Origin of the sequence: Cupriavidus neocaledonicus, assembly GCF_000372525.1 — a bacterium.
Lineage (GTDB): Bacteria > Pseudomonadota > Gammaproteobacteria > Burkholderiales > Burkholderiaceae > Cupriavidus > Cupriavidus neocaledonicus.
In genome coordinates, this window is record NZ_AQUR01000083.1 from 54676 (window position 1) to 101277 (window position 46602).

General features: G+C 66.0%; 51 protein-coding genes and 1 tRNA gene (1 of these 52 only partly in view). 45 read left to right on the forward strand and 7 right to left on the reverse strand.

Annotated elements, in window-relative coordinates:
* Together A3AG_RS0108100 and A3AG_RS0108105 are read left to right on the forward strand one after the other, a co-directional pair.
* A protein-coding gene (locus A3AG_RS0108100; RefSeq protein ID WP_035848183.1) for a glutamate synthase-related protein crosses the window boundary here: on the forward strand, nucleotides 1-242 show its 3' portion. 4555 nt of this gene lie to the left of the window's left edge; only the last 242 of its 4797 coding nucleotides appear in the window; its start codon lies beyond the left edge, outside the window; its stop codon occupies nucleotides 240-242.
* Nucleotides 243-374: 132 nt separating this feature from the next.
* Nucleotides 375-1838, forward strand: coding sequence for a glutamate synthase subunit beta (locus A3AG_RS0108105; protein WP_018004918.1), 1464 nt, complete (start codon nucleotides 375-377; stop codon nucleotides 1836-1838).
* Nucleotides 1839-1914: 76 nt separating this feature from the next.
* On the opposite strand, the gene A3AG_RS0108110 is transcribed toward A3AG_RS0108105, so the two are convergent.
* Nucleotides 1915-2466 carry a GNAT family N-acetyltransferase gene (locus A3AG_RS0108110; protein WP_018004919.1) on the reverse strand — a complete coding sequence of 184 codons (552 nt, stop codon included), beginning with the start codon at nucleotides 2464-2466 and terminating at the stop codon, nucleotides 1915-1917.
* A gap of 221 nt (nucleotides 2467-2687) precedes the next feature.
* Here A3AG_RS0108110 and A3AG_RS0108115 point away from each other — a divergent pair, with 221 nt between their 5' ends.
* The 27 genes from A3AG_RS0108115 (at nucleotide 2688) to A3AG_RS0108245 (ending at nucleotide 23868) form a co-directional block, all read left to right on the forward strand.
* The gene (locus tag A3AG_RS0108115; RefSeq protein WP_018004920.1) at nucleotides 2688-3779 is read left to right on the forward strand and encodes a Bug family tripartite tricarboxylate transporter substrate binding protein; all 1092 of its coding nucleotides are present in this window, start codon (nucleotides 2688-2690) and stop codon (nucleotides 3777-3779) included.
* A 179-nt stretch (nucleotides 3780-3958) separates the two neighbouring features.
* Nucleotides 3959-4777 carry an ABC transporter ATP-binding protein gene (locus A3AG_RS0108120; RefSeq protein ID WP_018004921.1) on the forward strand — a complete coding sequence of 273 codons (819 nt, stop codon included), beginning with the start codon at nucleotides 3959-3961 and terminating at the stop codon, nucleotides 4775-4777.
* An 8-nt stretch (nucleotides 4778-4785) separates the two neighbouring features.
* Nucleotides 4786-5565: a lipid asymmetry maintenance ABC transporter permease subunit MlaE gene (gene mlaE / locus A3AG_RS0108125; RefSeq protein ID WP_026164035.1), complete on the forward strand. Its 780-nt coding sequence runs from the start codon at nucleotides 4786-4788 to the stop codon at nucleotides 5563-5565.
* Between the two features lie 93 nt (nucleotides 5566-5658).
* Entirely contained in the window at nucleotides 5659-6171 is a 513-nt protein-coding gene (gene mlaD / locus A3AG_RS0108130) for an outer membrane lipid asymmetry maintenance protein MlaD (RefSeq protein WP_026164036.1), read from the forward strand.
* The gene (locus tag A3AG_RS0108135) at nucleotides 6168-7124 is read left to right on the forward strand and encodes an MlaA family lipoprotein (RefSeq protein ID WP_018004924.1); all 957 of its coding nucleotides are present in this window, start codon (nucleotides 6168-6170) and stop codon (nucleotides 7122-7124) included. The genes mlaD and A3AG_RS0108135 overlap by 4 nt, the downstream gene beginning before the upstream one ends.
* Before the next feature lie 201 nt (nucleotides 7125-7325).
* Entirely contained in the window at nucleotides 7326-7955 is a 630-nt protein-coding gene (locus A3AG_RS0108140; protein ID WP_018004925.1) for an MlaC/ttg2D family ABC transporter substrate-binding protein, read from the forward strand.
* Nucleotides 7956-8098: 143 nt separating this feature from the next.
* Nucleotides 8099-8407, forward strand: coding sequence for an STAS domain-containing protein (locus tag A3AG_RS0108145; RefSeq protein WP_018004926.1), 309 nt, complete (start codon nucleotides 8099-8101; stop codon nucleotides 8405-8407).
* A 259-nt stretch (nucleotides 8408-8666) separates the two neighbouring features.
* Nucleotides 8667-9617: an ABC transporter ATP-binding protein gene (locus tag A3AG_RS0108150; RefSeq protein ID WP_018004927.1), complete on the forward strand. Its 951-nt coding sequence runs from the start codon at nucleotides 8667-8669 to the stop codon at nucleotides 9615-9617.
* Nucleotides 9614-10435 carry an ABC transporter permease gene (locus A3AG_RS0108155; RefSeq protein WP_018004928.1) on the forward strand — a complete coding sequence of 274 codons (822 nt, stop codon included), beginning with the start codon at nucleotides 9614-9616 and terminating at the stop codon, nucleotides 10433-10435. The genes A3AG_RS0108150 and A3AG_RS0108155 overlap by 4 nt, the downstream gene beginning before the upstream one ends.
* A gap of 50 nt (nucleotides 10436-10485) precedes the next feature.
* Nucleotides 10486-10734 (forward strand): BolA family protein, encoded by a 249-nt coding sequence (locus A3AG_RS0108160; RefSeq protein ID WP_018004929.1) that lies wholly within the window; start codon nucleotides 10486-10488, stop codon nucleotides 10732-10734.
* Nucleotides 10735-10817: 83 nt separating this feature from the next.
* On the forward strand, nucleotides 10818-12068 hold the full coding sequence (murA, locus tag A3AG_RS0108165) for a UDP-N-acetylglucosamine 1-carboxyvinyltransferase (RefSeq protein ID WP_018004930.1): 1251 nt from the start codon (nucleotides 10818-10820) through the stop codon (nucleotides 12066-12068).
* Nucleotides 12069-12088: 20 nt separating this feature from the next.
* Entirely contained in the window at nucleotides 12089-12763 is a 675-nt protein-coding gene (hisG, locus tag A3AG_RS0108170; RefSeq protein ID WP_018004931.1) for an ATP phosphoribosyltransferase, read from the forward strand.
* A gap of 32 nt (nucleotides 12764-12795) precedes the next feature.
* Nucleotides 12796-14133 carry a histidinol dehydrogenase gene (hisD, locus tag A3AG_RS0108175; RefSeq protein WP_018004932.1) on the forward strand — a complete coding sequence of 446 codons (1338 nt, stop codon included), beginning with the start codon at nucleotides 12796-12798 and terminating at the stop codon, nucleotides 14131-14133.
* 30 nt (nucleotides 14134-14163) lie between these two features.
* Entirely contained in the window at nucleotides 14164-15264 is a 1101-nt protein-coding gene (hisC, locus tag A3AG_RS0108180) for a histidinol-phosphate transaminase (protein WP_018004933.1), read from the forward strand.
* 4 nt (nucleotides 15265-15268) lie between these two features.
* Nucleotides 15269-15856, forward strand: a complete 588-nt coding sequence (gene hisB, locus A3AG_RS0108185) for an imidazoleglycerol-phosphate dehydratase HisB (protein ID WP_010812330.1) — start codon at nucleotides 15269-15271, stop codon at nucleotides 15854-15856.
* Between the two features lie 89 nt (nucleotides 15857-15945).
* Nucleotides 15946-16569, forward strand: coding sequence for a YchE family NAAT transporter (locus A3AG_RS0108190; protein WP_018004934.1), 624 nt, complete (start codon nucleotides 15946-15948; stop codon nucleotides 16567-16569).
* A complete protein-coding gene (gene hisH / locus A3AG_RS0108195; RefSeq protein ID WP_018004935.1) occupies nucleotides 16566-17219 on the forward strand; it encodes an imidazole glycerol phosphate synthase subunit HisH in 654 nt (217 codons plus the stop codon). The genes A3AG_RS0108190 and hisH overlap by 4 nt, the downstream gene beginning before the upstream one ends.
* A 166-nt stretch (nucleotides 17220-17385) precedes the next feature.
* The gene (hisA, locus tag A3AG_RS0108200) at nucleotides 17386-18132 is read left to right on the forward strand and encodes a 1-(5-phosphoribosyl)-5-[(5-phosphoribosylamino)methylideneamino]imidazole-4-carboxamide isomerase (protein WP_012354087.1); all 747 of its coding nucleotides are present in this window, start codon (nucleotides 17386-17388) and stop codon (nucleotides 18130-18132) included.
* A gap of 70 nt (nucleotides 18133-18202) precedes the next feature.
* Nucleotides 18203-18973, forward strand: coding sequence for an imidazole glycerol phosphate synthase subunit HisF (hisF, locus tag A3AG_RS0108205; protein ID WP_018004936.1), 771 nt, complete (start codon nucleotides 18203-18205; stop codon nucleotides 18971-18973).
* Between the two features lie 2 nt (nucleotides 18974-18975).
* Nucleotides 18976-19380 carry a phosphoribosyl-AMP cyclohydrolase gene (gene hisI, locus A3AG_RS0108210; RefSeq protein ID WP_018004937.1) on the forward strand — a complete coding sequence of 135 codons (405 nt, stop codon included), beginning with the start codon at nucleotides 18976-18978 and terminating at the stop codon, nucleotides 19378-19380.
* Nucleotides 19377-19748, forward strand: a complete 372-nt coding sequence (locus A3AG_RS0108215; RefSeq protein WP_018004938.1) for a phosphoribosyl-ATP diphosphatase — start codon at nucleotides 19377-19379, stop codon at nucleotides 19746-19748. Before hisI ends, A3AG_RS0108215 begins: the two co-directional genes overlap by 4 nt.
* Nucleotides 19749-19807: 59 nt before the next feature.
* Nucleotides 19808-20200, forward strand: coding sequence for a DUF4870 family protein (locus tag A3AG_RS0108220; protein WP_018004939.1), 393 nt, complete (start codon nucleotides 19808-19810; stop codon nucleotides 20198-20200).
* Nucleotides 20201-20260: 60 nt separating this feature from the next.
* Complete coding sequence (locus A3AG_RS0108225) at nucleotides 20261-20617, forward strand: histidine triad nucleotide-binding protein (protein ID WP_018004940.1); 357 nt, start codon at nucleotides 20261-20263, stop codon at nucleotides 20615-20617.
* Nucleotides 20618-20765: 148 nt separating this feature from the next.
* Nucleotides 20766-20996: a Sec-independent protein translocase subunit TatA gene (gene tatA, locus A3AG_RS0108230; protein ID WP_018004941.1), complete on the forward strand. Its 231-nt coding sequence runs from the start codon at nucleotides 20766-20768 to the stop codon at nucleotides 20994-20996.
* 91 nt (nucleotides 20997-21087) lie between these two features.
* Complete coding sequence (gene tatB / locus A3AG_RS0108235) at nucleotides 21088-21609, forward strand: Sec-independent protein translocase protein TatB (protein WP_018004942.1); 522 nt, start codon at nucleotides 21088-21090, stop codon at nucleotides 21607-21609.
* 124 nt (nucleotides 21610-21733) lie between these two features.
* Nucleotides 21734-22540: a twin-arginine translocase subunit TatC gene (gene tatC, locus A3AG_RS0108240; protein ID WP_018004943.1), complete on the forward strand. Its 807-nt coding sequence runs from the start codon at nucleotides 21734-21736 to the stop codon at nucleotides 22538-22540.
* A 233-nt stretch (nucleotides 22541-22773) separates the two neighbouring features.
* A complete protein-coding gene (locus A3AG_RS0108245) occupies nucleotides 22774-23868 on the forward strand; it encodes a porin (RefSeq protein ID WP_018004944.1) in 1095 nt (364 codons plus the stop codon).
* Between the two features lie 417 nt (nucleotides 23869-24285).
* Here the strand turns inward: A3AG_RS0108245 and A3AG_RS0108250 are convergent, their stop codons facing one another.
* A complete protein-coding gene (locus A3AG_RS0108250; protein ID WP_018004945.1) occupies nucleotides 24286-25479 on the reverse strand; it encodes a Do family serine endopeptidase in 1194 nt (397 codons plus the stop codon).
* Nucleotides 25480-25499: 20 nt separating this feature from the next.
* Between A3AG_RS0108250 and A3AG_RS0108255 the strand changes: the two genes are divergently transcribed.
* Nucleotides 25500-26246 carry a Nif3-like dinuclear metal center hexameric protein gene (locus A3AG_RS0108255; protein ID WP_018004946.1) on the forward strand — a complete coding sequence of 249 codons (747 nt, stop codon included), beginning with the start codon at nucleotides 25500-25502 and terminating at the stop codon, nucleotides 26244-26246.
* Nucleotides 26247-26302: 56 nt separating this feature from the next.
* On the opposite strand, the gene mscL is transcribed toward A3AG_RS0108255, so the two are convergent.
* Nucleotides 26303-26728: a large conductance mechanosensitive channel protein MscL gene (gene mscL, locus A3AG_RS0108260; RefSeq protein ID WP_018004947.1), complete on the reverse strand. Its 426-nt coding sequence runs from the start codon at nucleotides 26726-26728 to the stop codon at nucleotides 26303-26305.
* 214 nt (nucleotides 26729-26942) lie between these two features.
* Between mscL and petA the strand changes: the two genes are divergently transcribed.
* The 8 genes from petA to A3AG_RS0108300 all read left to right on the forward strand — a co-directional run bounded on the left by petA (nucleotide 26943) and on the right by A3AG_RS0108300 (nucleotide 33207).
* Nucleotides 26943-27560 carry a ubiquinol-cytochrome c reductase iron-sulfur subunit gene (gene petA / locus A3AG_RS0108265; RefSeq protein WP_018004948.1) on the forward strand — a complete coding sequence of 206 codons (618 nt, stop codon included), beginning with the start codon at nucleotides 26943-26945 and terminating at the stop codon, nucleotides 27558-27560.
* Nucleotides 27561-27562: 2 nt separating this feature from the next.
* Nucleotides 27563-28966: a cytochrome b gene (locus A3AG_RS0108270; RefSeq protein WP_018004949.1), complete on the forward strand. Its 1404-nt coding sequence runs from the start codon at nucleotides 27563-27565 to the stop codon at nucleotides 28964-28966.
* Between the two features lie 36 nt (nucleotides 28967-29002).
* A complete protein-coding gene (locus A3AG_RS0108275; protein ID WP_018004950.1) occupies nucleotides 29003-29746 on the forward strand; it encodes a cytochrome c1 in 744 nt (247 codons plus the stop codon).
* Between the two features lie 205 nt (nucleotides 29747-29951).
* Nucleotides 29952-30563: a glutathione S-transferase N-terminal domain-containing protein gene (locus tag A3AG_RS0108280; RefSeq protein WP_010812311.1), complete on the forward strand. Its 612-nt coding sequence runs from the start codon at nucleotides 29952-29954 to the stop codon at nucleotides 30561-30563.
* Between the two features lie 57 nt (nucleotides 30564-30620).
* Entirely contained in the window at nucleotides 30621-31109 is a 489-nt protein-coding gene (locus tag A3AG_RS0108285; protein ID WP_012354071.1) for a ClpXP protease specificity-enhancing factor, read from the forward strand.
* Nucleotides 31110-31160: 51 nt separating this feature from the next.
* Nucleotides 31161-31236: transfer RNA gene (locus tag A3AG_RS0108290), tRNA-Thr, on the forward strand.
* Nucleotides 31237-31258: 22 nt separating this feature from the next.
* Nucleotides 31259-32440: a sensor histidine kinase gene (locus tag A3AG_RS0108295; protein ID WP_240619812.1), complete on the forward strand. Its 1182-nt coding sequence runs from the start codon at nucleotides 31259-31261 to the stop codon at nucleotides 32438-32440.
* 5 nt (nucleotides 32441-32445) lie between these two features.
* The gene (locus A3AG_RS0108300) at nucleotides 32446-33207 is read left to right on the forward strand and encodes a LytR/AlgR family response regulator transcription factor (RefSeq protein WP_026164037.1); all 762 of its coding nucleotides are present in this window, start codon (nucleotides 32446-32448) and stop codon (nucleotides 33205-33207) included.
* Between the two features lie 36 nt (nucleotides 33208-33243).
* On the opposite strand, the gene A3AG_RS0108305 is transcribed toward A3AG_RS0108300, so the two are convergent.
* Nucleotides 33244-33564 carry a 2TM domain-containing protein gene (locus tag A3AG_RS0108305; RefSeq protein WP_025585803.1) on the reverse strand — a complete coding sequence of 107 codons (321 nt, stop codon included), beginning with the start codon at nucleotides 33562-33564 and terminating at the stop codon, nucleotides 33244-33246.
* 304 nt (nucleotides 33565-33868) lie between these two features.
* Between A3AG_RS0108305 and A3AG_RS0108310 the strand changes: the two genes are divergently transcribed.
* The 3 genes from A3AG_RS0108310 to A3AG_RS0108320 all read left to right on the forward strand — a co-directional run bounded on the left by A3AG_RS0108310 (nucleotide 33869) and on the right by A3AG_RS0108320 (nucleotide 37151).
* Nucleotides 33869-34603: a FadR/GntR family transcriptional regulator gene (locus tag A3AG_RS0108310; RefSeq protein WP_240619813.1), complete on the forward strand. Its 735-nt coding sequence runs from the start codon at nucleotides 33869-33871 to the stop codon at nucleotides 34601-34603.
* A gap of 106 nt (nucleotides 34604-34709) precedes the next feature.
* The gene (locus A3AG_RS0108315; protein ID WP_018004955.1) at nucleotides 34710-36131 is read left to right on the forward strand and encodes an amidase family protein; all 1422 of its coding nucleotides are present in this window, start codon (nucleotides 34710-34712) and stop codon (nucleotides 36129-36131) included.
* A 15-nt stretch (nucleotides 36132-36146) separates the two neighbouring features.
* Nucleotides 36147-37151, forward strand: a complete 1005-nt coding sequence (locus A3AG_RS0108320; RefSeq protein ID WP_018004956.1) for a Bug family tripartite tricarboxylate transporter substrate binding protein — start codon at nucleotides 36147-36149, stop codon at nucleotides 37149-37151.
* A gap of 46 nt (nucleotides 37152-37197) precedes the next feature.
* Here A3AG_RS0108320 and A3AG_RS0108325 read toward each other — a convergent pair whose 3' ends face one another.
* From A3AG_RS0108325 to manD, 3 genes are read right to left on the reverse strand one after another with little or no spacing between them, the layout of a single operon-like run.
* Complete coding sequence (locus A3AG_RS0108325; RefSeq protein ID WP_018004957.1) at nucleotides 37198-38151, reverse strand: sugar kinase; 954 nt, start codon at nucleotides 38149-38151, stop codon at nucleotides 37198-37200.
* Nucleotide 38152: 1 nt separating this feature from the next.
* Nucleotides 38153-39187: a Zn-dependent oxidoreductase gene (locus A3AG_RS0108330; protein ID WP_018004958.1), complete on the reverse strand. Its 1035-nt coding sequence runs from the start codon at nucleotides 39185-39187 to the stop codon at nucleotides 38153-38155.
* Nucleotides 39188-39222: 35 nt separating this feature from the next.
* Complete coding sequence (gene manD, locus A3AG_RS0108335; protein WP_018004959.1) at nucleotides 39223-40431, reverse strand: D-mannonate dehydratase ManD; 1209 nt, start codon at nucleotides 40429-40431, stop codon at nucleotides 39223-39225.
* A 269-nt stretch (nucleotides 40432-40700) separates the two neighbouring features.
* Here manD and A3AG_RS0108340 point away from each other — a divergent pair, with 269 nt between their 5' ends.
* The 4 genes from A3AG_RS0108340 to A3AG_RS31510 form a co-directional block, all read left to right on the forward strand.
* Complete coding sequence (locus A3AG_RS0108340; RefSeq protein ID WP_026164038.1) at nucleotides 40701-42164, forward strand: mannitol dehydrogenase family protein; 1464 nt, start codon at nucleotides 40701-40703, stop codon at nucleotides 42162-42164.
* A gap of 21 nt (nucleotides 42165-42185) precedes the next feature.
* A complete protein-coding gene (locus A3AG_RS0108345; protein ID WP_018004961.1) occupies nucleotides 42186-43205 on the forward strand; it encodes a TRAP transporter substrate-binding protein in 1020 nt (339 codons plus the stop codon).
* 40 nt (nucleotides 43206-43245) lie between these two features.
* Nucleotides 43246-45144, forward strand: a complete 1899-nt coding sequence (locus A3AG_RS0108350) for a TRAP transporter large permease (protein WP_051073493.1) — start codon at nucleotides 43246-43248, stop codon at nucleotides 45142-45144.
* 541 nt (nucleotides 45145-45685) lie between these two features.
* A partial coding sequence (locus tag A3AG_RS31510; RefSeq protein WP_167332263.1) for a type VI secretion system Vgr family protein occupies nucleotides 45686-46602 on the forward strand: 917 nt, incomplete at its 3' end.

A 46602-nucleotide genomic window follows, 5' to 3' on the forward strand; every position in this document is an offset into this window, starting at 1 on the left:
AGTCTTCCTGGCACAAGGTCGACGGCAAGCGCGTGCTGGATGAAGTCATCCTGCGCAACCTGATCGAGCAGCACTTCCGCTACACCGGCTCCGAGCGCGCCAAGGCGCTGCTGGCCGACTGGACCACGGCACGCCGCAAGTTCGTCAAGGTCTTCCCGACCGAGTACAAGCGCGCGCTGGGCGAGATGTACGCCAAGGAACAGGCCGCCCGCGACAGCGACCGCGAAGCCATCGCGGCCTGAGCGCGGCAGGCGAGCGCAGCAAACCAACGTAGCGAAGGGCCGCGGCAAGCCGCCGCGGCCCCGACAAGATACTGACCCCACCGCGGGGCCGGCGACGCCGCCGGTCCCGCGCAGCATGACCAAGGACGCAACATGGGTAAGGCGACTGGCTTTCTCGAATTTCCGCGCCAGAATGAGGGCTACGAACCGGTAGTCAAGCGCGTGAAGCACTACAAGGAATTCGTGTTCGCGCTGTCCGACAGCGAAGCGAAGCTCCAGGGTGCGCGCTGCATGGACTGCGGCATCCCGTTCTGCAACAACGGCTGCCCGGTCAACAACATCATCCCCGACTTCAACGACCTGGTGTATCGCCAGGACTGGAAGTCGGCGATCGAGGTGCTGCACCAGACCAACAACTTCCCCGAGTTTACCGGCCGCATCTGTCCGGCACCGTGCGAGGCCGCCTGCACGCTGGGCATCAACGAGCTGCCCGTGGGCATCAAGTCGCTCGAGCACGCCATCATCGACAAGGCCTGGGAAGAGGGCTGGGTCAAGCCGCAGCTGCCGCGCCACAAGACCGGCAAGACCGTCGCCGTGGTCGGCTCCGGCCCCGCCGGCATGGCCGCCGCGCAGCAGCTGGCACGCGCCGGCCATGACGTGACCGTGTTCGAGAAGAACGACCGCATCGGCGGCCTGCTGCGCTACGGCATCCCCGACTTCAAGATGGAGAAGTCGCTGATCGACCGCCGCATGGAACAGATGCAGGCTGAAGGCGTGACCTTCCGCCCCGGCGTGATGGTGACCGACGGCGAACTGCCGGCCGGCATCAAGAACTATGCGCGCGAGACCATCTCGGCGCAGGCCCTGATGGAACAGTTCGACGCCGTGGTGCTGGCGGGCGGCTCGGAAGTGCCGCGCGACCTGCCGGTGCCGGGCCGCGACCTGGCCGGCATCCACTTCGCGCTGGAATTCCTGATTCCGCAGAACAAGGAAGTGGCCGGCGACGGCGCCAACGAGATCCGCGCCGAAGGCAAGAACGTGATCGTGATCGGCGGCGGCGATACCGGCTCCGACTGCGTCGGCACGTCCAATCGCCACGGTGCCACTTCGGTGACGCAGTTCGAGCTGCTGCCGCAGCCGCCGGAAGAAGAGAACAAGCCGCTGGTGTGGCCGTACTGGCCGATCAAGCTGCGCACCTCGTCGTCGCACGACGAAGGCTGCGAGCGCGACTGGTCGGTCGCCACCAAGGAATTCATCGGCGAGAACGGCAAGGTCACCGCGCTGAAGGCGTGCCGCGTCGAATGGAAGGACGGCCGCATGCAGGAAGTGGAAGGCAGCGAGTTCATCCTGCCGGCCGACCTGGTGCTGCTGGCGATGGGCTTCACCAACCCGGTGGGCTCGATGCTGGAAGCCTTCGGCGTCGACACCGACGCGCGCAAGAACGCCAAGGCCGCCACCGAAGGCGAGCGCGCCTACCACACCAACGTGCCCAAGGTGTTCGCCGCCGGCGACGTGCGGCGCGGCCAGTCGCTGGTGGTATGGGCGATCCGCGAAGGCCGCCAGGCCGCGCGCTCGGTCGATGCGTTCCTGATGGGGCATAGCGACTTGCCGCGCTGATCCGGCGCCATCGTCCCAACAAAAAGCCCGCCTGGCGCAAGCCGGCGGGCTTTTCTTGTCTGCGCGCCGGCGGCGTTCAGCCGGCCAGCGGCCGCGCCAGCGTTCGCTCCATCAGCACCGCGCTGGCGCCGTATGCCGCCAGTTTGCCGGCATGCCGCGCCGCCATTTGCGCCGGCACCGGGGCGTACCCGAGCCTGCGCCACCACGGCGCCGCCGATTGCACCGCGACCAGCCGCGAGCGCCGCAGACCGGCGGCGTGCGCCGCCGCCTGCGCCGCCGCGTACAGGCGCTGCGCCAGCCCGGCGCCGCGGCCGGCCGGGGCCACGGCCATGTCGTGCACGAACCAGGTCAGGCTGTCGGGGGCGGCATGCTGGCGCCAGCCATCGTCGAGCACACCGTCCAGCGGCGGCAGGCTGTGTTCGGGCCAGGCATGGGTGAACAGGTAGGCGGCAAGGGTGCCGCGCTGCGCCGGGTCTTCCGCGACCCAGCAGCTGGCCGGCGACAGCGCCAGCCGGCTGGCCAGCGCCGTCTCGCCTTCCAGCAGTCCCTCGGTATAGCAGCTGGCCTGCACCGCCAGCACGGACGGCAGGTCGGTCAAGACCATGGGCCGCACGGTGAATTTCGTCATCGGCGGATTATAGCTGCGCCCCCCTGCCGCGCCCCAGCACGGGCGCATTTGGCAAGGCGCAGCAAGGCCTTCAGGGTTCTCCCGGCTATGGTTTACGTGCCTGTGGCGGCCCGGGCATTGTCCTTACAATTTTCTAAAACAACTAACGGAAACTGCCTCGCCAATCCTTTTTCCCCAGAACCAGTTTGCCGCCTCCTCAGGAGACGGGCCGGAGGAAAACGATGTCCGAAGTGCGCAAATTGTCGCGACTTTGGCGAGGTAAAGCGAAACTCGCGCCGCGCCTGCCGGCGGCCGCTGCCGCCCGGCGCTGGCTTCCGCGCGTGCTGTGCCTGGTCGCCCTGGGAGGCGCCACGCTGGCGTTCGCCGTGCCAGCCAGGCCCGCGCATGCCGGCCCCCAGCCGCTTGCGCGCGGCATGTCGTTCCCGGACCGCCCGATGCGTCTGATCGTGCCGTTCCCGGCCGGCGGCGTTGCCGACGCCGTGGCGCGGCTGCTGGCCGAGCGCCTGTCGGCCAGGCTCGGCGTGCCGGTCGAGGTCGACAACCGTCCGGGCAGCGCCGGCACCATCGCCGGCGATGTCGTCGCCAAGGCCAGTTCCGACGGCCATACGCTGCTGTTCCACCAGGCCAACATGCTGATCCAGCCGGGGCTGGAGCCAGTGCCCTACGACGTCGTGCGCGATTTCACGCCGGTGGCGCGCGTCGCCACCACGCCGCTGTTCCTGGTGATCGACGCCCGGCTGCCGATGCGCACGCCCGAGCAATGGATGACCGCGGTCAGGTCGAGTCCCGGCTCCTACAGCTACGGCTACGGCCATCCCGGCAGCCCTTCGCACCTGTACGCCGAGTACGCGGTACGCGGCCTGCGCGGCGGCGTGCCGCTGGTCACCGGCAAGGGCGAGGCCGCGGTGGTGCAAGAGATGCTGGCCGGCCGGATCAGCGCCTGCTTTTGTTCGTTCGCGGCGGTCCAGAGCCAAGTCAAGAGCGGCGGGCTGCGGCTGGTCGGCGTGACCGGCGTGGCGCGTTCCCCGCTGGCACCGCTGGTGCCGACGCTGCAGGAGTCCGGGCAGGACGGCTACGCCGCGGCGGCCTGGTTTGGCGTGATGGCGCCGGCCAAGACGCCGCGCGCGATCGTGGCGCGGCTGGCGGGCGAGCTCGACGGGGTGATGTCCGAGCGCGAGGTGCGTTCGCGCCTGCAGGCCGCCGGGCTGACGCCGCTGCGCGACTCGCCGGAGGCGTTCGCCACCGCGATCCGCTCGGAATCGATCCAATGGCAGGTCATCCTGAAGGACGTGCCGAGCGCGCAGGAGCCCTGAGCAGCACTGGGCGGTGGCGGGCGGGAAGCCGGTTGCCGGCGGAAACCGGCTTGATTGCCGCGCGCCCAGGAGACTTCCGAGGCGCCACAGGCGCCCCTTCATGTGGCGCGGGACACACGGGTACCAGCAGGGCTAGGTAGTACACCTTATAATGCGCCCCTGTCCCGACCGGTGCCAACGTGACCGATTCTGCTCAAAACCTTGTCGAACTGACTGCGGTGGATTTCGCCTATGCGGACCACGGCAAGCCGATCCTGTCCGGCCTGACCATGCAATTCCCGCGTGGCAAGGTGATTGCGGTGATGGGCGGCTCGGGCTGCGGCAAGACCACGGTGCTGCGGCTGATCGGCGGCCAGGTGCGGCCTCAGGCGGGCACGGTGCGCTTTGCCGGCACCGACATCCACCAGCTCGACACCGCCGGCCTGTACGCGGTGCGCCGCCAGATGGGCATGCTGTTCCAGTTCGGCGCGCTGTTTACCGACCTGTCGGTGTTCGACAACGTCGCCTTCCCGCTGCGCGAGCATACCGACCTGCCCGAGTCGATGATCCGCGACCTCGTGCTGATGAAGCTCAACGCGGTCGGGCTGCGCGGTGCGCGCGAACTGATGCCGTCGCAGATCTCCGGCGGCATGGCGCGGCGCGTGGCGCTGGCGCGCGCGATCGCGCTGGATCCGGCGCTGCTGATGTATGACGAGCCCTTCGCCGGCCTGGATCCGATCTCGCTGGGGCTGACCGCGCGGCTGATCCGCAGCCTCAACGACGCGCTCGGCGCCACCACCATCATCGTCTCGCACGACGTGCACGAGACCTTCCAGATCGCCGACTACGTCTATTTCATTGCCGACGGACGCATCGCCGCAGAAGGCACGCCCGAGGCCCTGCGCGCGTCCACCGATCCGTTCGTGCACCAGTTTGTCCACGCCGAGGCCGACGGCCCGGTGCCGTTCCACTATGCCGGACCGTCGCTGGTCGAGGATTTCGTCGGAGGGGCGCGATGACCGGCTTCCTGACGGGCTTCTTCAGCGCCATCGGCGCGGCAGTGCGCCGCAGCATTTCCGGGCTGGGCCACGCCACGCGCATGTTCCTGGCCGTGCTGGCACTGTCGCCGGCGCTGCTGCGCCGGTTCCGGCTGGTGACCGACCAGGTCTTCTTTGTCGGCAACCTGTCGCTGGTGATCATCGCGGTGTCGGGCCTGTTCGTCGGCTTCGTGCTCGGGCTGCAGGGCTATTACACGCTCAACCGCTACGGCTCCGAGCAGGCGCTGGGGCTGCTGGTGGCGCTGTCGCTGGTGCGGGAACTGGGCCCGGTGGTGACCGCGCTGCTGTTCGCCGGCCGCGCCGGCACGTCGCTGACCGCCGAGATCGGGTTGATGAAGGCGGGCGAGCAGCTTACCGCCATGGAAATGATGGCGGTGAATCCGCTGCAGCGCGTGGTCGCGCCGCGCTTCTGGGCGGGCGTGATCGCCATGCCGGTGCTGGCCGCGATCTTCAGCGCGGTGGGCATCCTCGGCGGCTACGTGGTCGGGGTGCAACTGATCGGCGTCGACGCGGGTGCGTTCTGGTCGCAGATGCAGGGCGGCGTGGACGTGCGCGCCGACGTGCTCAACGGCGTGATCAAGAGCTTCATCTTTGGCATCGCGGTGACGTTCATTGCGCTGTACCAGGGGTTCGAGGCCAAGCCCACGCCGGAAGGCGTCTCGCGCGCCACCACCCGCACCGTGGTGATCGCGTCGCTGGCGGTGCTGGGGCTGGATTTCCTGCTCACCGCGCTGATGTTCAGCAACTGAGGCGGGCGGCGACAACCATGCGCGAAGTACGATGACAAGGCAGCGACAACAAGGCAGCGACACCACACTACGGGGTTGAAGAAAGAGATTCCAATGAGAAAGAACACACTCGATTTCTGGGTGGGGCTGTTTGTGGCGGCAGGGTTCGTCGCCTTGCTCTTCCTTGCCCTCAAGGCGGGAAACATGAGCGCCTTCAGCTTCCAGGACACCTATACCGTGCAGGCCCGCTTCGACAACATCGGCGGGCTCAAGCCGCGCGCGCCGGTCAAGAGCGCGGGCGTGGTGGTCGGCCGGGTCGCGGCGATCCGCTTCGACGACAAGACCTACCAGGCCACCGTCGAAATGAGCCTGGAGACGCGCTACCAGTTTCCGAAGGACACCTCGGCCAAGATCCTGACCTCGGGCCTGCTGGGCGAGCAGTACATCGGCCTGGAAGCCGGCGGCGACACCGCCATGCTGGCCAACGGCGCGCGCATCACCATGACGCAGTCCGCGGTGGTGCTCGAAAACCTGATCGGGCAGTTCCTGTACAACAAGGCCGCCGATGCCGGCGGCGGCTCGTCCTCCGGTGCCAGTGCGCCGGCCCCGGCTGGAGATCTCAAGTGAACGCCGCCCGTCCCATACGCAACCTGCTGGCCACGGCCGCCGCCGCCGCGGCGCTTGCCGGTTGCGCCACCGGCCCCACCGCCAACCCGAAAGACCCGCTGGAGCCGTTCAACCGCGAAGTCTCGAAGATCAACGAAGACTTCGACAAGGGCATCCTGCGCCCGGTGGCCGAGCTCTATGCCGACTACATGCCGACGCCGGTGCAGCGCGCGGTGGAGAATTTCTTCTCCAATGTCAGCGACGTCTATTCGGCGGTGAACAACCTGCTGCAGGGCAAGCCGACGCGCGCGGCCGAAGACACCATGCGCGTGGCGATGAACACCGTGCTGGGCATCGGCGGCCTGATCGACATCGCGACCCCCGCGGGCCTGCCCAAGTACAAGGAAGACTTCGGCCAGACGCTGGGTGTGTGGGGCGTGCCGGCCGGCCCGTACCTGGTGCTGCCGCTGTTCGGGCCGAGCACCTTCCGCGACACCGCCGGCATGCTGGTCGACCGCCAGGCCGATCCGTCCGCGTACTTCTACCCGGTTTCGCTGCGCAATTCGCTGGTCGGCGTGCGCATCGTCGCCGGCCGCGCCCAGCTGCTCGGGGCCAGCAACCTGCTGGAACAGGCGGCACTGGACAAGTACACGTTCCTGCGTGACTCCTACATGCAGCGGCGCCAGTACCTGATCTACGACGGCAATCCGCCGGGCAGAGACGACGAAGCCGAGGCCGAAGGCGCGGCGCCGACGCCCGCCACGGACGCCAGTGCCGCACCGGCAGCGGCACCGGCTCCGGCTCCGGCTCCGGCTCCGGCTCCGGCTCCGGCTCCGGCTCCGGCGGCGGATGGCGCTTCGGCCCCGGCCGCGGAGCCGCCCAAGCCCGGCGCCGCGGGCGAAACCCAGCCGGAAGGCCAGAGCATGCCGGTGCCGCCGGTGCTGCCTGGCGTGCCGGGTGTGCGCTTCCGCTGAGGCGGCGCAGGCGTCACTGGCGCTGTGAATGCGCTGTGACCGCTGAAACAAATTGTTTGCAGGTGGCGTGTGGTGCGCTTTCGATGGCAACGCACGCGATGCCGCTATGTTCCAATCTCCAGGAAACCCGTGGCCTCCGAGGCGCGTATCGAGGTGCTGGTGCACGGGTCACGACCTCTTTGATAAAGAAGGAAATCTCACATGCTCAAGCGACTGTTGCTCCCCCTCCTGACGGCGGTTGCCTTCGCGGGGACCGCGCAGGCCCAGGTTTCGGCTCAGGACGCGGCCACCCCGGACGGGCTGGTCAAGGCCGTGGTCAATGACGTGATGTCGACCGTGAAGGCCGACAAGGACATGCAGGCCGGCAATATCGGCAAGATCACGGCGCTGGTCGAACAGAAGATCATTCCCAACGCCAACTTCCAGAAGACCACGCAGATCGCCATGGGCCGCAACTGGTCCAAGGCCACGCCCGAGCAGCAGAAGCAGATCACCGAGGAGTTCAAGACCCTGCTGATCCGCACCTACGCCGGCGCAATCGCGCAGATCCGCGACCAGACCGTGCAATACCGTCCGTACCGCGGCACCACCGACGATACCGACGCCACCATCCGTACCCAGGTGATCAACAAGGGCGAGCCGATCCAGATGGACTACCGCCTGGAAAAGACCGCCCAGGGCTGGAAGGTCTATGACATCAACGTGCTGGGAGCATGGCTGACGGAGGCCTACAAGGGCAGCTTCAACACCATCGTCGGCCAGCAGGGCGTCGAGGGCGTGATCAAGACGCTGCAGGACCGCAACCGCCAGCTCGCCAACGCCAAGAGCTGACCGGCACCCGGTTGCGTCGTTGCGATGCAGCACGGCGCGCCGAAGTGCACTACAATGGCCGTTCGCACACCGGCTCCCGCCTCGCGCGGGAGTCGTCATTTCAGATCCCCAGTTCTTCTTTTCGCATCCAGGCCACTGACGCCATGCTTTCGCCGGGTAACTCGCTGACCAACCAGAACGCCGCCGCGGTGCTGCGCGACGGGCTGGCGCGCGTGGCGCAGGGCGAGGTCGAGGTGGACTGCACCGGCCTGGCGCAGGTGGATTCTTCTGCCGTTGCCGTGCTGCTGGCATGGCACCGGGCCGCCGTGGCGCGCGGCCAGGCACTGGTGCTGCGCGGCGTGCCGGCGCAGCTGGCGCAACTGGCCAGCCTGTACGGCGTCGACGGCCTGCTTGGTCTGGCGCGCGCAGCGGCACCCGCCCCCATCTCGCCCGCACACCATCACCGACATTGATCCGGCATCGCCGGTCGCCAGCATGGCGGCCGCACGCGATGCCGCGGCGACCGCTGGCGCGGTCGCCGAGCCGCCGGGGCGAAACCGGCGGGGATCAAGCGGGACCGACCCCGCATCCCCTATAATTCCGGGTTGTTCGCCCACCCCCCGCCCGTTGCCGGCCCAATCCATGCCGGACCGGGATATCCGGGCACGCTTTGCTCCCCATATCCTGGCGGCCGGCCCCCGAAAGAGCCGGACCCGCCACAAACAATCGGCCATGAAAGCCATTGAAATCCACGACGTTCGCAAGCGCTACCGCAACCTGCAGGCGCTCAAGGGCGTCAGCTTCACCGTCGAACGCGGCGAATTCTTCGGCTTGCTCGGGCCCAACGGCGCCGGCAAGACCACGCTGATCTCGATCCTCGCCGGCCTGAACCGGGCCGATTCCGGCCGCGTCAGTGTGCTGGGGCACGATGTCGTCGCCGATTACCGCATGGCGCGGCGTATGCTGGGCGTGGTGCCGCAGGAGCTGGTGTTCGATCCGTTCTTCACGGTGCGCGAGACGCTGCGGCTGCAGTCCGGCTATTTCGGCCTGACCCGCAACGACGACTGGATCGACGAAATCATGGCCAACCTGGACCTGACCGGGAAAGCCGATGCCAATATGCGCCAGCTGTCCGGCGGCATGAAGCGGCGCGTGCTGGTGGCGCAGGCGCTGGTGCACCGCCCGCCGGTGATCGTGCTCGACGAGCCCACCGCCGGCGTCGACGTCGAGTTGCGGCAAACGCTGTGGAAGTTCATCTCGCGCCTGAACCGCGAAGGGCACACCATCATCCTGACCACGCATTACCTCGAAGAGGCCGAGGCGCTGTGCGACCGCATCGCCATGCTCAAGTTCGGCGAAGTGGTGGCGCTGGACCGCACCAGCAACCTGCTGACGCAGTTTGCCGGGCTGCAGCTGGTGCTGACCTTCGCGCGCGGCGGCTTGCCGGCCGCGCTGGAGCCGCTGCGCATGCCGGCCAACCCCGGCGAGCGCGCGGTGCGGCTGCGGCTGTCGGGCTACCAGGCGGTGGAACCGATCCTGGCCGCCTGCCGCGAAGCGGGCTGTGACATCGAAGACATGGAAATCAACAAGGCCGACCTCGAGGACGTATTCGTGCAGATCATGCGCCGCGAGGGGCATATGCCCGGGGCGCTGCCCCACGCGACGATGGAGGCCGCGGCATGAAGCAGCCCGGCGACATCGAAATCCTGGACGACACCCGCCTCGGGCCGATGGCCGTCGGCGGCCTGGTTGGCTTCCGCACGCTGCTGTACAAGGAAGTGCTGCGCTTCTGGAAGGTAAGCTTCCAGACCGTGGCCGCGCCGGTGCTGACCGCGGTGCTGTACCTGCTGATCTTCGGCCATGTGCTGGAAGACCGGGTCAAGGTCTATGACCAGATCAGCTACACCGCCTTCCTGGTGCCCGGGCTGGTGATGATGAGCGTGTTGCAGAACGCCTTCGCCAACAGTTCCTCGTCGCTGATCCAGTCGAAGATCACCGGCAACCTGGTGTTCGTGCTGCTGCCGCCGCTGTCGCACTGGGAGATGTTCGGCGCCTACGTGGTGGCCTCGGTGATCCGCGGGCTGACCGTCGGCCTGGGCGTGCTGCTGGTGACGGCGTGGTTCGCCAACCTGCATTTCGCCAGCGTCGGCTGGATCCTGGTATTCGCGCTGCTGGGCGCGGGCATCCTCGGCACGCTCGGCGTGATCGCCGGCATCTGGGCCGAGAAGTTCGACCAGCTGGCCGCGTTCCAGAACTTCCTGATCATGCCGGCGACCTTCCTGTCCGGCGTGTTCTATTCGATCCATTCGCTGCCGGCCTTCTGGCAGGCGGTGTCCCATGCCAATCCGTTCTTCTACATGATCGACGGCTTCCGCTATGGCTTCTTCGGCGTCTCGGACGTGTCGCCGCTGTTCAGCCTGGCGGTGGTCGGATCGGCGTTCGTGGTGCTGGCCGCGCTGGCGCTGCGACTGTTGAAGTCCGGATACAAGCTGCGCCACTGAGCGGCGGCCGGCCCTGTTGAATCAAGCTGAATCACGCTGAAGAGAACCCCATGCTGCCTACACCGGAACAAGTCAGGGACTACATTGCCCAAGGACTGCCCTGCGAACATCTGCAAGTCGAGGGCGATGGCCAGCATTTCTTTGCCACCATCGTCAGCAACGAATTCGAAGGCAAGCGGCTGATCCAGCGCCACCAGCGTGTCTACGCGGCGCTGGGCGACCGCATGCGCGCCGAGATCCATGCGCTGTCGATGAAGACCCTGACCCCCGCGGAGTGGCAGGCGGACGCGGGCAAGTAGAGCACCAACAACGCACCATGCGCCGCGCCCGCGCGGCTCCAGAACAATGATGCCGGGCGCGTGCCCGGCCCAGACCATAGAACATGGACAAATTCCAGATTCACGGCAACGGCCCGCTCAAGGGTGAAATCCGCGTCTCGGGCGCCAAGAACGCCGCCCTGCCGATCCTGTGCGCGGGCCTGCTGACGGCCGACACCGTCGCGCTGGACAACGTGCCCAACCTGCAGGACGTGCGCACCACGCTCAAGCTGCTGCGCCTGATGGGGATGCAGGCAGAGTTCGACGGCGCGCGCGTGACCCTGAACGGCGCCGACGTCAATGTGCTCGAGGCCCCGTACGAGCTGGTCAAGACCATGCGCGCCTCGATCCTGGTGCTGGGCCCGCTGGTGGCGCGCTTCGGCGAGGCCCGGGTGTCGCTGCCGGGCGGCTGCGGCATCGGCGCGCGCCCGGTCGACCAGCACATCAAGGGCCTGCAGGCGATGGGCGCCGAGATCACCATCGAGCACGGCTTTATCCATGCCCGCGCCAGGCGCCTGAAGGGCGCGCGCGTGGTCACCGACATGATCACCGTGACCGGCACCGAGAACCTGCTGATGGCGGCGACGCTGGCCGAAGGCGAGACCGTGCTGGAAAACGCCGCGCGCGAGCCCGAGGTGACCGACCTGGCCCAGCTGCTGGTCAAGATGGGCGCGAAGATCGACGGCATTGGCACCGACCGCCTGGTGGTGCACGGCGTCGAGCGCCTGCATGGCGCCAGCCACAGCGTGATCGCCGACCGCATCGAGGCCGGCACCTTCCTGTGCGCGGCCGCCGCGACGCTGGGCGACCTGGTGCTGCGCGGCGTGCAGCCCGAGATCCTCGACACCGTGCTCGACAAGCTGCGCGAAGCCGGCGCCAGCATCGAGACCGGCGCCGACTGGATCCGCCTGGCAATGCCGCACCGCGCCCGCGCGGTGAGCTTCCGCACTTCCGAATACCCGGCCTTCCCGACCGACATGCAGGCCCAGTTCATGGCCCTCAACGCGGTCGCCGAAGGCACCGCGCGCGTGACCGAGACCATTTTCGAAAACCGCTTCATGCACGTGCAGGAACTGAACCGCCTCGGCGCCGACATCACCGTCGAAGGCAACACCGCGGTGGTCAACGGCGTGCCGCGCCTGTCGGGCGCCAACGTGATGGCGACCGACCTGCGTGCGTCGGCGAGCCTGGTGATCGCCGGCCTGGTGGCCGACGGCGAAACCGTGATCGACCGCATCTATCACCTGGACCGCGGCTACGACCGCATGGAAGACAAGCTGTCGGCAGTGGGCGCGAAGATCCGCCGCATTGCCTGAGCACCAAGGACCGAAGCCCGATGAGCCCCGCTTTCAACGCATCGCCCAACCAGCTGACGCTGGCGCTGTCCAAGGGCCGCATCTTCACCGAGACGCTGCCGCTGCTGGAAGCGGCCGGGATCCGCGTCACCGAGGATCCCGAGACCTCGCGCAAGCTGATCCTGCCGACTTCCGATCCGGCGGTGCGCGTGGTGATCGTGCGCGCCTCGGACGTGCCGACCTACGTGCAGTACGGCGCGGCCGATTTCGGCGTGGCCGGCAAGGACGTGCTGATGGAAAGCGGCATGGCCGGGCTGTACGCGCCGATCGACCTCAACATCGCGCGCTGCCGCCTGTCGGTGGCGGTGCCGGCCGGCTTTGACTACGCCACTGCCGTGCGCCAGGGCGCGCGCCTGGCCGTGGCCACCAAGTACGTGCAGACCGCGCGCGAGCATTTTGCGAAAAAGGGCGTTCACGTCGACCTGATCAAGCTGTACGGTTCGATGGAGCTGGGCCCGCTGGTGGGCCTGTCCGACGCCATCGTCGACCTGGTCAGCACCGGCAGCACGCTGCGCGCCAACAATCTGGTGGAAGTGGAAGAGATCGTGCAGATCTCGTCGCGGCTGGTGGTGAACCAGGCCGCGCTCAAACTCAAGCGCGAGCGGCTGGCACCGATCCTCGACGCCTTCGAACGCGCTTCAGCGGCGCTGGCCTGAGGCCGGGTCGCCGCCTGACAGGAACAGAAGTCATGAACCCAACCGATATGGAAAGCCTGCCGATCCGCCGGCTCGATTCCAGCGAGCCGGGCTTTGCCGAGGCACTGCGCCAGGTGCTGGCCTTCGAGGCCGGCGAGGACGAGGCCATCGATCGCGCCGCCGCGCAGATCCTGGCCGACGTGAAAGCGCGCGGCGATGCCGCGGTGCTCGAGTACACCCGTCGCTTCGACCGCGTCGAGGCGGCGTCGATGGGCGCGCTCGAGGTATCGCAGCAGCAGCTCGAAGCCGCGCTCGAAGATCTCGAGCCTAAGCGCCGCGCGGCGCTGGAGGCGGCGGCCGCGCGCGTGCGCGCCTATCACGAGAAGCAGAAGATCGAATGCGGCAGCCACAGCTGGGAATACACCGAGGCCGACGGCACCATGCTGGGCCAGAAGGTGACGCCGCTGGACCGCGTCGGCATCTACGTGCCGGGCGGCAAGGCCGCCTACCCGTCGTCGGTGCTGATGAACGCGATCCCGGCGCGCGTGGCGGGCGTCAAGGAAATCATCATGGTCGTGCCCACGCCCGGCGGCGTGCGTAACGAACTGGTGCTGGCCGCGGCGCAGATCGCCGGCGTCGACCGCGTGTTCACCATCGGCGGCGCGCAGGCGGTCGGCGCGCTCGCCTACGGCACCGCGACGCTGCCGCAGGTCGACAAGATCGTCGGCCCGGGCAACGCCTACGTCGCGGCGGCCAAGCGGCGCGTGTTCGGCACCGTCGGCATCGACATGATCGCCGGCCCGTCCGAGATCCTGGTGATCTGCGACGGCACCACCGATCCCGACTGGGTGGCGATGGACCTGTTCTCGCAGGCCGAGCACGACGAACTGGCGCAGTCGATCCTGCTGTGCCCGGACGCGGACTACATCGCCCGCGTCGAAGCCAGCCTCCAGCGCCAGCTTGGCACCATGCCGCGCCGCGACGTGATCGCCGCCTCCATCTCCGGCCGGGGCGCGCTGGTCAAGGTGCGCGACATGGAAGAGGCTTGCGAGATCGCCAACGCGATCGCGCCGGAACACCTCGAGATCTCGGCCGAGAACCCGCGCCAGTGGAGCGAGAAGATCCGCCACGCCGGCGCCATCTTCCTGGGCCGCTATACCAGCGAGTCGCTGGGCGATTACTGCGCCGGCCCCAACCACGTGCTGCCGACCTCGCGCACCGCGCGCTTCTCGTCGCCGCTGGGCGTCTATGACTTCCAGAAACGCTCGAGCCTGATCGAGGTGAGCGAGGGCGGCGCGCAGATGCTGGGCCAGATCGCTGCCGAACTGGCCTATGGCGAAGGCCTGCAGGCCCACGCCCGCAGCGCGGAATACCGTTTCAAGCGTAGCTGAACCCCTGACCCAACCCACACTGGAGCTTCCATGTCAGCCGTAGAGCCCTCCCTGATCGAACGCATCATCCGTGACGACGTGCGCGCCATGGGCGCCTACCACGTGCCGGATTCGCACGGTCTGGTCAAGCTCGACGCGATGGAGAACCCATACCGCCTGCCGCCCGCGCTGCGCCAGCAGCTGGCCGAGCGCCTCGGCGAGGTCGCGTTGAACCGCTACCCGGTGCCGAGCAGCGAAGCACTGCGCGCCGCGCTCAGGCGCGTGATGCAGGTGCCGGCCGGCATGGACGTGCTGCTCGGCAACGGCTCCGACGAGCTCATCAGCATGCTGGCGCTGGCCGCGGCCAGGCCGGGCGCGAAGGTGATGGCGCCGGTGCCGGGCTTTGTCATGTACGCGATGTCCGCGCAGTTTGCCGGCCTGCAGTTCGTCGGCGTGCCGCTGCGCGCCGACTTCACGCTCGACCGCGCCGCGATGCTGGCGGCGATGGCCGCGCAGCAGCCCGCCATCATCTACCTGGCCTACCCGAACAACCCCACCGGCAACCTGTTCGACGCTGAAGACATGGAGGCCATCATCCGCGCCGCGCAGGGCGAGGTCTGCAACAGCCTGGTGGTGGTCGACGAAGCCTACCAGCCGTTCGCCCAGCACAGCTGGATGCCGCGCCTGACTGACTTCGGCAACCTGCTGGTGATGCGCACCGTATCGAAGCTCGGCCTGGCCGGCATCCGCCTGGGCTACCTGGCCGGCGCGCCGGAATGGCTGTCGCAACTGGACAAGGTGCGCCCGCCCTACAACGTCAACGTGCTGACCGAGGCCGCCGCGCTGTTCGCGCTCGAGCATGTGGCGGTGCTGGACGAACAGGCCGCGCAACTGCGTGCCGAACGCACGCGCGTGGCCGACGGCATGGCGGCGCAGCCCGGGGTCACGGTGTTCCCGAGCGCCGCCAACTTCCTGCTGGTGCGCGTGCCGGATGCCGCACAGACCTTCGAGCGCCTGCTGGCGCGCAAGGTATTGATCAAGAACGTGAGTAAAATGCACCCGTTGCTGGCCAATTGTCTGCGCGTCACGGTCAGCACGCCCGAAGAAAACGCGCAGTTCCTTGAGGCATTCGCAGCGTCGCTGCAGGATTAACACCATGCGTGTTGCAGAGGTCACCCGCAATACTTCGGAAACGCAGATTCGCGTTTCCCTGAATCTCGACGGCAGCGGCCGCCAGAAGCTGGCGTCGGGCGTGCCGTTCCTCGACCACATGCTGGACCAGATCGCCCGGCATGGCATGTTCGACCTGGAGGTCGAAGCCACCGGCGACACGCATATCGACGACCACCATACGGTGGAAGACGTGGGCATCACGCTCGGGCAGGCGGTGGCCAGGGCCATTGGCGACAAGAAGGGCATCACCCGCTACGGCCACAGCTACGTGCCGCTGGACGAATGCCTGTCGCGCGTGGTGATCGATTTCTCCGGCCGCCCGGGCCTGGAGTTCCATGTTCCGTTCACGCGTGCGCGCGTGGGCAGCTTCGACGTCGACCTGACCATCGAGTTCTTCCGCGGCTTCGTCAACCATGCCGGCGTCACCCTGCATATCGACAACCTGCGCGGCATCAACGCTCATCACCAGTGCGAAACCGTGTTCAAGGCCTTCGGCCGGGCCTTGCGCATGGCGGTGGAGCTGGATCCGCGCGCGGCCAACACGATCCCGTCGACCAAGGGTACGCTCTGAGCATCCTGAACCCGTAGGCGTGCCGGCTGGTTGCGGCGCCCGCCCAACTCTCTAGCCAATACGGCCAGCGATGCTGGCAACCGCAACCGATGGATACGCTCAAGTCGTTTATCTCGCTGTTGGCGCTGATCAATCCGATCGGGGCGATCCCGTTCTTCATCAGCCTGACCAGCCAGCAGACCGAAGCGGAAAAGCTGCGTACCATCAAGATCGCGTCGATCTCGGTGGCGATCGTAGTGGCGGTGTCCGCGCTGCTGGGCCAGCAGATCATCGAGTTCTTCAATATCTCGGTGGCATCGCTGCAGGTGGGCGGCGGGCTCATCATGATCATGATGGCCATGAACATGCTGAATGCGCAAACCAGCCGCACCAAGGCCACGCCCGAGGAAGAGGACGAGGCCGAGGTAAAGTCCAGCATTGCGGTGGTGCCGCTGGCGCTGCCGTTGCTGACCGGACCGGGTTCGATCAGCACGGTGATCGTCTATGCCGGCAAGACCCAGCACTGGTACCAGCTGCTGATCCTGGTCGGCATCGGTGCGCTGCTGGGTTCGGTGGTGTACCTGGTGTTCCGCGCGGCGGACCCGATCGCCCGGGTGATCGGGCGCACCGGCATCAATATCGGCACGCGCCTGATGGGCCTGATCCTGTCGGCGCTGGCCGTGGAATTCATTGTGGACGGGCTGAAGACATTGTTGCCTGTTTTGAAATCATGACTACCATAGCAATTGTGGATTACGGCATGGGCAACCTGCGCTCGGTGGCGCAGGCGCTGCGCGCCGCGGCACCGGAAGCCGATGTCCGGGTGGTGGATGCGCCCGAAGGCATCCGCTCGGCGGACCGCGTGGTGCTGCCGGGGCAGGGCGCGATGCCCGACTGCATGTCGGCGCTGGGCGCGTCCGGGCTGCAGCAAGCGGTGGTCGAGGCCGCCGCGAGCAAGCCGATGCTGGGCGTCTGCGTGGGCGAACAGATGCTGTTCGAGTTCAGCACCGAAAGCCGGGCCGGCACGGATCGCACCCCGGCGCTGGCGCTGATGCCCGGGCAGGTCGTACGGTTCGCGCTGGATGGCATGACGCAGCCCGACGGCTCGCGTTTCAAGGTGCCGCAGATGGGTTGGAACCGGGTGCGCCAGGCCAGGCCGCACCCGCTGTGGGACGGTATCCCGGACGACAGCTGGTTCTATTTCGTCCACAGCTACTATGTGCAGGCGCAGGATCCGGCCCATATTGCCGGCGAAACGGAATACGGAGTCGTGTTTACCAGCGCGGTAGCGCGCGATAATATTTTCGCGACGCAGTTCCACCCCGAGAAAAGCGCGGCCATGGGCCTGCAGCTGTACCGGAACTTCGTCCACTGGAATCCCTGAAGCGCAGCTTGCCGATTCGCGATTCGCTTGTGTTCGCTTGTTGACCCGATGCTCGACCGCTGACCGACCCGGCACCTGACCCGTTTCCGATCGACTATCGACCCGACCTGACCGGCATGCGCCGGTCTCGCTCAATCTCACTCACTCAACCACGCTCGTCACGCATATGTTGCTCATTCCGGCCATCGACCTGAAGGACGGTCAGTGTGTACGCCTCAAACAAGGCGACATGGACCAGGCCACCGTCTTTTCCGAAGATCCCGCCGCCATGGCACGCCACTGGGTGGAGCAGGGCGCCCGCCGCCTGCACCTGGTGGACCTGAACGGCGCGTTCGTGGGCAAGCCCCGCAACGAGGCCGCCATCAAGTCCATCATCGCCGAGGTCGGCGACGAGATCCCGGTGCAGCTGGGCGGCGGCATCCGCGACCTCAACACCATCGAGCGCTGGCTGGACGATGGGCTCTCGTACGTCATCATCGGCACCGCGGCGGTGAAGAACCCAGGGTTCCTGAAGGACGCGTGCTCGGCCTTCGGCGGCCATATCATCGTCGGGCTCGATGCCAAGGACGGCAAGGTCGCCACCGACGGCTGGAGCAAGCTGACCGGCCACGAGGTGGCGGACCTGGCGCGCAAGTACGAAGACTACGGCGTCGAGGCCATCATCTACACCGACATCGGCCGCGACGGCATGCTGCAGGGGATCAATATCGATGCCACCGTCAAGCTGGCGCAGTCGATGTCGATCCCGGTGATCGCCAGCGGCGGGCTGTCCAACCTGGCCGATATCGACAACCTGTGCGCGGTCGAAGGCGAGGGCGTGGAAGGGGTCATCTGCGGCCGCGCGATCTACTCCGGCGACCTCAACTTTGCCGACGCGCAAGCGCGCGCCGACAAGCTGCGCGACGGGCAATAAGGCAACGGCGCCGCGGGGCGCGGCCGCCTGGCCGCTGCCGGCACGGCAGCGGTGGCGGACAAGGAATCTCATGCTAGCCAAACGTATCATCCCCTGCCTGGACGTGACCAACGGGCGGGTGGTCAAGGGCGTCAACTTTGTCGAGCTGCGCGACGCGGGCGATCCCGTGGAAATCGCGCGCCGCTATGACGAGCAGGGCGCCGACGAAATCACATTCCTGGACATCACCGCGACCAGCGACGGGCGCGACCTGATGCTGCATATCATCGAGGACGTCGCCGCGCAGGTGTTTATCCCGCTGACGGTGGGCGGCGGCGTGCGCACCGTCGAAGACGTGCGCCGGCTGCTCAATGCCGGGGCGGACAAGATCAGCGTCAACTCGTCGGCGATCGCCAACCCGCAGCTGGTGTCGGATGCCACCGCGCGCTATGGTTCGCAGTGCATCGTGGTGGCGATCGACGCCAAGCGCAGCTCCGCCCCCGGCGAAGCGCCGCGGTGGGAGGTCTTTACCCACGGCGGGCGCAAGGCCACGGGGCTGGACGCGGTGCAATGGGCACGTGAAATGGCCACGCGCGGTGCCGGCGAAATCCTGCTCACCAGCATGGACCGCGATGGCACCAAGAGCGGCTTCGACCTCGAGCTGACCCGCGCGGTCAGCGACGCGGTGCCGGTGCCGGTGATCGCCTCGGGCGGCGTCGGCGGCCTGCAGGACCTGGCCGACGGCATAACAAAGGGCCGCGCCGACGCGGTGCTGGCCGCCAGTATCTTCCACTACGGCCAGCACACCGTGGGCGAAGCCAAGGCATTCATGGCCCGCGAGGGCATTCCCGTGCGGATCTGATCATGCCGAAGAAGTGGCTCAACAAGGTGAAATGGGACGACAACGGCCTGGTGCCGGTGATCGTGCAGGAAGTCGGCTCGAACGACGTGCTGATGTTTGCGTTCATGAACCGCGAGGCGCTGCTGCGCACCGTGGAGCTGGGCGAGGCCGTGTTCTGGTCGCGCTCGCGCAAGCGCCTGTGGCACAAGGGCGAAGAATCGGGCCATGTGCAGAAGGTGCACGAGATCCGTCTGGACTGCGATGAAGATGTGGTGCTGCTGAAGGTGACGCAAGTCGACAGCATCGCGTGCCATACCGGGCGCCATTCCTGCTTCTTCCAGAAATTCGAGGGCGATGCGGACGCCGGCGACTGGCAGACGGTCGAGCCGGTGCTGAAGGACCCTGCCCAGATCTACACCAAGCCATGAGCGACGACGCACTCAGCAGCAACGATGTCCTGGCGCGCCTGGCCGAGGTGCTGGAATCGCGCAAGCCCGCCAACGGCGGTGACCCCGACAAATCCTACGTGGCGCGCCTGTTCAGCAAGGGCGACGACGCCATCCTGAAGAAGATCGGCGAGGAAGCCACCGAGACCGTGATGGCCGCCAAGGACGCGCGCGCCGCCGGCGAGATCGGCGCCGCGGCCGGCAAGGTGGTCTATGAAGTGGCCGACCTGTGGTTCCACAGCATGGTGCTGCTGGCAAACTTCGGCCTGACGCCGGCTGACGTGGTCAACGAGCTGGCGCGGCGCGAAGGGCTGTCCGGCCTGGAAGAAAAGGCCCGGCGCAAGGACTAGCCGGCGCGGATGCCGGCCGGTTTCCCGCCTGCCGCAAGGCAGGCTTCCAACCGAGGGCGATGATGGCGAACGACTACACCGGGCAGGTCACCACCCCCAGCGGCGAACAGCTGGGCAGCCTGCGCAAGCTGCTGCACATTCTTTACGCGCTGTATGCGATCTTCTGGCTCACCGGCGGCATCACCGCGCTGATCGCCATCGTGATTGACTATGTCAAGCGCGATGACGCCCGCGGATCGCTGTATGCCTCGCACTTCGCCTGGCAGATCCGCTCGTTCTGGTGGTCGGTGGCCTGGGGCGTGCTGGGCGGGGTGCTGTTCGCGACAGTCGTGCTGATGCCGCTGGCCTTTGCCGTGTGGGGCGTGCTGTCGCTGTGGATGCTGTATCGTATCGTCAAGGGCTGGCTGTATCTGAACGACAGCAAGCCGATGTACCCGGACCAGCAGTTCTGAGGTCGGGCACACGATGCATGTGTTGGTCACTGGTGCCGCGGCTGTCGCAATGAAATTTTCATGAACGCTCAGGATAATTGCATCTTCTGCAAGATCGTGGCCGGCCAGCTGCCGTCGAACAAAGTCTATGAAGACGACGACATGCTGGCTTTCCACGATATCCATCCCAAGGCCCCGGTACACTTGCTGGTCATTCCCAAGGCACATGTCGACTCGCTGGCCGATTGCGGCGCCGGTGAAGGGGAGGTGCTTGCTAGAATGATGCTGAAGGTGCCTGAACTGGCGCGCGCGGCCGGCTGTTCCAACGGCTTCCGGACGGTGATCAATACCGGCCCGGACGGCGGACAGGAGGTCTACCACCTGCACCTGCATGTGCTGGGTGGACCGCGCCACGCCTGGAAGGGACCGCTGCCCTGACCGGGCAGCCTTGGCAGGGGAGGGTCCGCGGCGGCAACGCCCCGGGCAGAAGCTGTGCCGGCAACCGTCGCCCGGCGCGGCCATCACGGGACGGAACAACGGGTCCGGGCAACAATGATTGCGCCCGCGGCTGCATCAGGAGCAAGAGATGGGTTCGTTTAGCATTTGGCACTGGCTGATCGTGCTGGTGATCGTCATGCTGGTGTTCGGTACCAAGAAGCTGCGCAATATCGGCCAGGACCTGGGCGGCGCGGTCAAGGGCTTCAAGGACGGCATGAAGGACGGCGAAGACAAGGGCGCCCAGCCGGGCGCGTCCAAGGAACTGCGCGATTCCACCACCATCGACGTCGACGCCAAGGAAAAGTCCCGCCAGCAATAAGCCGGCGGTGTGCCCCCTGCCACGCAAATCTCGCTGCGCGTGTCGTTGCGCGCCCGCGCTATCCCGCATGTTGTCCGCATGATGTGTCTGCATGATTGATCTCGGCATTTCCAAGCTGGCGCTGATTGGCGCCGTGGCACTGATCGTGATCGGTCCCGAACGGCTGCCCAAGGTCGCGCGCACGGTCGGTGCGCTGGTCGGCCGTGCACAGCGCTACATCAACGACGTCAAGGCCGAGGTCAGCCGCGAGGTCGAACTGGAAGAACTGCGCAAGATGCGCACGGAATTCGAGGACGCCGCACGCGACGTCGAGCGCACCATCCACAAGGAAGTCAGCGAGCAGAGCCAGGCGCTCAACGACGCCCTCGGCGGCGTCGAAACCAGCGCAGCCACCGGCGCGGGGAGCGGCAGCGATGCTAGCGGCGGCTTCGTGCCCAGCTGGGACGCGGCGCACAAGGCGCACAACGGGCGCAAGAGCTGGCGCGTCAAGCAGGGCGCGCGTCCGCTGTGGTTCAAGCGCCAGCACAATGTCCGCGTCTGGGTGCAGTCGGGCGCGGCGCGCGTCAAGCGGCACCGGCCGGTGAGCCGGCCCTCCCGCTCCTTCTTCGAATAAGCATGGCGCGCGGCGAATTCCTGCCGGCCGCCGTGGCCGCTGTCGTTGTGTCCGCCTCCCCCCGCCGCAACGTTGCGGTTTCATCGATCCACTTGCCGGCCCTCGCGGCTGAGCGGTTCACGCCATGAGCGACACCCGGTCCTCCGATCCCCACGACCCGCAAGACGAGTCGCAGCAGGAAACCTTCATCTCCCACCTGATCGAGTTGCGCCAGCGACTGGTCAAGGCGGTGGCCGGCATCATCCTGGTGTTCGTCTCGCTGGTCTACTGGGCGCCGGTCATCTTCAACCTGTTCTCCGCGCCGCTGATGGAATCGCTGCCCAAGGGGGGCAAGATGATCGTCACGGACGTGACCGGCTCGTTCTTCGTGCCGATGAAGGTGACCTTGCTGGTGGCATTCCTGATCGCGCTGCCATGGGTGCTGTACCAGGTCTGGCAGTTTGTCGCGCCCGGCCTGTACCAGCATGAGAAGCGCCTGATCCTGCCGCTGGTATCGAGCAGTTATTTCCTGTTCCTGTGCGGCGTGGCCTTTGCATATTTTCTGGTGTTCCCCACGGTGTTCCATTTCATGGCGCACTACAACGCGCCGCTGGGGGCGGAGATGTCCACCGACATCGATAAATACCTCAGCTTCGCCATGACCACGTTCCTGGCCTTCGGCATTACCTTCGAAGTGCCGGTGGTGGTGATCGTGCTGGTGCGGTTTGGCGTGGTGGAACTGGAAAAACTCAAGCAGATCCGCCCCTATGTGATCGTCGGGGCTTTCATCATTGCGGCCATCGTCACGCCGCCGGACGTGCTGTCGCAACTGCTGCTCGCGGTCCCTCTGGTGGCCCTCTATGAACTTGGCCTGATCCTGGCCCGTTTTGTCGGACGCCCGGCAGGCGAAGAGGCCACTTCCGCAGAAACACAGCCGGACGAATCGCACTGAGGCGGGCTTTTTCGCCAGCCACAGTGCCGGTTTGCACCAAGTTGGGGATTTTTGCCCGCATTCCTGTTGCTCCCGGACAACAAAAACCGCCAGTAAGCATGGTTTACGCCGAAAAAGCCTTCTGACGGCCGGGGGGGCTGGCACATAATACGCAGCAGACGTGAATGTAAATGCGTCGCCCAAGCACTTGGGCAACCAAGATTTCCCAATCAGTTGACAAGGAAAGTGTCGATATGAAGATGAAACTGTTTGCTGCTGCCGTCGCCGCTCTGGCCGCTGGTGGCGCTTATGCCCAATCGAGCGTGACCCTGTACGGCGTGGCTGACGTCGGCCTCGAATACGTCAGCAAGGCCAACGCTGCCGGCGACGATCTGTTCCGCATGTCGTCGGGTAACCAGTCCGGTTCGCGCTGGGGCCTGCGTGGCGTGGAAGACCTGGGTGGCGGTCTGAAGGGCGTGTTCGTCCTGGAAAGCGGTTTCGACCTGGATGATGGTCGCTCGGCTCAAGGCGGTCGTCTGTTCGGTCGTCAAGCCTACGTCGGTCTGCAAAGCAACTTCGGTTCGCTGCTGCTGGGCCGTCAACAGACCGCCTTCTACGACTTCGGCCTGATCTATGACCCGATGGCCATCTCGTCGCGCTACGGTATCCTGGCTCAGGACGCCGCCTTCGCTTCGCGCGCCGACAACACCGTCAAGTACATCGGCAAGTTCGGTGGCCTGACCGCTTCGGCCTTCTACAGCTTCAACAACAACGGCCAGGAAGTCGCCGGCGCCTTCCGCCGCGGCCAAGAGTATGGCGCCATGCTGAACTACGCAGCTGGCCCGTTCTCGGTTGGTGCTGCTTATGACGAAGTGCACGGCCAGACCACCGGCACCGCCGCTGCTCCGGTCGACGCAAGCGGTCAGCGTATCCGCCGCGCCACCGTGGGTGCCAACTACGCCTTCGGCCCGGCCAAGGTCTACGCTGGCTACCGTTGGGCCAAGGCTGCCGACGGCGCCGCTCTGCCGGGCCAAGTGGCGACTGCCGCCAACCCGCTGGGCATCAACGGTACCTCCAACCTGTACTGGCTGGGTCTGGGTTACCAGCTGACCCCGGCGTTCTCGCTGTCGGGCGCTGCTTACTACCAAGACTTCCGCAAGACCGACGCCGATCCGTGGCAATTCGTCGTGACCGCCGACTACGCGCTGTCGAAGCGTACCGACGTGTACACCTCGCTGTCGTACGCTCTGAACGACAACGGCTCGCTGCTGGGCGTGAACGGCTTCAACACCGTCCAGTCCGGCAAGGACCAGTTCGGTGCTGTGGTCGGCCTGCGCCACAAGTTCTAATCTGACGCGGGCATCCGCCCGCTGAAGGTTGACTTGAAGAACGCCGGCATCCGCAAGGATGCCGGCGTTTTCTTTTGTGCAATCCAAGGTGAGGCAATCGCTAGCAAGGGTTGGCGCTTTGCGCTGCGTCCGAGTTGCCGTCAGACCGTGCGAGTTTCCATTGGGACAGGACCGGTCCGCATTTGCCCATTCAAACCACTCGGATCGTGGCGGCCAGGCATGGCACGCTGGCAGACCCATCCGGACGGGCTGTCACCGTCAGGGCAACTGGCGTTGTAAGGCAGGATGCGGCTCTGCCGAAATCGATCGCAGGCCGACCCGTCTGGCTGCTACTGCCCAGTCCCGGAATCGATGCGGGCACAAAAAAACCCGCCATCGCTGGCGGGTTTGCTTGCTCGGGTACCGGCACGGTCCGGCCTATTCTTCCTCTTCGAAGGGCAGCGAGCGGCGCGGCGGCGGGGGGCGCTTGCCGATGGTCACCGTCAGGTCCGTCGGCTTGCCGCGGCGGATCACCGTCATCTTGATGTCCACGCCGGGCTTGAGCTGCGCAATGGCATTCAGAAGCGCCGTGGTGTCCGTGATCGACAAGCCATCCACCTTGGTCAGCACATCGCCTGGCCGCACCCCGGCCTTGTCGGCCGGGCCGCCCTGGACCACGGCGGCGATCAGTGCGCCTTCCTTGGCATCGAGTCCGAACGACTCGGCAATCTCCGGCGTCATGTCCTGCGGCTCGACGCCGATCCATCCGCGCGTCACGCTGCCGGTCGAGATGATCGACTCCATCACCTGCTTGGCCGTCGATACGGGGATGGCGAAACCGATACCCAGCGAGCCGCCCGAGCGCGAATAGATCGCCGTATTGATACCCAGCAGGTTGCCCTGCGCGTCCACCAGCGCGCCGCCCGAGTTGCCGGGGTTGATCGCTGCATCGGTCTGGATGAAGTTCTCGAAGGTGTTGATGCCCAGGTGGCTGCGGCCCAGCGCCGACACGATGCCCATCGTCACGGTCTGGCCGACGCCGAACGGGTTGCCGATGGCCAGCACCACGTCGCCGACCTTCACGTTCTCGAGCCGGCCCAGCGTGATCGCCGGCAGGTCCTTGAGCGTCACCTTCAGCACGGCCAGGTCGGTTTCCGGGTCGGAGCCGACCACCTTGGCATTGGCCTTGCGGCCATCGGTCAGCGCGATCTCGATCTCGTCGGCGCCGTCGACCACGTGGTGGTTGGTTAGAATGTAACCCTCGGCGCTGACAATGACGCCGGACCCCAGGCTGGAGACCGGCTCCTGCCGCTCGGGCAGGCGGTCGCCGAAGAAAAAGCGGAACCACGGATCCTCGGCCTGCGGATTGGGCGAGCGCTTGTTGCCGTTCTTGCTGGTAAAGATATTGACCACCGCCGGCATGGCCAGCTGGGCGGCTTCGCTATATGACCCTTCGGCCGCAGGACCGGACACGTTGGGCACGACCTCCTTGAGCGCCACGATGGGCGAGCCGGATTGGACCGCGACGCGCCCCCTCTGCAGCCATTCAGGCTTGAGCGTTGCCACGACGAACCAGACCGCCAGCACGACGGTGACAGCCTGGGCAAAGAACAGCCAAAAGCGCCGCAACATATTGGAGTTTTGAGCAGAAAATGAAAACAAAAGAGCTTGAATTGTACTTGAACGACCTGTTGGAAGTTTCCCGCTACAAGGACTATTGTCCCAATGGGCTGCAAGTGCAAGGTCGCTCGGAGATCACACATGTGGTGACTGGGGTGACGGCAAGCCTGGCGCTGGTCGAGGCCGCGGTCGAGGCGGGCGCCGACGCCATTCTCGTGCATCACGGCTATTTCTGGAAAAACGAGGATGCGCGCGTGGTCGGGCAGAAGCATGCGCGCCTGAAGTGCTTGCTCGGGGCGGATATCAATCTGTTCGCCTACCACCTGCCGCTGGATAATCACCCGGAATTCGGCAATAACGCGCAACTGGGCCTGCATCTCGGCTTCACTCCCACCGGCCGCTTCAGCGATGACCAGCTGGGCTGGACGGGGACGCTGCCTGCGCCGATGCCGCTGTCTGCGCTGGCGGCGCATGTCGGCGGCGTGCTCGGGCGCGAGCCGCTCGCGATCGGCGAGCCTGGCCAGATGATCCGCACCGTCGGCTGGTGCACGGGTGGGGCGCAAGGCTATTTCGATGCCGCGGTCGCCGCGGGCGTCGATGCCTATCTGAGCGGCGAAGTCTCGGAGCAGACCACGCACCTGGCGCGCGAGAGCGGCGTGGCCTATCTGGCAGCCGGCCATCATGCGACCGAACGCTATGGCATTCGCTCGCTGGGCGAGCATGTGGCCCAACGCTTCGGCCTGCGCCATACCTTTATTGATATTCCGAATCCGGTCTGATCTGACCAAAAACAAAACGGCCCCAGCGGGGCCGTTTTATCGTTCGGGATTCGAAATCAGCGGGCCTTCAGGCTGTCACGGATTTCACGCAGCAGTGCCACTTCCTCGGGCGGGGCGGCGGGCGGCGGCGCCGGTTCTTCGGCGCGCATCCGGTTGAAGGCACGCACCATCAGAAAGATGATGAAGGCCAGGATGATGAAGTTGACGACGATGGTCAGGAAGTTGCCGTAGGCAAACACCGGTACGCCGGCCTTCTTCAGTGCATCGAGCGTCAGCGGTGTCCCGGGAGGGGGATCCGCCAGAACAATAAACATACTGGAGAAATCCAGCTTGCCCACCACACGGCCCACCAACGGCATGATCAGGTCGTTGACCACCGAATCCACGATCTTGCCGAACGCCGCGCCAATGATCACACCGACAGCCAGGTCAATGACGTTGCCGCGTACGGCGAAGGTTCTGAATTCCGAGATCATGCCCATGGGGGGTTCTCCTTCTTGTGGCGATGGGTGAACGCTTTCAAGCTGGAAGCCTGCCGCATCACTCACCGGAAATCAAGCGTGGAGCCGGATTTCCGGGATGCATGTCCGATAATCGCGCGAGGCCGTGGCATTTTCTGCCTATCTAGTGCGCAGGTGTCTAAGGTACACTTTATGGTTGACGCAAAATCTAAATTGACTTCCCCTGGGGTTTGGAATGAGTGACCAGCAAGACGTGAAGAGCGTGGATAAAGGTCGCCGCAATTGGTTGATCGCGACATCCGTCGCTGGCGGCGTCGGAGGCGTGGCGGTAGCGGTTCCTTTCGTCAGTACCTTTGCACCATCGGAGAAGGCCAAGGCCGCGGGTGCCCCAGTCGAGGCGGATATCGGCGCCCTGAAGCCGGGCGAGATGATGACCGTCGAGTGGCGCGGCAAACCGGTCTGGATCATGCGGCGCACGGAGGAGCAACTGGCGTCGCTGAAAAAGACGGATGGCGAAGTGGCCGATCCCAATTCCGACATTCCGTTCACCATGCAGACGCCCGAGTACTGCAAGAACGAAACCCGTTCGCGTCCGGAACACAAGGACGTGCTGGTGGTAGTGGGCATCTGTTCCCATCTCGGCTGTTCCCCCTCGGGCCCCTTCGCCCCCGGTGCCAATCCTCAGCTCGGCACTGATCCCGGTTTCCTCTGCCCCTGCCATGGATCGACCTTCGATCTGGCCGGGCGCGTCTTCAAGAACAAGCCGGCTCCGCAGAATCTCGATGTTCCCCCCTACCAGTTCCTGTCCGAAAGCAAGATCGTGATCGGCAAGGACGAGAAAGGAGAAGCCTGATCATGGCGGCCGAAAAACAAGTCAAGACGACCGGCCTGCTGGGCTGGATCGACGCCCGCTTTCCTGCGACGCAGCTGTGGGAAGACCACCTGTCCCGCTACTACGCGCCGAAGAATTTCAATTTCTGGTACTTCTTCGGTTCGCTGGCGCTGCTGGTGCTGGTGATCCAGATCGTTACCGGCATCTTCCTGGTGATGAACTACAAGCCGGACGGCACGCTGAACGCCGCCGGCATTCCCGTGGCCTTTGCCAGCGTGGAATACATCATGCGCGAGGTCCCGTGGGGCTGGCTGGTGCGCTACATGCATTCGACCGGCGCCTCGGCCTTCTTCGTCGTGGTCTACCTGCATATGTTCCGGGGCCTGCTGTACGGTTCGTACCGCAAGCCGCGCGAACTGGTCTGGATCTTCGGCTGCCTGATCTTCCTGTGCCTGATGGCCGAAGCCTTCATGGGCTACCTGCTGCCGTGGGGCCAGATGTCGTACTGGGGCGCCCAGGTGATCGTGAACCTGTTCTCGGCCATCCCGGTGATCGGCCAGGACCTGTCGCTGTTTATCCGCGGTGATTACGTGGTCAGCGACGCGACCCTGAACCGCTTCTTCTCGTTCCACGTCATCGCCGTGCCGCTGGTGCTGCTGGGCCTGGTGATCGCGCACATCATTGCGCTGCACGAAGTGGGCTCGAACAACCCGGACGGCGTCGAGATCAAGGCCAAGAAGGACGAAAACGGTATCCCGCTGGACGGCATCCCGTTCCACCCGTACTACTCGGTGCATGACCTGCTCGGCGTGGGCGGCTTCCTGATCCTGTTCTCGGCCGTGATCTTCTTCTTCCCCGAAGTGGGCGGCTATTTCCTGGAAGCCAACAACTTCTTCCCGGCCGATCCGCTGAAGACCCCGCCGCATATTGCGCCGGTCTGGTACTTCACGCCGTTCTACTCGATGCTGCGCGCCACCACGTCGAACTTCCTGCCGATCCTGTGGGTGTTCTTCGCGCTGCTGCTCGGCATGGTGTTCCTGCGCAGCAAGGATGCGCGCGTGAAGATCGGTGCCATCGCCATCGCGGTGGTCCTGGCCGTGGGCTTCTATTTCATCGACGCCAAGTTCTGGGGCGTGCTGGTGATGGGCGGCTCGGTGGTGATCCTGTTCTTCCTGCCGTGGCTCGACTGCTCGCCGGTCAAGTCCATCCGCTATCGTCCCGCTTTCCACAAGACCATCCTGATCGTCTTCGTGGTGGTGTTCCTGGTGCTCGGCTATCTCGGCGTGCAACCGCCGTCGCCGGTTGGTGAAAAGGTGTCTCAGCTGGGTACGCTGCTGTACTTCGCCTTCTTCCTGACCATGCCGCTGTGGAGCCGTGTCGGCGAGTTCAAGCCGGTCCCGGAGCGTGTCACGTTCCACCCGCACTGAGCGAAGCGAACCCCGACAAGAGCACAAGGACACAAGATGAAAAAGCTGCTTTCGATCCTCGCGCTGGCCGGCGCCTGCATTGCCGGCGCGCCCGCCATGGCATCGGAGGGGGGCTTCCCCCTCGAGCCGGCGCCGGTGAACACCGCCGACTTGTCGTCGCTGCAGCGCGGCGCCAAGGTGTTCGTCAACTACTGCCTGAACTGCCACGGCGCGTCGATGATGCGCTACAACCGGCTCAAGGACATCGGCCTGACCGACGACCAGATCCGCGAGAACCTGCTGTTTACCGCGGACAAGGTGGGCGAAACGATGAACATCGCCATGCAGCCGAAGGAAGCCAAGGCCTTCTTCGGCGCGCAGCCGCCGGACCTGTCGGTGATCGCGCGCGCCCGTGGCGACGACTGGCTGTACACCTACCTGCGCACCTTCTATCGCGACGACAGCCGCGCCACCGGCTGGAACAACCTGGTGTTCCCGAGCGTCGGCATGCCGCACGTGCTGTGGGAACTGCAGGGCCAGCGCGCCGCCAAGTTCACCGAAGTGGAAGAGCATGGCGAGAAGGTGCACAAGTTTGCCGGTTTCGAGCAACTGAGCCAGGGCAAGCTGAGCAAGGTCGAGTACGACCAGATGACCGCCGACCTCGTCAGCTTCCTCGACTGGATGGCCGAGCCCGCGCAGAACCACCGCAAGCGCCTGGGCGTCTGGGTGCTGCTGTTCCTGGGCGTGTTCACCGTGTTCGCCTGGCGCCTGAACGCGGCGTACTGGAAAGATGTGAAGTAAGCCGTGACATGACAGGGCCTGATCGGGCCCTGACGACCAGGGGCGGTCGCTGCGAAAAAACGCAGCGCCGCCCCTGATGCTTTTTACGGGTGATAACCCAAAAAGAGTCGCATATGCCACTTATTTGCTTTTCGGTGGCCGACTTTGGCAGAATGGCAGACCTTACTGTCCGACCCAGCTCCGGCTAAGCCCAAGGAATCCAACCATGATGGTGTTGTATTCGGGTACGACTTGCCCGTTTTCCCAACGTTGCCGCCTTGTCCTGTTCGAAAAGGGCATGGATTTTGAAATCCGCGACGTCGACCTGTTCAACAAGCCCGAAGATATTTCGGTGATGAACCCGTACGGCCAGGTGCCCATCCTGGTCGAGCGCGACCTCATCCTGTATGAGTCGAACATCATCAACGAATACATCGACGAGCGCTTCCCGCACCCGCAGCTGATGCCAGCCGACCCGGTGCAGCGCGCCCGCGCCCGCCTGTTCCTGTTCAATTTCGAAAAGGAACTGTTCACCCACGTCTACACGCTGGAGAACGAAAAGGGCAAGGCCGCGGAAAAGAACCACGAACGCGCCCGCGCCGCGATCCGCGACCGCCTGACGCAACTGGCGCCGATCTTCGTCAAGAACAAGTACATGCTGGGCGAAGAGTTCTCGATGCTCGACGTCGCCATCGCGCCGCTGCTGTGGCGCCTGGACCACTACGGCATCGAGCTGTCGAAGAACGCCGCGCCGCTGCTGAAGTATGCTGAACGCATTTTCAGCCGTCCCGCGTACATCGAAGCGCTGACCCCGTCCGAAAAGGTGATGCGCCGCTAACCGGCACCGGCCCGACGGCAACCGCCCTCGGGCCATCGCGGCGCCATTGGAAGCACAATGCCTGAAACCTCCACCAAGCCCTACCTGATCCGCGCCATCTACGAATGGTGCACGGACAACGGCTTCACGCCGTACATCGCCGTCTTCGTCGACGCCAACACCAACGTGCCGCGCGAGTTCGTCAAGAACAACGAGATCGTGCTGAACGTCAGCTTCGACGCCACCAGCGGCCTTGACATGGGCAACGAGTGGATCACCTTCAGCGCACGCTTCGGCGGTGTCTCGCGCAAGATCGACGTGCCCGTCGAGAACGTGCTGGCGATCTACGCCCGCGAGAACGGGCAAGGCATGGCCTTCCCGGTCGAACGCAGCCTGCCGGAAACCCAGGCCGCCACCGAGCGTGAAAACAACCCGCCGCCCAAGCTTGCCCCGGTCGAAGCCGAGACCCCCGCAACGACCAGCGACACCGGCCCCGGCGACGACGACACGCCGCCCCCGGTGCCCCGCATCGGCGGCAAGAAGCCTGCACTGAAAGTGGTGAAGTAAGCCATCCCAAAGCCGACCGCAATGCAGTAGAATCGCGGTCTGCATCCATATGCCGGCTTAGCTCATCAGGTAGAGCAGTTGATTTGTAATCATCAGGTGGCGGGTTCGAGTCCTGCAGCCGGCACCAGAATTGAAGAACGGGCTACGCATTGCGTAGCCCGTTTTGTTTTGGCGGGGCCCGAGGCATTTACATCGGGGCAGTCGTGCCAGGGCATCGCAGAGCCTCGCCAAAAGCCGTGACATGGCGCCATGCGCGGCCACCAATTTCCGGCAACATCAGACATCCGCGCCTGTTTTCCGTCGATTCACACCGCCAGCCTGTCGATTTGCGGCACCGTCATGTCACCACGCTCAAGCCAGTGGTAACCTGCGCCCAATCGCCGCCCCAGCCACCGCCCGTGCCGTTCCCCCACTCCCGCCTCTGGCGCGCCGCCCCCGAGCAGCGTGCCTACGAAGAAGCCCGCCACCGCGTGCGTGCACTGCGCTTTTTCTACCTGCACGCCATGGTCTACGTGGTGGTGAACGCGATGCTGATCGGCTTCCATCTGATGGGCTCGTCGCATCGGCCGTGGGCCGGTGGTCCGCTGATGGGTTGGGGGATCGGCCTGGCGGTGCACGGCATCATGACCTGGGGCCGTGTGGGCCTGCTTGGGCGGCGGTGGGAAGAGCGCAAGATTGCCGAATATATGGCGCAGGAACAGGTGCGCACGCTGTCGACGGAAAAGCAGTTGGTCGAGGCGCGCATGAAGCTGCTGCAGGCGCAGATCGAGCCGCACTTCCTGTTCAATACGCTGGCCAACGTGGTCAGCCTGATCGAGCCCGCGCCGCAGAAGGCCACGATGATGCTGGAGCATTTCATTGCCTATCTGCGCGCGTCGCTCGCAGCCAGCCGCGCGACGCAAGGTACGGTGGCGCAGGAGGCGAAGCTGCTGCGCGACTATCTGGCGCTGATCCGCATCCGCATGGGCGAGCGGCTGCATTACACGGTCGATGTCGATGCGGAGCTCGAAACGGTGCCGCTGGCGCCGATGCTGCTGCAGCCCGTGGTCGAGAATGCGATCAAGCATGGCCTTGAGCCGAAGATCGAAGGCGGGCGCTTGCTGGTCCGGCTGGAGCGGCGCGGCGCGCGCATGCTGGCGATGATCGAGGACGATGGCATGGGCTTTCGGCCGTCGGCGGGAGCCGGGGTCGGCCTGTCGAATCTGCGTGAACGGCTGGGGGTGCTGTATGACGGCGATGCCCACGTCAGGATCGAAGAGCGCTCGCCGGGCACCGCCGTACTGATCGATCTGCCGCTGCCGCCAGCATCCCGAACCGGAGACGCCCGATGACGCCCATGACGCCGACTGCCCTGATTGCCGATGACGAAGAGCACCTGCGTGCGTACCTGCGCGGCAAGCTGCAGCGCCTGTGGCCGGAGTTGGAGATCGTTGCCGAGGCGACCAACGGCATCGAGGCCGCCGAGGCTATTGCGCGGTGGTCGCCGAGCGTCGCCTTTCTCGATATCAAGATGCCGGGGCTGTCCGGGCTGGAGGTGGCGCAGGGCATCGAAACCGAGACGCGGCTGGTGTTCGTCACGGCCTACGACGAATTTGCGCTCGATGCCTTCGAGCGTGCGGCGGTGGACTACCTGGTCAAGCCGGTCAGCGAGGAACGGCTCGGCCGCACCATCGAGCGGTTGCGCAAGGCACTGCAGGAAGCGGCGCCCTTGCCCGAACTGGCGCAGCTGCTGAGCCAGCTCACCCGCGCCCAGCCGCGCGCGGAAGGCGGCGGCCAGTTGCGGTGGGTCCGCGCCAGCCGCGGCAATACCACCAGCCACGTGCCGATCCAGGAGGTGATGTACTTCCAGAGCGATGACAAGTACGTGGTGGTCCATACCCGGGATGGCGAGCACCTGATCCGCACGCCGCTGGCGGAATTGATGGCCGGCCTGGACCCGCAGGTGTTCTGGCAGATCCACCGCTCGTCCATCGTCAATATGGAATACGTGGCCGGCACGCGGCGCGACGAATCGGGGCGGCTCTTTGTCAGGATGCGCGGCAGCGATGCCGAGCTGCCCGTGTCGCGCGCCTACATGCATCGGTTCCGGCAGATGTAAGCCGGCCGCCGGGGGCGCCGGCGTCCAGGGATCCGGTCAGTGCCGATCCATGAATTCCTGGATCTTGCGCTGCTCCCAGTCACGTCCGCGGCGCGACAGCCGCGTCCAGACCAGCAATCCGTGCAGGGCCAGTCCCAGGCCCCAGGCCAGCGTGGTGGTCAGCGGCCACGGCCAGCCCGTGGTGGCGTAGTGCGACCATGGCGGCGATGGGAAGTAGAAGAAGCGGAACCATAGCCACGCATTGACCACGGCGTAGACCAGCAGGTGGATATACCAGCCGCGCAGGGCGCGCACCATGCGGCGCGCGCGCCAGTAGGCCATGGCGTTGGGGTCGTTGGGCGGGAAAGCGTGGTGCATGGGATACCTCGTCATCAGGAAGGTTGGCATGCGACAGGTATAGGCCACCACCAGGCGTCGTTCCAGGCCCATGGGCTGAATCGACGGATTCCGTTCGCCATTGGACATGCGCACCGCGTGAATGTCGGCCGCTTGAACCCTCACCGTGGCCTGATCTCCTGCGCTCGGGCCAAGCGCGCCTGCCTGGTCCCGGGAATACCCGCATAGGAAAAGCCATCTCATCCACCATAATCATGATAATTATGATCATAAATAGCCAGCCATGGAATCGAAGCCTGCGCCGCAGATAGAGGGCAGCAAACGCGTGAAGCGTTCGGACCAGGTCGTCAGCGATATCAAGCGCTGGATCGTGCAGACGCACCAGAAGGTCGGAAACAAGCTGCCGCAGGAAGCGGCCCTGATCGAACAGATGGGCGTGGCGCGCGGCACGGTGCGCGAGGCGCTTGCCTCGTTGCAGGCGCAGGGGCTGGTCAAGGTCAGTACGGGGCCGAACGGCGGCGCAACGCTGACCCAGCCGCCATATGAGCGATGCCTGGAGGCGGTCTCCAACTTCCTGTACTTCCAGTCGGTCGACATTGTCACGCTGTACGCGCTGCGCCGCGCGGTGGAACCGGAACTGGCTGCCAACGCCGCCTTGCGCCTGACCGATGCCGACATCGACGACCTCGAAGCCCTGGTCGGATTGAGCCACCCGCAACATGGCGGCAGCGCGGACTGGAACGAGCGGCGCGAGGCCGACCTGCTGTTTCACGATCGCCTCGCCGACGCCTGCAGCAGTCCGATGCTGGCGCTGTTCTGCCGCCTGCTCAATGACATCATCCGCCGTGTCATCGTGGTACGAAACGCGCAAGACGATTTCGGTGACTTCGATGAAGAGATCTTCCACAGCCACAGCACGCTGATCGAAGCCTTCCGGTCGCGCGACCCGGAACGTGCGCGTGCCCTGATGCAAGAACACATGGCGCATGCGGAAGCGCTGGCCCTGGAAGCCGAATCCAGGGTGGATCGCGGAAGCTTGCTGATGAGTCCGGGCGACTGAGTTCCTGACGCGCCAGCGTCCCCCCTTTTTCTGCACACCCAACCGCCAGCGTCGTAGCCGACACGGCGGCTGGGATTCCTATTGCCTGAATCCTGGGAGCCCCGACGTGAAACCTGTTGAATCGCTTTGGCGCTGGAGCGCTGTCGATATTGCCGATGCCGTGCGGCGGCGCGAGATTTCCTGCCGCGAGGTGATGTCCAGCGTGCTGGAGCGCATCGAAGCCCTTAACCCAAGACTCAACGCACTGCCGGAGGTGCTGGCGGAAGAGGCACTGGACAGTGCCGATGCCGCCGACCGAAAAGTCGCCGAGGGCGCCGAGCTGGGGCCGCTCCATGGCGTGCCAGTCACGATCAAGATCAATGTCGACCAGGCCGGCCATGCCACCACCAATGGCGTGATTCCGCTGAAGCACAACATCGCGCGCGAAGACGCGCCGGTGGTGGCGCACTGGCGCAGTGCCGGTGCCATCATCGTCGGGCGCAGCAATACGGCCACCTATTCATCGCGGTGGTTTACGGAAAACGGCCTGCATGGGCGCACGCTGAATCCGTGGAATGCGGATATCACCCCCGGTGGCTCCAGCGGCGGGGCCGCATCAGCCGTCGCTGCGGGCATGGGGGCGCTGGCGCATGGCAATGACATCGGCGGCTCGATTCGCTATCCGGCCTATGCCTGCGGCGTGCTCGGTCTGCGGCCAACGGCAGGGCGGGTGCCGGCGTACAACCCGTCGGCCACCGCCGAGCGCAGCATCACGCCACAACTCATGTCCGTGCAGGGCCCGCTTGCACGCAGCATTGCCGACCTGCGGCTTGGCTACTACGCCATGGCCCGATACGACGGGCGCGATCCCGCCTGGGTGCCGGTGCCGCTGGAATTGCCGCTGCCACCGGGCCCGATCCGCGTGGCGTTGTTCAGCCGCTGTCCGGGCATTCCGGTCGATCCCGCGGTCAGCGCAGCGCTGGACCGTGCCGCGCGCTGGCTGCAGCAGGCGGGCTACGCCGTCGAGGAAGCGAGCCTGCCCGACTTCCTGGAAGCGGCGGCGCTGTGGCGCACGCTTACGGTGGACGACAGCCGCCGCAACATCATCGCAGGCGTGGACCAGCATGGCGACGAGGCCATGCGGCAAAGCCAGCGCAACATGCTGGACGGGATGCAGGAAACCGATCGCGATGGCTTTCTCGATGCGCTGGCAAGGCGCCAGGCAATCGCACGGAACTGGTCGCTGTTCATGCAAACGTATCCGCTGGTGCTGCTGCCGGTGTCGTGGCAGCGCCCCAGCGTGCAGGACGCCGATATCCGCACGCCTGAAGAAAACCGGGCCTTGCTCGACGCCCAGAGCCCGCTGCTGGCAACGGCCATGCTGGGCATGCCGGGATTGTCCGTGCCGACAGGCATGGCCGGTGGCGTGCCCGTCGGCGTGCAGCTGATGGCATGGCGCTACCGGGAGGACCTGTTGCTGCGCGCCGGCGAGGCCATTGAAGACGCGGCGCGCTTTATCCCTTTCACCGACGTGCAACCCGGCATCTAGACCCAGGAGCTTGCCATGAACGATCGCAATCGTGCTTACGCCCCACAGCTTTCGCGCCGTGCCATGCTCGCGGGCACCACCGCAGTACTTTGCACCGGTGGCTTGTTCTCCGGGGCCGCATGGGGCCAGACCGTATCGCGCATCATCGTGCCGTTTCCGCCGGGCGGGCCGGCCGACTACATGGGCCGCCTGCTGTCCGAAAAGCTGAAGGACGCCATGGGCCGTACCGTCATTGTCGACAACCGCCCCGGTGCCGGCACGCGCGTGGCCGCAGAATTCCTGAAGAACGCGCCCGCCGACGGTAACACCGTGCTGCTCGCACCGGTCGATCCGATGTTCATCGGGCCGCTGATCTACAGCAATATGCGTTTCAATCCCGCCACCGATTTCACGGCGATCACGGATGTGACCGGCGTCCAGTTCGGCATAGCGGTCAGCGCCAACTCACCGATCCGGACCCTGGCGGACTTCGTCAAGGCCGCCAGGGCCAAACCGGCCGAGTATGCGATCGGCATCAGCACGGTTGGCACGCTGCTGCACTTCCTGGCCGTGGAGTTTGTCAGCCAGTCCCGCACCGGCAGCACGCTGGTGCCATATCGCGGTGGCGCGGCGATGGCGACGGAAATGATGGGCAACCAGATCGCGGCAGGCATGGACGCCATCACCACCTTTACCGAGCTGCATCGTGGCGGCAAGCTGCGCGTGCTGGCCGTGGCAGGTGAAAAGCGTGCCGATGCCTTGCCCGATGTGCCGACCTTTGCGGAATCCGGCTTTCCCAACCTCGTGACCTCGTCGCGCTACCTGCTCTATGTCCGCGCCGGCACGCCGCCCGAGGTGGCGACACAGTGGTACCAGGCAGTGCGCAAGGTCCTGGCCATGCCGGACGTGCGTGAAAAATTGGCGCGCGCCGGCTATGACATCCTGCCCGGCAGCACCACGGAAGACGTCGCCAGATATGCAGGCGCGCTCTCCGCACGCTGGACACCCGTGATCAAGGCGTCGGGTTTCAGGGGGGATTGATCGGCATGCCGGCCTCTGCCGGCGGCCGACGGCACGGCGCAGCTGCTCAGGACGGCGGGCCGCTTGCACGATCACGCCCGGTCAGCGCATTCCAGACCGCCTGCACCCCCGGCAGCGGTGCCACCGCGCCCTGGCCTGTGGTGGCCAGCGCGGCTGCGACCGCCGCCCATCGCGCCGCGGACACAGCGTCATCCCCGGCTACCAGCCGCGCAAGATAAGTGCCGTCGAAGCAGTCGCCTGCGCCGGTCGCGTCGACCGCGTCGACGGGGAAGGGCGCCACGGCGGTCAGCTGTCCGCCGGCGGATACCAGGCAACCCTGGCTACCCAGCTTCAAGACCACGTGCGGTGCGCCCATCCTGTGGCACCAGTCGACGATGCCTTCGGGATCGTCGATGCCGGCAAGCTGACGCACGTCGTCAAGGCTGGGCAGGAACAGGTCGCACAGGGCAAGGGTAGCGAGGATGACCCCGCGGGCGCGCTCCAGGGGCCAGAGCTTGAGGCGCAGGTTGGGATCGTAGGACACTTTGGTGCCGGCCTGGCGGGCGACGCGGATGGCCTCGCGCACGGTCCGCGCGGCAGACGCGCTGATGGCCTGGCTGATGCCGGAGACGTGGAGCCATGTGGCCCGTTCCAGCAATGCGACCGGCAGGTCGGCCGGCTGCATCCGGCTCGCGGCGGAACCCGTGCGCCGATAGGCGAAGGCGTGTCCCGCCGGGCCGTGATGGACGAAGTAGAGCCCCGTAGGTGCCGATGGGTCGATGACCACTCCGCTGGTGTCGACGCGCTCGGTGCGCAACAGGTACAGGCACATGCGGCCGAACTCGTCGTCGCCCAGCCTGGTCAGGTAGGCGCACCGCGCACCCTGGCGAGCCGCGGCGATGATGGCGTTGGAGGTGTCGCCGCCAAAGCCCTGCATATAGGTGCGCGAATCGCGCGGGCCGGCGTGGTTGAACTCGACCATGGCCTCGCCGAGCGCGACGATGTCGAATGTCGCGCGCATGTCAGGCGTCCTCGCCCAGGTCGAGCAGCACCTTGCAACAGGCGCGCGGGTGGCTTTCGGCGAGATCGAACGCGCCGGCCACGTCGCGGAAGTGGATCTGGTGCGTAACGATACGGCCCGGGTCCACCAGCCCGCGCGTGATCCAGTCGATCACCGTGGGAAACATCGCGCAATTCAGGCGCGAGGCATACAAGGTCAGTTCTTTGCTGGTCAGCGCCTGCTGCGGCACAGCCGATGGCGTGCCGGAAAACCCGAGTACGCCGATGCGGCCTGCCGGCGCGGCCAGGGCCACGGCTTCTTCGAGGATGGCCGGATGGCAGACCGCGTCGTAGATCAGCGTCGGCCCGCCCGCGACGCCGCGCCTTTGGAGCGCGCGGGCAAGCGGCTCGCGCGCGGTGTTGATGATCTCGTCTGCCTCCGCGCCGCAGCCGCGCGCCAGCGCCAGCCGTTCGTCGACATGGTCGGTGATGAAGGTGCGTACGCCATACACGCGCTTTAACACCTGCAGCAGGTTAAGGCCGACCGGCCCGGCACCGTAGATCAGCGCCACGTCGGAGGGCAGCACGCCGGTGCGGTGGGTGGCGTTGGCCGACACGGCAAACGGCTCGATCACCGCGGCACTGGCGGTCGGCATGCCGTCGGGCACCGTGTAGGCGTTACGTGCCGGCACGCACGCGAATTGGCTGAAGCCGCCATCGCGGTGCACGCCGATCACCTGGAGCCGCTGGCAGACATTGTGCCGGCCGATGCGGCAGGCATGGCACTGGCCGCAACTGACCACCGGATCCACCACCACGCGCTCACCGATGCGGTCAGCGCTGATGCCAACGCCGACCGCATCGATATGGCCGACGAACTCATGACCGATCACGCGCGGATATGTCGCGAACGGATTCTTGCCGTGGAAAATGTGCAGGTCAGAACCGCAGATTCCGGCTAGGCGCACGCGCACGCGCACCTCGCCTGCGGCAGGGGACGGGTCGGGCCGCTCGCGCACGGCCATGCAGTGCGGTTGCTCGACGACGATGCTAAGCATGCTTGCTCCTTGTTCCGGTCAACTGGCGCTGGCCGCTACCAGTTCCACATCGCGCCATCGCGCAGTCGCGCCACCGGCAGGTAGGCACGCTCGTACGGATACCGGGCTGCCAGCGCCTCGTCGATATCGACGCCAAGGCCGGGGACGTCGTCCATTACCAGGTGGCCGTCCTCCAGCCGATAGTTGTGCGGAAACACCTCGTCGATCAGTGGGCCATGCGGCATCAGTTCCTGGATCCCGAAGTTCGGCGCCCACAGACCGAAGTTGACCGCCGCCGCCATGCATACCGGCGACAAATCGGTGGCGCCGTGAAAGCCGGTTCGGACCTGGTGAATCGCGGCGAAGTCCGCGATGCGGCGCACATGCGTGATGCCGCCGGCGTGGACAATGGTGGTCCGGATGTAGTCGATCAGTTGATCACCGATCAGGTCCTTGCAGTCCCACAGGGAATTGAAGACTTCACCGACCGCAAGCGGGGTGGTGGTGTGCTGGCGGATCAGGCGGAAGGCCTCCTGGCTTTCGGCCGGCGTTGCGTCTTCCAGCCAGAACAGGCTGAAGGGCTCCAGCGCCTTGCCCAGGGCAGCCGCTTCGATCGGCGTCAGCCGGTGGTGCGCATCGTGGAGCAGGTGGGGGCCGAAGCCGACGGCCTCGCGCACCTTGCGGAACAGTTCCGGCGTATGGCGCAGATACAGCGACGTGTCCCACGGCTCTTCCGGCGGCATGCCCTTCTGCGCCGGTTCATAGTGACCCGGTTGCGTGCTTACGCCATACACCTTGGACAGGCCCGGCACGCCCGACTGTACCCGGATCGCCTTGTAGCCCTGCTCGATATGGCGGTGCACCGCGTCGATGGCTTCTGCATGGTCGCGGCCATTGGCGTGACCGTACACCATCAGGCCGTGGCGGCTGCGCCCGCCCAGCAACTGGACCACCGGCATGCCGGCCAGCTTGCCGAGGATGTCCCACAGCGCCATGTCGATGGCGGCGATGGCGGTCATCGTGACCGGCCCGCGCCGCCAGTAGGCACCGCGGTAGAGGTATTGCCAGACGTCCTCGATCCTGCGCGGATCGCGGCCGATCAGGCACGGGATCACATGCTCGTCCAGGTAGGCACGCACCGCCAGCTCGCGGCCATTGAGCGTGGCGTCGCCCAGCCCGTACACGCCTGCATCGGTGACCACCTTGACCGTCACGAAGTTGCGCCCGGGACAGGTGACGATGGTTTTTATCTGTTCGATCTTCAATGGGTGTCTCCGGCCGGATCGTCGTGGTCGTAGCCCGATGGCGCCGGCTGGTTGCGCAACGCCTGCATCGGTGTGGATGCGGCCAGAGTACTGCGGGCCGAATGCGGCGGAGTACGGCCGATTCCGCAATCAATTGCAGCGTTTGCCGTAGTGAATCGCGAAAGCGCCGCACGTTGGACACCACGGCTGCGTGCACACTTCATCGCATCGAAGACAACGCCGGATGCACGCACGATGCTGCTGCCAACAGACCTGCCGAGGTACCGCCCATGAGGCTGTCGCAACGCACTTGTTGCCGCGCCAGGGCTGAGGTGCGCCAGCCCGGCTACGATCGCAGCCGCTTGTCGCGCGGCGTGGTGCATCTGGGCCTGGGCGCTTTCCACCGCGCCCACCAGGCGCTGTACACCGAGGCAGCATTACAGGATGGAGACCGGCGCTGGGGCATCGTCGGCGTCAGCTTGCGCGATCCGCGCATGGCGCGCGCGCTGGCCGCGCAGGATTGCCTCTACGCGGTCATCGAGCGCCAGGGGAGCGAGGCAGCGGCGCGCATCGTCGGCGCCCTGGTGCAGGCCCTCTATGCACCGCATGTACTGGAACAGGTGACCGGCGCCATTGCCGATCCCGCGGCATCGATCGTGACCTGCACTGTCACGGAAAAGGGCTACTGCCGGCATCCATCGACGTCCGACCTCGATCTCCAGCATCCTGACATACAGCACGATCTGGCCTACCCCGAGGCGCCGCGCAGCACACTGGGGGTGCTGGCGGCCGGGATACGCCGCCGGCCGCCCGGCGCGCCGCTGAGCATTGTCTGCTGCGACAACATGGCGGACAACGGCGACACATTGCGCAGGCTGCTGATGCAGTTTGCGTCGCAGCTGGATCCGGCGCTGGCGCGGCGTATCCGCGACGAGGTCGCACTGCCCAACACCATGGTCGACCGCATCGTTCCCGCCGCCACGCCGGCGTCGCTGACCTTTGCGCAGCAGCGCCTGGGCTTGCGCGACGAGGCCGCCATTGTCTGCGAGCCGTTCACGCAGTGGGTGATCGAAGACCGCTTCGCCGGACCGCGGCCCGCCTGGGAAGCCGGCGGCGCGTTGCTGACGGGCGATGTCCGGCCGTTCCAGGCCATGAAGCTGCGCATGCTGAACGGCACCCATTCGGCAATCGCCTATGCCGCACAGTTGCGCGGCATCGACACCGTGGCCGCGGCGATGGCCGATACGGTCCTTGGCACGTTCGCGCGCGGGGTGATGGCGGACCTGCACGCCACCCTTGCGGCCCCGCCGGGGTATGACACCGCCAGCTACGGCAATGCGTTGCTGTGCCGCCTGCGCAATGGCGCGATCGCGCATCACACCGCGCAGATCGCAACGGACGGCACGCAGAAGGTGCCGGTGCGCTGGCTGCCGGCCTTGCGCGAAAGCCTCGCCACTGGCGTCGAGCGGCCATGCCTGGAGCGCGCGCTGGCGCTGTGGCTCCACTATTTGCGGTGCGACACCAACGAGCACGGCAGGCCGCTGGCCGCCTGCGATCCCGGTGCTGCGCGGCTTGCCGCGGCGTTGCGCGGCGCGCGCGGCGATACGGACGCCATACGCCAGGCGTTGGCGCATGGTGCCGTCTTTGGCGACGCACCGTGGCCGAAGCCGTTCCAGCTCCGGCTGGCCGCACACCTGACGGTGCTGCGCGAGCGCGGCGCCGCGGCACTGATGTCCTTCACGGCGACAACTTGAAAAACAGGAGACAAGCACATCATGGTTAATCGGCTGACTCGCCGGCAGTTCGGCGCACTCGCCGCCGGCGCACTGGCGCTGGCCCTGCCCGGGCGCAAAGCGTTCGCCCAGAACGCCACGATCAAGCTCAGATATGGCACGGCATTCCCCGCGGACCATCCGGGCACGCTGCGCATCACGCAGGCCGCCGAGGCCATTCGCCGGGACACCGGGGGCAAGGTGGATCTGCAGGTCTACCCCAACAGCCAGCTCGGCAGCGAGCCGGACATGGTGTCCCAGGTCCTCGCCGGCGCCATCGACTTCATGTCTACCGCCAGCACCAATTTGCAGACACGCGTGCCGGCCGCCAGCATCAACGGCGTGGCCTTTGCCTTCAAGGACTACACCACGGTGTGGGCCGCGATGGACGGCGGACTGGGGGCATACGTGCGCGACGCGCTGGGCAAGGTGAACCTGCACGTGTTCGAGAAATGCCTGGACAACGGCTATCGCAATATCACCTCCGCTACCCGGCCGGTGAATACGCCGGCGGACCTGAAGGGGTTCAAGATCCGCGTGCCGGCGATCCCGTTGTGGGTGTCGATGTTCAGGATGCTGGGCGCGGCGCCGACGGTGATTCCGTTCGCCGATCTCTATTCGGCGCTGCAGACGCGCGTGGTGGATGGCCAGGAGACGCCCCTGTCGCTGATCCGCAGCGGCAAGTTGTATGAAGTGCAGAAGTTCTGCTCGATGACGGCGCATACCTGGGACGGCCACTTCATCTTCGGCAATGCCCGGAAATTCCAGGCACTGCCGCGCGAGGTGCAGGCTTCGCTGACGACGCGCTTCGCCACCGCGGCGCTGAAGCAGCGCGAGGACATCGCGCGGCTCGACGTTGAAGCGCAGGCGGAGATGACCCGGCTTGGCATCGCCTTCAACCGCCCGGATCCGGCGCCGTTCCGCAAGCTGCTGCGGGATGCGGGCTTCTACGCCGAGTGGCGCCGGAAGTTCGGCGACGAGGCCTGGGAGATGCTGGAAAAATACACCGGACCGCTGGTCTGAGGTCGGGCGCCGTCAAGCCGATATGCAAGAGGAGGAGATCATGATCGAGCACGCCGCCGAGCCCCTGGCATCGCCAGCCCATGCCGCCCGCACCGCCCGCACCGCCGGCACGCCACCGCCCGCCAGCGCGCGCTGGGGACGCATCCTGGCCTGCCTGGTCGAACTGCCGGCCGCGCTGATCGTCGTCGCGGAGACGCTGATCCTGGGGGGCGGCGCCTTCGCGCGCTATGCCCTGCATGCGCCGCTGCCGTGGACCGAGGAGCTTGCCGGCATCCTGTTCCTGTGGCTGGCGATGCTCGGTGCCATCATCGCCCTGCAGCGCAGCGCGCATATGCAGCTCACGACCTTCATCAGCAGGCTGACGCCGCAGCGGCGCGCGTGGGTGGATGCCTGCGGCATGTGGATGGTGGTGGCCTTTCTGTTGCTGCTGGTGCAGCCGGCGTGGCAACACCTGGTCGAACACGTGGAGGTCCTGACGCCGACGCTGGAGGTCAGCGAAGCATGGCGCGCAGCCGCGGTGCTCACCGGTACCGTGCTGATGCTCGTCACCGCCCTGATCCGCCTGTTCGAGCGCGCGAGCCGCACGCAGGCGGCCCTCAGCGGCGTGCTGGTCGGGCTCGGTGCCGGCGCGTTATGGCTGCTCTCGACGGGGCTGATGGAACTAGGCAATGCCAACCTGGTGATCTTCTTCCTGCTGATGCTGGTGGGCTGTGTCGCCATCGGCGTGCCCATTGCCTTTGCCTTCGGACTGTCCACGCTCTGCTATCTGGCGTTGTCCACGGCTACGCCGCTGTCCATCATCCCGAATCGGATGCAGGAGGGCATGTCGCACCTGGTACTGCTCGCGGTGCCCCTGTTCATCTTCCTGGGCGGCCTGATCGAAATGACGGGCCTGGCGCGCGCGATGATCCAGTTCCTGGCCGCGCTGCTCGGCCATCTGCGCGGCGGACTGCAGTACGTGCTGCTTGGCGCGATGTATATCGTCTCGGGCATCTCCGGATCGAAGGCGGCCGATATGGCCGCGGTCGCGCCGGCGCTGTTCCCGGAGATGAAGCAGCGTGGCGCCAAGGATGGCGAACTGATCGGCCTGCTGTCGGCGTCCGGCGCGATGTCGGAGACGATTCCGCCTAGCATCGTGCTGATCACGGTCGGGTCCGTCACGGGCGTGTCGATCACCTCGCTGTTCATCGGCGGACTGATGCCGGCGCTGGTCGGGCTGGCGATGATGGCGCTGGTGGTCTGGTGGCAGACGCGCAAGGAAGACATGCGAGACGTGCCGCGCCCCTCGGGCCGCGCGTTGCTGAAATTGCTGGTGGTGGCGCTGCCGGCGCTGGCACTGCCGGTCATTATCCGTACCGCCGTGGTGGAGGGCGTGGCCACCGCCACGGAGGTATCGACCATCGGCATCTTCTACGCGCTGCTGGCCGGCGTGCTGATGTACCGTCAGTTCGACCTCCGGCGCATTTATCCGATCCTGGTCGATACCGCGGTGCTGTCCGGCGCGATCCTGCTGATCGTAGGGTGTGCCACCACCATGGCGTGGGCGCTGACGCAGTCCGGGTTTGCGCAGGATCTGGTCAGCATCATGTCCGCCGTGCCGGGCGGGAAGACCGGTTTCCTGCTGGTGTCGGCGCTGGCTTTTGTGATCCTGGGCAGCTTGCTGGAAGGCATCCCCGCCATCGTGCTGTTCGGCCCGTTGCTGTTCCCGATTGCCAGGATGGTGGGCGTGCACGAGGTGCACTATGCCATGGTCGTGATCTTCGCCATGGGGCTGGGCTTGTTCGCGCCGCCGTTCGGCGTGGGGTTCTATGCCGCCTGCGCCATCGGGCGCGTGTCGCCGGACGTGGCGATGCCACGGGTGTGGCCGCATATGGCGGCGTTGTTCGTGGCGCTGGTGCTGTTGACGTTGGTGCCGTGGTTTTCGATCGGGTTTTTGTGAGGGGATTTTGCGTTGGCTGGCGCATGCTTGCGTCCCTCTGAGAGGAGGGCGGCGGGCCTGACGACGAGGGTGGAAACCGGTGCTTACCCCAATCCCGGTCAGCCTGACGGCTGCCTCGCCCGGCCCGCCATAAAAGTGGGCTGCGCGCGCGTATGCGGATGCGGGCAATCGCAAGAGCGATTGCCGCAGGGGTAGGCGTTCGAGTTTCCACACTCGGTCACCGTTGTTTGATCACAGCCCCAGTCTCCCGCGCCACGGCACGCGGCGCGATAAGACAGTTCGCATTCCTATACGGACGCCGCATCCTGCCGGAGTCTCGCACGTCAGCAAATAGCCGAAATCCTAAGAGCGCATTCGAGGCGAAACCACGTCTCGTTGAAGGGACAAAAGCGCTGGGATATTTGATCGAGATGAATATTGCACGTCGAATCCGGATCGCTTCGTTGATTTCCTTTAGATGCAGGGGCACAAATAGCTGAGTGGTATGCGCCGAGGTCGCAATGGCGCGTTCGAACGACAAGGCGGTTTGACGCATCGGTAAATGGACCCTGCAAGCCTCTACCAACAACTCCTTTCTTCTACCCATCGTCTCTTTGCGCTAGACGGTGACCGCCCGCTCGACGAGTTGGCGGTCGAAGCCTGGATCGGCCGCGATGCCATCTCGGCGCTGTTCGAATGGCGCATCGTGGCGGTCAGCGCCAATGCCGATATCGCACTGGACAGTTTGATGGGCCAGCGCGTCACGCTGCTGACCACGCTCGCCGGCGGTGGCCAGTCACGCCGCACCGGCCTGATCCGGCAGGCCGAGAAGCTCGGCGCCGACGGCAGCCTGGCGCGATACCGGCTGACCGTGGTGCCGTGGCTCTGGCTGACCACGCAGCAGCGTCACAGCCAGGTGTTCCAGAACCGAACGCTCGACAGCATCATCGAAACCGTTCTGCAGGATTACGCGCCGTATGCGCACTGGCGCTATGCGGCTGGAGCCGAAGCCCGCATCGCCGCGTTCGGTGAACGTGACCACATCGCGCAGTTCCGCGAGACCGACTACCAATTTCTGTCGCGCCTGCTGGCCGAAGCCGGCCTCGGATATACCGTGGTGGAAGACGACGAAGCGCCCTTCGGCCATGCCGTGGTGATCTTTGCCGACAGCGCGCAACTACCCGAAGACCCCGAATCTGCGGCCCGCGGCGGTATCCGCTACCACCGCGCGCATAGCCAGGAATCGGCCGACGCCATCCAGCAGTTGATCTGCGAGACGCGTGCCGCGGTCGGCGGCGTGGCAGTGAGCGCCTGGGACCCCGAAGCCAAGCGCGCGATCCGTGGTCACGCGCCCGCGCGCTTCGGCGTATTTGCAGGCCGTGCTGTCAGTCCCGACCCCTACTTGTCGGTCAGCCTGTCGCTGGCGCCGGACACGGCCAGCGCGCAGCGCGTCGCCGAACAGGTGATGGAAGCGATCGA

Coding starts and splice junctions, on each gene's coding strand:
- A3AG_RS0108105 (WP_018004918.1), top strand. CDS start 375: ATGGGTAAGGCGACTGGCTTTCTCGAATTTCCGCGCCAGAATGAGGGC.
- A3AG_RS0108110 (WP_018004919.1), bottom strand. CDS start 2,466: ATGACGAAATTCACCGTGCGGCCCATGGTCTTGACCGACCTGCCGTCC.
- A3AG_RS0108115 (WP_018004920.1), top strand. CDS start 2,688: ATGTCCGAAGTGCGCAAATTGTCGCGACTTTGGCGAGGTAAAGCGAAA.
- mlaD (WP_026164036.1), top strand. CDS start 5,659: ATGAGAAAGAACACACTCGATTTCTGGGTGGGGCTGTTTGTGGCGGCA.
- A3AG_RS0108140 (WP_018004925.1), top strand. CDS start 7,326: ATGCTCAAGCGACTGTTGCTCCCCCTCCTGACGGCGGTTGCCTTCGCG.
- A3AG_RS0108145 (WP_018004926.1), top strand. CDS start 8,099: ATGCTTTCGCCGGGTAACTCGCTGACCAACCAGAACGCCGCCGCGGTG.
- A3AG_RS0108150 (WP_018004927.1), top strand. CDS start 8,667: ATGAAAGCCATTGAAATCCACGACGTTCGCAAGCGCTACCGCAACCTG.
- A3AG_RS0108155 (WP_018004928.1), top strand. CDS start 9,614: ATGAAGCAGCCCGGCGACATCGAAATCCTGGACGACACCCGCCTCGGG.
- A3AG_RS0108160 (WP_018004929.1), top strand. CDS start 10,486: ATGCTGCCTACACCGGAACAAGTCAGGGACTACATTGCCCAAGGACTG.
- murA (WP_018004930.1), top strand. CDS start 10,818: ATGGACAAATTCCAGATTCACGGCAACGGCCCGCTCAAGGGTGAAATC.
- hisG (WP_018004931.1), top strand. CDS start 12,089: ATGAGCCCCGCTTTCAACGCATCGCCCAACCAGCTGACGCTGGCGCTG.
- hisD (WP_018004932.1), top strand. CDS start 12,796: ATGAACCCAACCGATATGGAAAGCCTGCCGATCCGCCGGCTCGATTCC.
- hisC (WP_018004933.1), top strand. CDS start 14,164: ATGTCAGCCGTAGAGCCCTCCCTGATCGAACGCATCATCCGTGACGAC.
- hisB (WP_010812330.1), top strand. CDS start 15,269: ATGCGTGTTGCAGAGGTCACCCGCAATACTTCGGAAACGCAGATTCGC.
- A3AG_RS0108190 (WP_018004934.1), top strand. CDS start 15,946: ATGGATACGCTCAAGTCGTTTATCTCGCTGTTGGCGCTGATCAATCCG.
- hisH (WP_018004935.1), top strand. CDS start 16,566: ATGACTACCATAGCAATTGTGGATTACGGCATGGGCAACCTGCGCTCG.
- hisA (WP_012354087.1), top strand. CDS start 17,386: ATGTTGCTCATTCCGGCCATCGACCTGAAGGACGGTCAGTGTGTACGC.
- hisF (WP_018004936.1), top strand. CDS start 18,203: ATGCTAGCCAAACGTATCATCCCCTGCCTGGACGTGACCAACGGGCGG.
- hisI (WP_018004937.1), top strand. CDS start 18,976: ATGCCGAAGAAGTGGCTCAACAAGGTGAAATGGGACGACAACGGCCTG.
- A3AG_RS0108215 (WP_018004938.1), top strand. CDS start 19,377: ATGAGCGACGACGCACTCAGCAGCAACGATGTCCTGGCGCGCCTGGCC.
- A3AG_RS0108220 (WP_018004939.1), top strand. CDS start 19,808: ATGATGGCGAACGACTACACCGGGCAGGTCACCACCCCCAGCGGCGAA.
- A3AG_RS0108225 (WP_018004940.1), top strand. CDS start 20,261: ATGAACGCTCAGGATAATTGCATCTTCTGCAAGATCGTGGCCGGCCAG.
- tatA (WP_018004941.1), top strand. CDS start 20,766: ATGGGTTCGTTTAGCATTTGGCACTGGCTGATCGTGCTGGTGATCGTC.
- tatB (WP_018004942.1), top strand. CDS start 21,088: ATGATTGATCTCGGCATTTCCAAGCTGGCGCTGATTGGCGCCGTGGCA.
- tatC (WP_018004943.1), top strand. CDS start 21,734: ATGAGCGACACCCGGTCCTCCGATCCCCACGACCCGCAAGACGAGTCG.
- A3AG_RS0108245 (WP_018004944.1), top strand. CDS start 22,774: ATGAAGATGAAACTGTTTGCTGCTGCCGTCGCCGCTCTGGCCGCTGGT.
- A3AG_RS0108250 (WP_018004945.1), bottom strand. CDS start 25,479: ATGTTGCGGCGCTTTTGGCTGTTCTTTGCCCAGGCTGTCACCGTCGTG.
- A3AG_RS0108255 (WP_018004946.1), top strand. CDS start 25,500: ATGAAAACAAAAGAGCTTGAATTGTACTTGAACGACCTGTTGGAAGTT.
- mscL (WP_018004947.1), bottom strand. CDS start 26,728: ATGGGCATGATCTCGGAATTCAGAACCTTCGCCGTACGCGGCAACGTC.
- petA (WP_018004948.1), top strand. CDS start 26,943: ATGAGTGACCAGCAAGACGTGAAGAGCGTGGATAAAGGTCGCCGCAAT.
- A3AG_RS0108270 (WP_018004949.1), top strand. CDS start 27,563: ATGGCGGCCGAAAAACAAGTCAAGACGACCGGCCTGCTGGGCTGGATC.
- A3AG_RS0108275 (WP_018004950.1), top strand. CDS start 29,003: ATGAAAAAGCTGCTTTCGATCCTCGCGCTGGCCGGCGCCTGCATTGCC.
- A3AG_RS0108280 (WP_010812311.1), top strand. CDS start 29,952: ATGATGGTGTTGTATTCGGGTACGACTTGCCCGTTTTCCCAACGTTGC.
- A3AG_RS0108285 (WP_012354071.1), top strand. CDS start 30,621: ATGCCTGAAACCTCCACCAAGCCCTACCTGATCCGCGCCATCTACGAA.
- A3AG_RS0108300 (WP_026164037.1), top strand. CDS start 32,446: ATGACGCCGACTGCCCTGATTGCCGATGACGAAGAGCACCTGCGTGCG.
- A3AG_RS0108305 (WP_025585803.1), bottom strand. CDS start 33,564: ATGCACCACGCTTTCCCGCCCAACGACCCCAACGCCATGGCCTACTGG.
- A3AG_RS0108320 (WP_018004956.1), top strand. CDS start 36,147: ATGAACGATCGCAATCGTGCTTACGCCCCACAGCTTTCGCGCCGTGCC.
- A3AG_RS0108325 (WP_018004957.1), bottom strand. CDS start 38,151: ATGCGCGCGACATTCGACATCGTCGCGCTCGGCGAGGCCATGGTCGAG.
- A3AG_RS0108330 (WP_018004958.1), bottom strand. CDS start 39,187: ATGCTTAGCATCGTCGTCGAGCAACCGCACTGCATGGCCGTGCGCGAG.
- A3AG_RS0108340 (WP_026164038.1), top strand. CDS start 40,701: ATGAGGCTGTCGCAACGCACTTGTTGCCGCGCCAGGGCTGAGGTGCGC.
- A3AG_RS0108345 (WP_018004961.1), top strand. CDS start 42,186: ATGGTTAATCGGCTGACTCGCCGGCAGTTCGGCGCACTCGCCGCCGGC.
- A3AG_RS0108350 (WP_051073493.1), top strand. CDS start 43,246: ATGATCGAGCACGCCGCCGAGCCCCTGGCATCGCCAGCCCATGCCGCC.